Raw genomic sequence first — 50,985 nt, forward strand, 5'->3', positions numbered from 1 at the left:
ACGACGGCCTCGACGCGGCGTTGAAGATCTGCCACAACCAGCTCAAGGGGCGTGTCGAGGTCGTGCGCCAGTACGGAGAACTGCCGCAGATCGAGTGCTCACCGTCGCAGCTCAACCAGATCTTCCTCAATCTGATCACCAACGCCGGCCAGGCGATCGAGAACAGCGGCCGCATCTACCTGCACACGCAGGCCGAGGCCGACGGCGTCGCGATCCGCATTCTCGACAACGGCATCGGCATGAGCGAAGACGTGCGGGCACGCATCTTCGAGCCGTTCTTCACCACCAAGCCGGTTGGCAAGGGCACGGGCCTCGGCTTGTCGATCGTGTTCCGCATCATCGAAGATCATGGCGGCAGCATCGAAGTGCGCTCGGCACCCGGCAAGGGCAGTGCGTTTACGATCCGCCTGCCCTTGCGCCAGAATCGCAAGTCCGGGACCGTTGCCGAAAGCAGTCCCCCCGACGACGTCGCCGTCGCCGTCGCCGTCGCCGCCTGAACCTGACGCACCGAGTGACCGACATCATGACTGAAGCTCCAGCCGCCAAAGCCCGCGTCCTGTTCGTCGATGACGAGCCACGCGTGCTGACGACGATGCGCATCCTGTTCCGCGCCCGCTACGAGGTGTTCTTCGCGGAAAGTGGCGCCGCCGCGCTGGAACTGCTGAAGTCGCAGCCGGTCGACGTCATCGTCAGCGACCAGCGCATGCCGGGCATGACCGGCATCGAAATGCTGCGCACCGCACGCGAGCTGAATCCCAATGCGATGCGCATCCTGCTGACCGGCTACTCGGACCTGAATGCGATCATCGGTTCGATCAACGAAGGCGAGATCTTCCGTTTCATCAACAAGCCGTGGTCGAACGACGATCTGACGACCACCGTCGCGCGCGCCGTCAGCGCGGCACGCGCCACGCAGGCGGTGGCCGCCAGGGCCGGCGATCCGAACGCCGTCGCGGCGATGGCCGCCGACAGCGCCAGCGGCACGCCCGGCGTGCTGGTGCTCGACGACGATCCGGCCGTGCCACCGAAAATCCAGGCCATCCTCGGCGGCGACTTCCGTGTGTTCGGCGCAACCTCGATGGACGCCGCCGTCACGCATCTGGAGAAAGAGGCGATCGGCGTCGTGATTTCCGATACGCGCGTCAAGGACAATGCCGTCGTCAGCCTGATCGGCACGCTCAAGCAGCATCGGCCGGAACTGGTGTCGGTGATCCTCACCGAACGGGCCGACGCCGGCAGTGCAATCGAACTGATCAACCAGGGTCAGATCTATCGCTTCATCACCAAGCCGATCCACGACAGCCAGTGCAAGATCGCCGTCAATTCGGCGCAGAAACAGCACCAGCGCCTCGCGCAAAGCCCCGAGCTGACACGGCGCTACGAAGTCGAGCAGACCCCCGAACCGCCGCCCGGCACCGCGACGGTCAATGTCGGCCTGCTGGAACGCGTGAAGACCCTGCGCAGCTGGGCCCGCCGCTGGGTGTGAGCCGGCGCCGCCCCGCTTGCGGAACCGGCGGCGCCTGCCGACGCCGATCTTTTCAGAAGCAGAGAGAAGCCCGTCGCCTCGCAAGGCAAATAAGGGCCGGATCAAGTCACGTCGCCATCGAGACGAGCCAGGCACTCACCCGCCGCCGCCGCAAGGCCGCCCCCGCCCCGACAGGCACTAGTTCAAACAGATGAAGCCGCGTTCTGCGGCCGCGCCTACTGTCGTTCGCTCATCAAGAACGAACGAGGAGAACGGCGCGATGAGTGCTGAACACGACGTCGTCAGCGGTGCGGTCTGGGATCAGTTCTGCGACACGCTCAAGCGTGCCGGCCAGCAGATTCTCCGACCGGAAGCGGCCAGCAGTCCGCTCGATCGCGCCGAAGGCTGGCGCTATCTGACGCGCCTGCTGCGCATCGGCCTGGAGATGCATCTGGAATTCGCCGACCCGGACTTTCCCGGCTTCTTCCTGCCCTCGCACGAGACCGGCAAGATCGGCGCCGACAACCCGGACAATCTCTACGCGTTCGCCAAGGTCAAGGGCGACAACGACTACGTGATCCGCGGCAATCGCGGCACGGTCTCGTACCTGAGCATCGGTACCCAGAAAGGCGGCTACGAAACCGACGGCAAGATGGAACCGACCGGCTTCATCGACGTCAAGGATCTGCAGCTCGATGCCGACGGCAATTTCGAAGTCCGCGTCAGCCGCCACAAGCCGGCGCACGGCAACTGGCTGCCGATGGAAAGCGCCAGCAACGCGGTGATCGTTCGCCAGACCTTCCTCGACCGCAAGTCGGAAAGCCCGGCGATCCTGGCAATCTCGCGCGATGGCAGCGATGCGCAGCCGGCGCCGCTGTCGGCCGAACGGCTGGCTGCGGGCCTCGCCAATACCGCGCGCTTCGTCGAAGGCACGGCGACCGTGTTCGCAAACTGGGCGCAGGGTTATCTGCCGAACGAGAACAAGCTGCCGCCCGCCGATCAGGCGGTCTGCCAGGCCACCGGCGGTGATCCGAACATCTTCTACTACCACGCCGCCTGGAAGCTGGCGCCGGACGAGGCGCTGGTGATCCGCATTCCGCGCATTCCCGATTGCCGCTTCTGGAACCTGCAGATCAACAACTGGTGGATGGAGTCGCTCGACTACCGATACCACGACATTCACGTCAACAAGCACAGCGCGCGGATCGCGGCGGACGGCTCCTGCACGATCGTGCTCTCGCATCGCGATCCGGGTGTCGCCAACTGGCTGGAGACCGCCGGCCACGAGCGCGGCACGATGTGCATGCGCTGGGTCGGCGCCAGCGAACACGTGCATCCGAGCACCCGGCTCGTCAAACACGATCAGCTCGGTCCGCTGCTCGCAGGAGCCCTCGCGGCATGACACAGAACACTTTCATCGCCGATGAACTGATCGCCGAAGCGCGCGCCGCCAATGACGGGCTCGTCGATTTCGGCACCCCCGATGTGCGCCCAGGCCTCGAAAAGCTCTGCGCGGCGCTGGACAGCGACGCCAGGCTGACCGACACCGGCCGCTATCTGATGCGGCAGAAGATCGTCACGCAGCTCGGCAACCGCCTGCGCATCGAAGACTACTTCGCGAAGCACCCGGAGATCGCCGACGAACAGATCGCGGCGCCGATCGTTATCGTCGGCGTGCCGCGCACCGGCACGACCAAGCTGCATCGCCTGCTGTCGCGTGATCCGCGCTTCTACTGGATGTCGTTCTGGGAATCGCAGTTTCCGGTGCCGTTCGCCAGCGAAACGCTGACCGAACCGAATGCGCGCATCAGGGAAGGCCGCGCGATGTGCGATCTGATGACCACCGCGATGCCGAAGCTTGCGGCCATGCATCCGATGTATGCCGACGAAGCCGACGAGGAGGTGATGCTGACCGAGCACACGTTCATGTCCGCCTACAACGCCTATGCCGACGTGCCGAGCTACATGCGCTGGCTCGACGCGCAGGACCAGACCGTCGTCTATCGCTTCCTGCGTCGCGGCCTGCAGTTCCTGCAGTGGCAGAAGCGCCAGCGCGGCGTCACCGCCGAACGCTGGGTGCTGAAAGCGCCGCATCATCTGCTGCGCATGGACATCCTGCTCAAGGTGTTTCCGGGTGCCAAAGTCATCATCACGCATCGCGATCCGCTGCAGAGCATTCCGTCGATCGCCAGTTTCATTCACACCCTGTGGTGCATCTACAGCGATCAAGCCAGCGCCGAACGCGCCGGCCACGAGTGGAGCGAGCTGATGCAGCGCGCACTGACGCACGCCACCCGCGTCCGCGAACGCATGCCCGCGCAGTTCCTCGACGTGCAATTCCGCGACACCGTCAAGCGCCCGATGGACGTCGTGCACGACATCTATCGCTGGCTCGATCTGCCCTTGCCCGCCGACGCCGAGCTGGCGATGCGGACCTGGCTGGCGGCCGACGAGAAGACGCACCAGGGCGGCCACAACTACACCGCCCCGCAGTTCGGGCTCTCCGACGAACAGCTGCGCCGCGATTTTGCCGACTACCGCGCGCACTACGTCGAAGTCGCGGCCAGCACGGCCTGAGGAGCGAGCAGCAGTTCGCCAACGCACGCAGTGGTGAATCCGGATCGATTCCCGCTCCGCCTTTGGAGTCGGTGGTTTTGGATAAGTTGGAGCGTTCGAGAGCGGTCGGCTTGCAAAGGCACCCACCTCCCCTGGCCCCTCCGCCCGGAGGGCAGAGGGGAAATGATGGACTGGCGGAAGTCTGGGTCCGTGATCCAACGTCACCTCCTCTCCACCCGTGCGGAGAGGTTGGTGGGAGAGACGGGTCGGTCGAGCGGGGTTCGACTTGCGGAGGCGCCCACCTCCCCTGGCTCCTTGGCCCGGAAGGCCGAAGGGCAATGATGGGCCGCCGGTAGAGGTTGGGGTCTGTGACCCGGTCACTCCCTCTCCGCCCGGGCGGAGAGGGTTGGGGTGAGGTGGGCGCGCTCGAAGAGCGCCATCACCCCGCAAGGATCTGGCAGCACGCATTGCGCATCACCACGACATTACGAACCGAGGAGTCATCCATGTTGCTGAAGGACAAGATCGTCATCGTTTCCGGCATCGGCCCGGGCCTGGGTGTGAAGCTTGCGGTCGAAGCGGCACGCGAGGGCGCCAAGGGCGTCGTCGTCGCGGCGCGTTCGCAGGACAAGCTCGACGATGCCGAGGCACGCATCAAGGCGCTGGGGGGCAAGACCGAGATTCTCAAGCAGACCTGCGACATCACCAGCCGGGAGCAGTGCGACGCGCTGGCGGCAGCGGCGGCGAAGCGCTTCGGCAAGGTCGACGCGCTCGTCAACAGCGCCTTCGTGCACGGCGACATGGATTACGCCTCGACCGCGAATCTCGACAGCTGGCGCGACACGCTGGAAACCAATCTGCTCGGCACCCTGCGCCTGACACAGGCGACCGTGCCGCACATCGGCCGCGGCGGTGCGATCGTCATGATCAACACCATGGCCGCGCGCAAGATTCCGCCGCTCGGCGAAGCCGGTTACGCGGCCTCGAAGGCGGCGCTCGGCAATTCGGTGAAATGGCTGGCCAAGGAACTCGGCCCCAAGGGCATCCGCGTCAATTCCGTGCACATGGGCTGGATGTGGGGCGCGCCGGTCGAGGGCTACGTCAACTGGCAGGCGCAGGAACACAAGATCCCGGTCGAGACGCTGAAGGCGCAGATCGCCGCCGACATTCCGCTCGGCCACATTCCCACCGACGACGACTGCGCCAAGGCGGCGCTGTTCATGGTGTCCGACTACGCGGCGGCGGTCACCGGCGCGGCGCTCGACGCCAACGGCGGCGCGTTCATGCCCTGATTTTCCGCCGTATGCCGCCGCGGCCACTCCGGCCGCGGCGGCGATGCGATATACAGGCAGCATGGAAAAGATCATCTATCTGCTGTGGCGCGATCCGCAGCAAGACCGGGCGGCCCATGCCGCGCAGCTCCGTGAACAGCTGGCGCCGGCACTGCAGCGGGCCGGCGCGCGCAGCGTGCGTCTCAATCTCGACGACGCCGACGTCGGCGCGGCGGCCGGCCTGCGCCAGAAGGCGTTCAATGTGCAGCCGGACGCCTTTGCGCAGGTCTGGGTGGACAGCGCGATCGGCTTCCTGCGTCAGGACATCGACGCAGCGATCCGCGCCAATGTCGCCAGCTACGCCGGCTACCTGGTCACCGAATCGGCGGCCATCGTCAATCGCGCACATCCGCCGACGCCCGGCCTGCGCACCTACGGCTTCGCGCAAATGGCGATCCTGCGTCGGCCGGCGCGCCTCAGCCATGCGCAATGGCTGGACGTCTGGCACAACACGCACACCATCGTCGGCATCGAGACGCAGTCGAACTTCGAGTACATCCAGAACGTCGTCGTGCAGCCACTGCGCGACCGCGCGCCGGCGCTGGAGGCCTTCGTCGAGGAATGCTTCCCGCCGGAAGCGATGAACGATCCTTACGTGTTCTTCGATGCGGTCGGCGACGAAGCGAAGTTCAAACGCAATCTCGACCGGATGATGGAAAGCGTGCATCGCTTCATCGACATGGACTCGATCGACGTGCTGCCGACCAGCCAGTATCAGATGTTCTGAGAATCCGTCTTTCCGACTGCGTGCAGCAGCCGATATTTCGCTGCCGGCGCTTGCGGCGCCGCGAGCACCGGGACTGAAGCAGCCAGACCGGTGACGGTCTGAACAAGGACCGGCTTCGTCACGGCAGAAAGCCGAAGGCGACGATGCAATCCGGCGGCCTCCCTGCGCAAACGGTGCATCCGGATCGCCGCGGCCGCTGGCGGCCCCGCGATGACGGACTTATTCGGCGGCTCTCTGGGCGGCCGGGTCCTGCCAGATCGCGGCGGCGGTCGGATCGATCTCGGCGAGCAGGCGATTGAGCAGCGACTTCAGCACCGGCGCGTCCGGGCCCAGACGTTCGAGCACCTGCGACTCCAGCGCCTTGGCGCGCGAGATCAGGCGCAGCGCGACATCGCGGCCGTGCTCGGTCAGCTCGTAGGCGACGCCGTCGCGATTGCGGGCCGCGGCGAGCGTGCGCGCGACCAGCGAATCGAGCGCCTGCTTGCGGCGGTCGTCCAGCACGCCGGCCATGCCTTCGGCGAGTTCCTGCGCGGTCAGCACCGGCTTCAGGGTCAGCGTCGACAGGACGTAGAACTCCATGTCGTTGATGCCTTCGGCGTCGAGCGCGTCGCGCAGCTCGGCAAAGAAGCGGAAGTGGCTGCGGCCGAGCAGGTAGCCGAGAAAGTCTTCCGAGAAACTGCCGGCCAGATGCGCGGCGCGCGGTTTCACGTCGGGCGCATCGCGGCGCGTCGCGTGTGCGTAACGGCCGCCGTGGAACACCAGCGGGGCGCTTTCGGCGCGATCGAAGCCCAGCACTTCGCCGACGAAGATCTGATGATCGCCGCCCTCGTACTGGAACGCCGTGCGGCACTGGAAGCGCGCGGTACAGCCGCGCAGCAGGGGCGTGTTGCCGTGCCCGGTTTCGATGTCGAGACCGGCGAACTTGTCGATGCCGCGCCTGGCGAAGCGCGCCGACAGTTCTTCCTGATCGGTGGCCAGCACATGCACCGCCCAGTACTCGGCGGCGCGGAACACATCGAGGCTGGCGGAGGTGTTGGCAAGGCTCCACAGCACCAGCGGCGGCGTTAGCGAAACCGAGTTGAAACTGTTGGCGGTGAGACCGATCGGCGTCCCGTCGGCCGCGCGCGCGGTGATGATGGTGACACCGGTCGCGAACGTGCCGAGCGCCTTGCGGAATTCCGTCGGGTCAAAAGCCTGGGCCGTCATCGATCTACCGTTTGCAAATCGTTGCCGCGAAAAGCGTCTGCGCGGCGGGAGGAGGCCTACCGCGCAGACCAGACCCGACGCACCTGCGCCGGGCTAATCGGGAACTAGAAGTTGTATTTGACGTTGAGCGTCGCGTAGTCACGGTCCGCATACGGGTTGGCGGCCAGCGTGCTGTCCTTGATGGTCTTGGCCGGATTGCCGAAGAACCAGTTGTAGCTGACGCCGATCTCGGTGTTCTCCAGATAGGTCATGCTGATGCCGAGGCTGGCGCGCATGTCGCCGTCGCCGTACAGCGCGCCGAACGCACCCGCCATGGCCGGGTTGCCCTTCAGGTACGCGAAGGTCACCGGCATGCTCAGATCCCAGGCCGGCAGGATGTTGTGCGCCGTCGGAATCATCAGCAGGTTGCCGCCGTAGGAGTTGCGGTTGTAGAACAGCTTGTCGCCGTTGTCGACGACTTCGATGCCCGGCGACGAATCGACGTGCTCGACGCCATTCACGTGCAGGTAGCCGACTTCACCGACGACTGCGAGATCGTCGAAGAACAGACGCGGATTGGTGACGTACAGGCCCGACATCAGCACCTGGCTGATGTTGCCGCGCGTGTAGACGGGGCTCAGGTGCCCCGAGATCACCGTCTCGATCGGCGTCGACGCGCCATGGCGATAGTTGAACTCGCCGGCGACGTTGATGCCGCCGATCACCGTCGTGTACGCCAGCGAGGTCAGATCGATGCCGCCGAAGTACTCGACGTTGTAGGTGACCGGCACCAGCTGATTGATGATCTGCGTCGTGACCGGCTGACCCGCAACATAGCCGAACGGCGCGTAGCCGACGTTCAGGCGCACGGACGGGTTCGGATCGTTGTAGCGCAGATGGTAGAGCGCGACGTTGGTGATTGACGTGAGCTGATACTTGAGGCCCACGCCCCATTGTCCGTAGGTGCTCGGATTGATGTCCTTGCCGCGGTACGTGTAGATGTACGGCGGCGCATCGGTCAGGGCGCCGACCGGTGCGAGGATCACGTTGCAGACCGTGTTCTCGAGCGCCGGCGTCGCCGGTGTCGAGACGCTGCCGATATGGAAGTTGGTCAGCAGGCCCTGGCAGCTGCCCGGACCGCCGTACAGCGGATTGGCCGAACCGTAGACGAAGCGCGCGCCCGGACCGACGACATCCGCCGGCGAGAAGTAGTCGCCCACCGGGAAGATTTCGTTCGGCCGGAAATCGAGCTTGTAGTAGCCGAGCACCGTGATGTCATTGGTGATCGCCGCGTTCAGCGCGACCTGATTGGTCGGCAGCAGGATGTCCTTGATTTCCGTGCCGGGCACGAAGGCCTTGGTGGCATCGGCCTGGCTCTGCGCGCTGGCGACGCCGGACAGGAACAGGCTTTCGCCCCAGGCCACGAGCTGCTGGCCGAGACGCAGGTTGATGCTGCCTTCGTCGCCGACATACCAGGTGCCGTAGATGTAGGCCTCGAGCAGGCGCGCACGCTGGCCGTCACGGAAGCGTGTCTCGCTGGTGAACTTGCGGTAATCCGGGTCCGGCGTGGTCATGCCGTCCGGGCCGAGCTTGTTCACGGTGTTCGGCGCATCGTTGTCGTTCTGGTGATGATAGACATCGTCGTAGAACGCCGAGCCGCTGAGCACCGCACCGAAATCCTGGTGATGCAGCTGCAGCTCGCCGTAGATGCTGAGACGGTTGTGGATCAGTGCGCCCTTCTTGAAGTTGCGATCGCCGTCATCCGAGTTGATCGACTGCGACAGGCCCTGACGCTCGAAGCGGAACACCTGCGTCGGCTGGTCGGGCGGCGTATCCGGAAACAGGTAGGACTGGAACTCCTCGACCGGTGCATTGATCAGCCGCTGGTCCGGGTCGCGGGTGCGGATCGCGAGGCCGTAGTTTGCGGTCGCCTTGAAATCCAGCGAGGTGTCATCGCTGATCTCGAACGAACCGGCGCGGGCCTGCAAGGCCACCGCCGCCGCCATCGCACAAAGTCCTCCCGCCAGATGGCGCGCAGTCATTTTCTTCATCGTTCTCCCGGCCCGATTTGGCATCGGCGCTCCTCCCAAGAATCTTCTAGGTACCCACTTCGCTAACGTATGGGCAGAGCGTCGCTGGAGCCTCACCCGAAATGATTAGCCAACTCGCATGGCGCTCGCGCATCATCACGGCAATGCGCGATTTCTGCGCAGACGGAATCGCCGATGACAGAGCGAACGACAAACAGAACGGGGGATGTCATGCAGCACCTGAATCCGATCGATGCCGCGTTCCTGCAGATGGAATCGCCGCGCACGCCGATGCACGTCGGCGGCCTGCTGACGTTCCGTCTGCCCGACAATGCACCGCCCGATTTCCTGCGCGCCCTGTTCGCGCAGCAGCGCGCGCAACTGCCGACCACCGCGCCGTTCAACCAGCGCCTGGTGCCCAAGCGCATGCCCAAGCTGTCGCCGGCCTGGGAAACGGCGACCAACATCGACATCGACTACCACCTGCGCCACGCCGCGCTGCCGTATCCCGGCGGCGAGCGCGAACTCGGCGTGCTGGTCGCGCGGCTGCATTCACACCCGCTGGACCTGCATCGTCCACCCTGGGAGATCACGCTGATCGAAGGCCTGGAGAACCGTCGCTTCGCGTTCTTCTTCAAGGTCCACCACAGCGCCGTCGACGGCATGGGCGCGCTCAAGTTCGTGCGCCGCTGGCTGAGCAAGGACCCGAGCCTGCTCGATCCACCCGCGCTGTGGGCATTGCCGCCGCAGGAGCATGATGCCGCCGACGAAGCCGACCGCAAGGCCGCCGCGAGCCGCTTCCGCAAAACACTGGCCAGCGTGCGCACGCAGACCCGCGCAGCCGGCGAGCTGGCCGGCACCCTGCGCCGCATGGCGCGCAAGCGCGACAACCCGGAGGGCGGCATCCTCTCCGCGTTCGCGACGCCGGCCACGCCGCTCAATGTCGCGATCACGCCGCAGCGCCGGCTCGCCACGCAGCTGTTCGAACTGAGCCGCATCAAGGCGCTCAGCGCGAGCACCGGCACCACCGTCAACGATGTCTCGCTGGCCTTGATCGCCGGCGCCGTGCGTCGCTACCTGCTCGAACTCGGCGGCCTGCCGAAGACCGCGCTGATCGCCTCGGTGCCGGTCGGCCTGCCACGCGCCGACGGCAAGCCCGGCAATGCCGTCGCCGGTTTCGTCGTGCCGCTGGAAACCCAGCACGAAGATCCGCTGGCGCGCCTGCGCGTGGTGCGCGCCGTCACCCAGCGCACCAAGGAGCAGCTCAAGAGCATGTCGCCGGAGGCGCTCGGCCAGTTCACGCTGCTGGGCCTGTCGCCGCTGATTCTCGGCCAGCTCGGCCGCGTGCTCTCGCACCTGCCGCCGATCTTCAACTTCGTCGTGTCCAACGTCGTCGCATCGAAGGAGCCGCTCTACATCGCCGGCGCCGAACTCGAGGCGATGTACCCGATCTCGGTGCTGTTCGACGGCTACGCCCTCAACGTCACCATCGTCGGCTATCACGACAAGCTCGCGCTCGGCTTCACCGGCTGCCGCGACGCCCTGCCCTCGCTGCAACGCCTCGCCGTCTACTCGATCGAATCGCTGGAAGAACTGGAGCGCGCAGCCGGCATTGCCGCGTCGGCCACGGCCGCGACGCGCGGGAAAGCGAACGCATCACGCCCCGGGAGCCCGGGCGCACCCGCTCGAACCGCCAGAAAGGCGACCAGGCGAAAAGCGCGATCGACATGATTTCGGCACGACCCGCGATCTGGCGACCGGACGCCCGGGCACCTCACCGCGAAACGCCGCGAATGGGCCGGTGGCCGAGACAGCAAGGATGAAAGGGTTTCGTTTTCGAGCCTGTCGAGCCCCGTGTCAAGACGTGCGCGCTCTGGCTTCAGCGCGTGAGCGCACGATGTCCGATCATCGCTTGCATTCTGGGATGATGCCGCGTCGCGCGTCATCGGCGCCGTGATGCGCCCTCGATCGTCACGCTCGTAGCTTCCGCAGGAATTGAACATCATGAGCACTGCACTTTTCCGCGCTTTGGTCGCCGTCATCGGCGCGCTGTTCACGCTGGCGTTTTTCGTGATCGTGGTGCCGCCGCTGGTTCATGATCCGGACGTGATCGGCGCCTTTGCGGCGGGTTTCGTCAATCCGTTTGCTTCGGGGTATTCGCTCGACACGGTGGCGTGCTGGTGCCTGCTGGCGGTGTGGGTCTCGTTCGAAGCCAGGGCGAAGGGCATTCGCCACGGCTGGATCGCGCTGGTACTCGGCGTGGTTCCGGGTGTGGCCGCGGGCCTGTCGGTTTACCTGCTCATGCGGCTCGGGCAGGAGCGCGGCGGCGGCCGTCGGGCCTAGAACGGGCCGACGAGGTCATGGCGACACCGGCGCGGACGTCGACGCAACCCGGCAACAGCGCCCTGCAGACATCGCCCCGGATTGCCACGACCGCGATCGATTGATGGCGGGCCGGGGCGGATGGGATCATGATCCGCCGCACGTTCCCGAACGGGCGCAGTGTCCCCCGTCAAGCCAGCGGACCATCGTTCATTGTCCTGCATCGATCCGGAGGGTTTTGCCACATGAGCACCGAGTCCGGCTTTCCGCTCGAAGGCGGTTGTGACTGCAAGGCCGTGCGCTACCGCATGGAGAGCGCCCCCTTGTTCGTGCACTGTTGTCACTGCCGCTGGTGCCAGCGCGAGTCCGGCGCTTCGTTTGCGCTGAACGCGATGATCGAGGCGGACCGGGTGACGAATCTCGGCGTGGCACCGGAAGTGGTGCACACGCCGTCGAACAGCGGCAAGGGGCAGGACATCGCGCGCTGTCCGAGCTGTCGCGTCGCGGTCTGGAGCCACTACGCGGGCGGCGGGCCGCTGATTCGCTTCGTCCGCGTCGGCACGCTCGACCAACCGGATGCGCTGCAGCCGGACATCCATATCTTCACGCAATCCAAGCAGCCCTGGGTGATCCTGCCGCCGCAGGTGCCGAGCGTTCCCGAATACTACGATCGCGAACAGTACTGGCCGCAGGAAAGCCTAGCGCGGCGGCGGGCGTTCCTGCCGGCGCTCGAGGCCTATCAGGCATCCCTGACACGATGAGCACCGCCGCCGCGATCTCGGTGTGCGAGGTCCCGCAGGCTTCGCTGCTCGATGCCTGCCGCCGGCAAGGCCATTACACGGACTGCTACACGACACGGATACCCGGCACGATCTCGCAGGCCGAATACGTCGAGGCTTTCTATACGACCGCGCTGTTCAAGCTGGAACGCCGGCTGCTGCGCTGGCTCGCGGCGGCACCGTCCAGCGACGACGAAGCCCGGGCGCTCGCGAGGGCGGAGCGCAATCGCTTTGCCGCCTGGCAAGTCGAGGCGCGCAGCCCCGATCAATTGCTGCTGGCCGCCGGACGCACGAAGTCCTGGCTGATGGTGCGGCCGCAGGGCGGCACGACCCGGCTGTACTTCGGCTCGGCCGTGGTGCCCGGCCGCTCACGCGCCGGGCGTAGCGGCCTCGGGCCGACCTTTGCCGCGCTGCTCGGCTTCCACAAGCTGTATTCGCGGGCGCTGCTGCGGGCGGCCCGCAGACGGCTCGCGAAATTCCATGACTGAAGTCATGCCGCCGTCGCGCTGCGACGACGCAAAGCGCGTCACGGCAACATCCGGCAGGGCGTCGAGGTGGAACCGACGAGGGCCGTGAGCGCCGCATTCGTGCGTTGGCACGCGCGAGCGTCGGCAAGTTTCTTTATGCTAGCGCCGCTTTGCGCACGACCCCTGCCGCTCGGGGCACAACAATTTCACGTAAGGAGGGAGACATGTCACTTACCCCGCACAAACCGCTGGGTCGGTTTCTGCTGCTCGCCGCGGCTGGCGCGTGCCCGCTCGCAGCGCACGCCGGTGCCGGCCCGTACATCGGCCTGGAAGGCGGCCTCAATCTGGTCGACAACCAGAGCCTGTATGCCTACGGCTTCCCGCGCACGGCCGACGGCAGCCGTTACGGCACGGTCGAATATTCGAACGGCTGGCTCGGCGGCCTGACGGCGGGCTACAGCTTCGACGACGGCTTCCGCCCGGAACTGTCGATCACGCATCGCCGCAATTCGTTCCAGCGCCTGGAACTGACCACACCGACGCTGTTGAGCACCCGGACGGTCGACACCACCGATGTCAGCGGCTACGGCATGGTCGACACCGCGATGCTCAACCTCTGGTATCAGCTGCCGATCTCGTCGCAGATCCATCCGTACATCGGCGCCGGCGCCGGTGCGGCGCGTGTTGCGCTGAACGACGGCCGCTACAACACGAACGAGCTGCGCAGCCAGTTCGACGTCATGTTCGCGTGGCAGGCCGGTGCCGGTTTCGCGTTCGACTTCACCAAGCACATCACCGCGTCGCTGGATTACCGTTTCCTGCAGACCGATCGCGGTCATTTCAATCTGCTGGACGACGATCCGACGACCTACTCGCGCGCGCGCTACCGCTCGAATTCGGTGCAGTTCGGACTGCGCTATTCGTTCGGTGGCGAAGAAGCGCCGCCGCCACCGCCGCCGCCGGAACCGGTCGCCGTGGTGCCGGTCGTGCAGGCACCGCCGCCGCCACCGCCACCGCCGCCGCCTTGCGTGGTGCCGACGGACGGCACGGCGCCGAACTTCGACGGTTGCAAGCTGGGCGACACGCTGGTGCTGCGCGGCGTCAACTTCGAGTTCGACAAGTCGCGGCTGACGGTCAATGCCAAGACCCTGCTTGATCAGGTGGCCGACGCGCTGCAGAAGCGCGCCGACATCAAGATCGAACTGGACGGCTACACCGACAGCAAGGGCAGCGACGCCTACAACCAGAACCTGTCCCAGCACCGCGCGGTATCGGTCAAGGACTATCTGGTCGGCCGCGGCATTGCCGACGATCGCATCACCACGGCCGGCTTCGGCGAGGCCTCGCCGGTCGCCGACAACAACACCGACGAGGGCCGCGAGCTCAATCGTCGCGTCGAGTTGAAGGTGACCGACGCGACCGACCCGGTTTCGGTGGCGCCAGTCGATTCCGGAACTGTCGACGCTGGCAGCGCGCCGGCCGACAGCAGCGCGGCACCGGATCTGGCGCCGGTCGACGACACGACGGCACCGGCCACCGACGCCGCGCCGGCCGACAGCGGCGCACCGGCTGACATGACCGACGTCCCGGCCGACACCAGTGCCCCGGCGGCCGACACGACCGAGGCCCCGGCCACGGACGTGGCGCCGGACAACGGCGGACAGTAAGCAAGTCCGAACCGCAGCCGCGGTTCACGAACGCCGATGGTCTTGCGACCATCGGCGTTTTTCATTGCGCGTCGGAAACGGTCAGGCGACGCGCGGACAGGCGTCGGCAACGGCCAGCAGCACGCCGATGATGCGCGTGAATGCGGCCGGCGCGAGCGCCTTGCCGGTGTTGAGCAGCGACACGGAGATATCGCGCGCCGGATCGGCCCAGCACAGGACGGTCAGAAAGCCGAGGTGGCCGAACGCGGCGCCGGAGCCCGGGCCGTACAGGCCGACCGGGTTCTGGCCGAGCATGAAACCCGGCGAGTAGCGCATCGGCAGCAGAAGTTTGCGATCGAGCTGCAACGGCCCGACGGGCCGGATCGCGTCCGCCACGGTTTCCGGCTTGAAGATGCGCACGCCGTCGAGTTCGCCGCCGTTGAGCAGCATCTGGAACACGCGACAGCTGTCGTCGGCGCTCGCGTAGATGTTGCCGGCCGGCACGACCTGCGACAGGAAGGCCTCGTCGTTGGACGCGCGCACGGCGGCCTGCATCGGCACGCCGACCACGCGCTTGATGTACTGGTTGGCCGGCCAGAACGGCCGGGGTCCGGTGCGGGCATTGACCGGCGCCAGATGGCGCAGCTCGGGCGCCAGGCCGAAGGTCATGTAGCGCAGCTTCAGCGGCCTGGCGATCCAGTCATGCAGCACGTCCGGCAGTTCGCGGCCGCTGGCGCGACGCACGATTTCGCCGATGATGAAACCGGCCGTCAGCGCGTGATAGGCCTGCTTGCTGAAATCCGGATCGAAGGGCTTGGCGGCGCACAGCAGTTCGATGATGCGGTCCCACTCGTGCAGCAGTTGCGGCGTCGGCTCGACGTGCGGCACGTCGGGGATGCCGGCGCGATGCGCGAGCAGACCGCGGATCGTGATGCGGTCCTTGCCGTGCGGGGCGAACTCCGGAATGTAGTCGACAACGCGATCGTCGAGCGACAGCACACCGTCGTCGACGAGCTTGTGGATCAGCAGCGAGGAAATCGATTTGGACGCCGAGAACAGGCTGACCGGCGAATCCGGCGTGATCACCACCGGCGTTTCGGTGTCGCCCGGCAGGTTGCCGTGCACACAGCCGATCGAGCGCTTGAGCACGATCTTGCCGCGCCGGCGGATTTCCATCGTGATCGCGGGATGCACGCCACCGCGGAAAAGGTGTTCGACCGCGGCCCAGATCCGTTCGCGGCCGGCGACGCTCATGTCGGCCTCGCGCGGATCGACTTCCGCGGCGCGATCGACGCGCGTCACGGCGGTGAGGTCATCCGGCACCCGCACGCTGGTCCACAGACAGCGGCCGACGGCGTCCAGCGCAGGCGCGGCAAGCGGCACGCGCGGCAGGCTCAGTTGCATGACGTGATGTCCGTGCAGGAGTTCAGAACTGCGCCTTGGGCACGTGCGCGACGATGCCGTCGAGTTCGTCCTTGACCAGTACCTGGCAGCCGAGGCGGCTGGTCGGGCCGGGATCGATCGCGCCCTCGATCATCGCTTCTTCCATTTCATCACGCGGCGGCAGCTTCGCGTACCAGGCCTCGTCGATGTACAGGTGGCAGGTCGCGCAGGAGCATGAACCGCCGCATTCGCCGACGATGCCGCGCACGAAGTTGTTGGTGGCCGCTTCCATCAGCGACTGGCCGACGGGCGCTTCGACGGTCTGGCTGCTGCCGTCGGGCTGGATGAAGACAATCTTGGGCATGTTCGTAAAAGAGCCGTATCGGACGGCGGTCAGGACATCGTGGCGTACAGCCCGGCGCCCGGCGTCCGATATCGGACCGGCGGCGCCTGAAGGCAGACGAGGGCGGTTACGCGACGAAGCTGCTGCGCGCTTCCGGCGGAACAGTGTGGCGCCAATGATCGCACAGTCACTTCGGCCATATGCAGTAAGGGTCCGGCCGGTGCCGCTCCGCCCGCGGTCGAACCCGGCAGCGCCGGACGCGCTGCGGAGCAGCAAGCCGACGGCCGGGCGATCATGCGATACGGCCGCCTCACTCGCCGCGGTAGCTCGCCCAGTTCTTGTCGGTCTCGTGCAGCGTCAGCTCGTGCATCAGCGCGCCGAAGCGCGGCTGCAGGGTGTTCCAGAACAGCACGGCGAGATTCTCGACGGTCGGATTGAGGCCGCGGCACAGCGGCGAGTCGAGATTCAGATGGCGATGATCGACCTGGTCGAGGATCAGCTCCTGGATCGCGTCGCGCATTTCGGTGATGTTGACGACCACGCCGGTCTTCGGATCGATGCCGCCGCGCAGCGTCAGTTCCAGCACGTAGTTGTGGCCGTGTCCGTGTTCGCGTGCGCAGGGACCGAACAGCGCGTGGTTCTGTTCTGCGCTGAGTTCGTCCGACCACAGGCGATGCGCGGCCGCGAAGCTCTCGCGCCGCGTCAGATAGACCACGGGATGTTTGTCAGTCGTCATTGCAATGCACCTCGACGATGGTGCCGGTGATCGGCGCCGAGCGCTTGCGATCGAGCAGAAAGGAAACGGTCGGCGCGATGTCGCCGGGCAGCGTGCGTGCTTCCACGCCGAGCGCTTCGATCATCGCCGTCTTCATCGTGCCCGGCGCGATGGCATTGACACGAATGCCGTACGGCTTGCCTTCCAGCGCCAGGGCTTCGGTGAGGCCGACGACCGCGTGCTTGGACGTGGCATACGCACCGAAGCCGCTGAAGCGCTGCATGCCGCGCAGCCCGCCGAGCGAGGACACGTTGACGATGTCGCCGGGCGTGCCGGCTTCGCGCCACTGGCGCATCGCGGCGCGGCAGGCGTTGAAGGTGCCGCCGACGTTGATCGCCATCACCTCGGCAAAGCGCTCGGGCGTCAGCTCGTCCCAGATCGCGCCGCGGCCGAGTATGGCGGCGCTGCAGACCAGCGCATCGGGGGCGAAGTCACGCAGCGCGCCTTCCAGCTGCGGCGCGTCGCTGACATCGAGCGCATAGGTTTCGACGCGCGCACCGTCGTCGCGAAGTTCGCGGGCCAGGCTTTCGAGCGGCGCCGCGCGCCGGCCGCAGAGACCGACGCGCCGGCCTTCGCGTGCCAGTTCACGCGCGACCGCGGCACCCAGTCCGGAGCCGCCGCCGGTGATGAACACCGATGTCTGTTTGCCATCCATGCCGGGATTGTCGCACGGTCGCCGCGCAGGTCGTCATGCAGACGCGGGAGGGCTCGACGCCGCTTACACGATCGCCGAACATTCCGGACCTCTTCCCCAACCACGAGGTCGCCATGCATCGCTCGCACCTTTCCCTCGCCCTTGCCGCTGCCGTGCTGGCCCTGTGTGGCGCGACGACCGTCGCTGCAGGCCCGACCGCGATTCGGACGCAGGCGCCGAGCATGGCCGCGGCCGGCTTCTATCGCCTGCCGCTCGGCAAGTTCACGGTCACCGCGCTCGCCGACGGCAGCTTCGACATGCCGGCGCCGAAACTGCTGATCGAGGACCAGCCGGGCATCGTCAAGCAACTGCTCGGCGCCGCCGGTTACGGCGACACCGTGCCGACCTCGATCAACGGCTTCCTGATCGATACCGGCAGCAAGCGCGTGCTGATCGACACCGGCAGCGGCGGCGCGATGGGACCGACGACCGGCAAGCTGCTCGAACATCTGCGCGCGGCCGGCTACGACCCCGCACAGATCGACGAGATCCTGATCACGCATCTGCATCCGGATCATTTCGGCGGGCTCACGCATGACGGCAGGATGGTGTTTCCGAATGCCGTGCTGCGGATGTCGGCGGCCGAACTGAAGTTCTGGGTCGACGACGCGAAAACCGCGTCCGCCGACGCCAGGGCGGCACTCGCGCCATACCGCGCCGCAGGACATCTGCAGCCGTTCGCCGCCGGCGCGACGCTGGACCCCGGCATCACCGCCGTCGACACCAGGGGGCACACCGCCGGCCACAGCAGCTACCGGATCGAAAGCGAGGGTAAGACGCTGCTGGTCTGGGGGGATCTGCTGCACGTCGCCGCCGTGCAGTTCGCCGATCCGAAAGTGACGATCCAGTACGACACCACGCCGACCGCAGCCGAAGCGCAACGCGAGAAAGTGCTCGCCGACGCCGCCCGCAGCGGCGAGTGGATTGCCGCCGCGCACATCGCGTTCCCGGGCATCGGCCATGTCGTCAAGGCCGGCGACGAGTACGCCTGGCAGCCGATCGAAACAAAACCCTGATCGCGCCGCTGGCGCGAACACCGGGTTCAGCGCTTCGTGCGGAGCGCGGCGCCGATTTCGACGAGCACCTGCGGGTCGTCGATGGTGGCCGGCATCGCGTAGTCCTTGCCGTCGGCGATCGCGCGCATGGTGGCGCGCAGGACCTTGCCAGAACGCGTCTTCGGCAGGCGTGCGACGACGGCGATCTGCTTGAGCGCGGCGACGGCGCCGATCTGCTCGCGCATGCGCGCGACCAGTTCCCCGGCGATCTGCTCGTGGCTCTTGCCGACACCGGTCTTCAGCACCACCAGCCCGATCGGCACCTGCCCTTTCAGCGCATCGGCAGCGCCGATCACGGCGCACTCGGCGACGTCCGGGTGACTGGCGAGCACCTCTTCCATGGCGCCGGTCGACAGGCGATGACCGGCGACGTTGATGATGTCGTCGATGCGTGACATCACCCAGAAGTAACCGTCGTCGTCGACATAACCGGCATCGCCGGCAAGGTAGTAGCCCGGATAGCGCGTCAGGTAGTTGTCGATGTAGCCCTGCTCGTTGTTCCACATCGTCGTCAGCGTGCCCGGCGGCAACGGCAGCTTGATCGCGACATTGCCGATCTCGCCCTTCGCCGCGACCTGGCCGTCGGCGTCGAGCACCTGCACATCGAAGCCGGGCACCGGCACGCTGGCCGAACCGGCCTTCACCGGCAGCGCTTCGATGCCGCGCGGATTGGCGATCGCCGGCCAGCCCAGTTCGGTCTGCCACCAGTTGTCGATCACCGGCCGCTGCAGCTGTGCGGCCGCCCAGTCGATGGTGTCCGGATCGCAGCGTTCGCCGGCCAGGTACAAGGTGCGGAACTGCGACAGGTCGTACTGCTTCAGCAGTTCGCCGCGCGGGTCTTCCTTCTTGATCGCGCGAAACGCGGTCGGTGCGGTAAAGAAACTTTTCACCTTGTGCTGCGAAATCACGCGCCAGAACGCGCCGGCGTCCGGCGTGCCGACCGGCTTGCCTTCGTAGAGGATGGTCGTGCAGCCGGCCAGCAGCGGGCCGTAGACGATGTACGAGTGGCCGACCACCCAGCCGACATCGGAGGCGGCCCAGAACACGTCGCCGGTACCGCAGTCGTAGACCGCGCCCATCGAGTAGCGCATCGCCACGGCATGACCGCCGTTGTCGCGCACCACGCCTTTCGGCTTGCCCGTGGTGCCGGAGGTATACAGCACGTACAGCGGATCGGTGGCGGCGACCGGCACGCACGCTGCCGGTTGCGCGGCGGCGACGGCGTCCTGCCAGTCGACATCGCGACCCGCCGTCATCGCCGCGAGGCTTTGCGGACGCTGCAGGATGATCGTGCGCCGCACCTTGTGCGTGGCCAGCTCGATCGCCTGATCGAGCAAGGGCTTGTATTCGACGATGCGGCCGGGCTCGATGCCGCACGACGCCGACACGATCAGCACCGGCTCGGCGGCATCGATGCGTTTGGCGAGTTCCGGCGCGGCGAAGCCGCCGAACACCACCGAGTGCACGGCGCCGATGCGCGCGCAGGCCAGCATCGCGATCGCCGCTTCCGGCACCATCGGCATGTAGATGACGACGCGGTCGCCGGTGTCGACGCCGTTGGCGCGCAAGGCGCCGGCGAACCGGGCGACGCGATCGCGCAGCTGGCGATAGCTGAACGTGGTCTGCGTGCCGGTCAGCGGGCTGTCGTAGATCAGCGCGGCCTGCTCGCCGCGGCCCTCGTCGATCCAGCGGTCGAGCGCGTTGTCGCAGGTGTTCAGTTCGCCACCGGCGAACCAGTGCCAGGTCGGGCGCGACGGCGAGCTGCCGGCGTCAAGCACCCGCTGCCATTTTTTCGACCAGCGCAGCGTCGCCGCCTGTTCGGCCCAGAAGGCTTCCGGATCGGCGATCGAGCGGCGGTAGGTTTCGGCGTAGGCACTCATGCGGCACTCCTCACGGATGTCCTCGCCCGCAGGCAGGAGCTTCTTCGGATGGCCTCAGTGTATCGGCAGCCCGCGCAGCGACCTCATGCATTCTGGCGAGATCGCCGACCGCGGCGCGCGCCGACGCCGCGGCGGTGACGCCGCCCGATGCGAGCTTGCGCTACAGCGTGCTGCGCGCGAACGCGACGATGTCCTCGCGCGCCTGTCGCACTTCCGGATACAGCGCGCCGAACAGCGGGAAAGCATGCGGCAGCACCGGCCAGATCTCGAACCGCACGTCGACGCCGGCGGCCTTCGCGCGGCGCGCAAACAGCACGGTGTCGTCCAGCAGCACTTCGGCATCGCTCGCCAGCAGATACATCGGCGGGAACCCGCGGCAGTCGGCGTACAGCGGCGACAGTTCGGGATCGCAGGCATCGTGGCCGCCGGCGTACATCTCGTCGACGCGCTGCAGCGACGCGATCGGCAGGATCGGATCACTTTTCATGCGCAGCGTGCGCGACGGCGGCGCGTGCACGCGGCCCAGCTCGGTGGCCGGCGACACCGGGATCGCGCAGGCCGGCATCGGCCAGCCTTTCCGGCGAATGCGCTGCAGCAGGCCGAGCACCAGATTGCCGCCCGCCGATTCGCCGGCAAGCACGATGCGCGGACCCGCGAAGCCGAGATCAAGCAGGGCCTTGTAGGCGCGCTCGCAATCGTCGAGCGCCGCCGGAAAGCGGTTGAACGGTGCGAGCCGGTAGTCCGGCAGGAATCCCACCGCATCGAGTTCGCGGCACAGCTGGGCGACCAGCCTGACGTGGATTTCCGGCGCCGCCGGCAGCACGAAGGCGCCGCCGTGCAACCACAGCACGACCGGCTTGCCGGTCTGGTCGAGATGACCGACGACATGACCGGGCACGCCGGCGTCCGGTGCACCGATCACGTCGTAGTCGAGATCGAAGCCGCAGGCGTCCTTGCAGACACGGCTCGCGGTCAGCAGTTGCAGTCGCGCGATACGTTCGTAGGAACCGTGCAGCGCCCACTTCAGCCACGGCCGCATGAAGCGCCGCAGCAGCCAGGTGATGAGGCGGCTGCGACGGCTGATGAACACGTTCTTCAGTGTCGGCGTCCCGGTCTCGGTCGTCGGCAGGCGCGCGCGCTGCAGCTCATGGGCTTCGGCTTTCATCGCCGCAGTCTAAGCAAATGCACGGCCCCGCGCCCGCTCAGCGCCCGAGCGCCAGCGCCGGCAGGCCGCCAACCACCGCCGGGCCATGACTGCCAGCGAACAAGGGCTTGACCATCCACGCCGCGCAGACGATCAGCAGCGAGGCCATTGCCAGGCCGAACGCGATCTGCACCGATGGCCGCGACAGATGCCGCCGCAGCTGGGCGCCGAGCGCCGCCCAGGCGAGGATGCACGGCAGATTGACGGCACCGAACACGATCACCAGCATCGCGATGCGTGCGGCGCCAGGCAGTTCGACGCGCGCGATCAGGGTGGCGCCGGCAACGGCCATCGACCAGGCCTTGGGATTGATCCACTGGAACAGCACGGCTTCACCGAAGCGCATCGGCCGCGCCTCCGCCGCGCCGGCGTCCGGCACGCCAGCCGCGATCGGGTTCAACATCTTCGCCGCCAGCCACAGCAGATAGATCGCGCACAGCACCGCGGCGACGTTCTGCAGCGTCGGCCAGCGGGCGATCAGGGCGCCGAGGCCGAGTGCGCCGGCCGCCAGCAGCACGCAGAAGCCGATCGAGACGCCGGCCAGATGACCGAGCGTGCGGCGCAGGCCGAAGCGCACGCCGGACTGCATCAGCATGATGTTGTTCGGGCCGGGCGTGATCGAACTGACGAACGCCAGTGACGCCAGTGCCGTGAGAAAACCAGGTGCGGATTCCATCGCGCGCACTCCACGGTGTTGAATGGCCGCACATTGTCGTGATCGGGCGGCAGGTGATACAGATACACTGCGCGTGAATTTCGGCAATAACAGTTGGTCGCCATGGAGCAAGCCTCGACAGCGGATCGCGACACGCCGCGCTATGTCGGTGTCGCCAACGAGATTGCCGCGCAGATCGCCAGCGGCCAGCTGGCCGTCGGCGAACGCGTGCCGTCGGTCCGCGCACTCGCTCGACAGAAACGGCTGAGTCCGACCACCGCGCTCGCGGCGCTGCGCCACCTCGAGCAAAGGGGCGAGATCGAGGCGCGGCCGCAGTCCGGTTACTACGTGCGGCAGCGCCCGCAGCTTCTGCCGTCGCTGGACATGAGCCGCACGGCGAAGCGGCCGCGCGCGGTCGCCGTCAACAGCCTGTTCGCGCGCCTCGTCAACGACGTCGCCAGCCCGGAACTGATCCCGCTCGGCTCGGCGGTGCCGGAGCATGACTGGTATCCGGCGCGCCTGTTGCAGCGCGCACTGGCGTCGGCGACCCGGCGGCGGCCGCAGTGGCTGTCCGAATACGGCTACTACTTCGGCGTCGACAGCCTGCGCCACGAGATCGCGCGCCTGTACGCGGGGCTCGGCTGCACGGTCGATGCCGACGAGGTGCTGATCACCAATGGCTGCATGGAGGCGCTCAATCTCGCGCTGCGCGCGGTCGCCCGGCCCGGCGACGTGATCGCCGTGGAATCACCGACCTTCTTCGGTTTCCTGCAGATCATCGAAAGTCTCGGCATGAAGGCGCTGGAGATCGCCACGCATCCACGCGACGGCCTGTCGATCGACGCGCTGCGGCAGGTGCTGGAGAACAGCGAGACGCCGGTGCGGGCCTTGCTGGTCGCAGCCAATGTCGGCAATCCACTCGGCACGACGATCCCGCCCGAGCGCCGTCGCGAGCTGTTGCGCCTGTGCGCGCGACACCGGGTCGTCATCGTCGAAGACGATGTCTATGGCGATCTGCATTTCGCAGCGAGCCGGCCGCCACCGCTGCGCGCGCTCGATCCGGATGCCCAGGTGCTGCTCTGCGCATCGTTCTCGAAGACGCTCGCGCCGGGCATGCGCATCGGCTGGGTGATCGGCGGCGCGATGACCGAGTCGCTGCGTCTGGCAAAGTTCGTCAATTCGGTGGCGACGCCCGCGGCCCTGCAGCAGGCGGTGGCCGATGTGCTCAAGCGCCGCACGCATGCGCGTCATCTGCAGGGTCTGCGACGCGCCTGCCAGCAGCAGATCGGCCGATTCTCGGAGTTGATCGAGCAGGGCTTTCCGGCCGGTACGCGCCTGAGCCGGCCGCAGGGCGGTTTCGTGCTGTGGCTGGAACTGCCGGCCTGCATCGACGTACTCGAACTGCACGAACGCGCGTTGCTCGACAACATCAGCTTCGCGCCCGGCCCGCTGTTTTCGAGCAGCGGCCGCTACCGCAATGCCCTGCGCCTGAACTGCGGCCGCGAGCTGACGCCGCCGGTGATCAAGGCGCTGCGCCGGCTCGGTCAGCTCGCCGGCCGGTAGCCGCCGCACGGCAAAGCAGGCAGGCTGCGGTTTTCAGCCGCGAGCCTCTCATGCCCGACTACGTTGATCCGAGCAAGGAACAGTTCGCCGCGTTTCGCGAACTCGGCGGTGACGGCGTCATCCACATGCTCAACCTGATCCGCCTGCGCGAACACGCCGCCTACGAGGACGGCCGCCGCGCCAGCGGCCGCGAGGCCTATCGGGCCTACGGCCGCGAGACCGAGCCGATCTTCCGCCGGCTCGGCGGCAGACAGTTCTGGATCGGCACGCCGGAGCTGATGGTGATCGGGCCGAGCGATCGACAGTGGGACCTCATCTTCATCGCCGAGTATCCGAGCCCGCAGGCCTTCGTCGACATGCTGCGCGATCCGGAGTACCGCATCGCCGTCAAGCATCGACAGGCCGCGGTTGCCGACTCACGCCTCATCCGCCTGCGTCCGCAGCCGCCGGGCCGCAGCTTCGGCGAGTTCTGAGTCGTGCCCTCCACGCGGGGGCCCGCGCCTTCAAGGCGACGGCATCGACGCGCAGCGTGGCGGCCGGGCTGCCGTAACAACGCGGCGACAGGGGTGAGCCCAGGCTCAGTGGGGCGCCGCGATCCTGAACGCGGTCAAGGCGTTTCCGTTCGGCACCACCAGCAGATTGTCACCCGCGGTCATCGCGGGCCCGAAGCCATGGCCCCATCCGATACCGGGCTCAGTGCCATTGGACAGATGGGTGTCCCATAGCTGCTGCCCGGTGGTGGTGTCCACGGCGTAGAGGTTGCCGTTGGTCGATACGGCAAACATCACCTGATTTACCAGCACCGGTGCGGCCGCAAGCTGGCCGTCACCGCTGAAACTCCAGGCCAGTGCATTGGTGGAGAGATTGACCTTCTGGATGCTGCCGCTCTTCACCATATAGCCATATTTGCCACTGAGCGCAGGTGGCGTTTCCGAAAAGTAGGTGTTGATCAGAGCGCCGGTGCCGCTGTCGAGGTAGTCACCGGCATAGGAGCCGAAGCCGTCGGGCATGACGGCACCGACACTACCGACAACCGCGACACCGCCGCCGCCGCCATCGCAGCCACCGCCGTGATACCAGACCAGGCCACCGGTGGTGGGATCGAAATCGTAGGCCTGGCAGGGATATGCCACGTAGAGCCCCGAGTCCGTGACCGCTGGCGTGCTGTTGTCACCACCGGCGACACCGGCGGCCCAGGCCAGGCTGCCGTCGCTCTCGCGCAACGCGTACACCGTACCGCCCGAGCCGGCTGCGGAGGTGTAGACCAAGCCGTTGCGGGCGGTGGCCGCGGCATCGAACACATATTGATATGGCATCGCGCCCGTCCACCTGAGCGCGCCCGTCGCCGCATCGAAAGCGAGCATGACGCCCCCGGAGCAACAGGCGGCGTTCCCAACCTCGAAGATGGTGCCGTTTTCGTAGGCCGGCCCGTCGCCGTTGGAGATAACGGGACTCCACACGTCCTCACCACTGTCACCATCCAGCGCGTAAAGCAGCTGATCGGCGACAACGAATACATGTCCTTCCGCCACCAGCGGATAGGAAGGCGCGATGCCGAAAGTCTTGGTCCAAGCCGGGCTGTCCGGCATCTTCAACGGGCAGCTGGTCAACGCTTCGCCGGTGTGGGCGGGGTTGACCAGGTAGGACACGGCGTCGGTCGTGACGGGCACGGTACTGGTGATCGTGAAATTCGCAGCCGAACTGACGCCGCCGGCCGGTAAGGGGCTGCTGACCTTCACCGAGGCGGTGCCGGCGCTGGCGATGTCCGCCGCGCTGACCTGGGCCGCCAGCACCTTGGGCGAGACAAAGCTGGTAGGGCGCGCGCTGCCGTTCCAGCTGACGCTGGAACTGGGCACGAAACTGCTACCGATCACGTAGAGGGTGAAGTCACCACAACCGGCCGCCGCGCTGCTGGCATTGATCGTGGTGAGATGCGGCACCGAGTTGTTGACGGTAACCGCCAGCGCCGCGCTGCTACCGCCACCCGGCGCCGGCGAAAGGACCGTGACCGCGGCCATCGTGCCGTCAGCAACGTCACCAGCGGCGATCTGAGCGGAAAGCGATGTGGCGGACAGATAGGTGGTGGGCCGGGCCGAGCCGTTCCACTGCACCACGGACGAGGGTTCGAACGCGCTGCCGCTGACGGTGAGGATGAAGGCCGCGCTGCCAGCGGTAACGGACGATGGCGAAGCCGAAGCCAGCACCGGCACCGGGTTGTTCACCGCAAAGATCGCTGCGTTGCTGCTGGCGCCGGAACCGTTGTTCACCGACACATTAACCGTACCGCCAGTGGCGATGTCCGCCTGTGCGATGTTGGCGCTGAGCTGGGAGGCCGAAACGAAGCTGGTGCTGCGTGGGCTGCCGTTCCAAAGCACGATCGAACTGCTTGAGAACCCGCTGCCGCTGACGGACAGCGTGAAGGCCGCGCCTCCGGCCGTGGCGCTATTCGGCGAGAGCGCCGACAAACTCGGGTTCTGCACCGTGAAGTTGACGGAACTAACGCTGCCGGTAATGCCCACGGCATAGGTGCCGCTGGCGGCGATGTCGTTAGCGCCGATCTCGGCAGTGACCTGGCTGGACGATACATAGGTGGTCAGGCGCGACTGTCCGTTCCACGTCACCTGACTGTTGCTGGCGAAGTTGGCACCGTTGACGGTCAGGCGGAACGCGGGTCCGCCGGCATAGGCCGTGGCCGGCGAGATGCCGCTGACCGAAGGCGCGGGCAGCACGGTGAAATCATAAGGCAGGCTGGCGCGCGCGTAGACGGTACCGCAGCTGCTATTGCTGCACAGCTTCAGCGCCAGCGAGCCTTTGTGCTCGCCGACGCCGAGATCGGAGCGGGTAACGAAGCCGACGCTGTAGGAACCGCTGCCGACCTGCTGGAGATCGCTGCCGGACTCGATCGCGCCGCCCTGGTCGACGATCGACACGAAGCCGACTACCGACGCATCGCCGCTGATGGTGGCCGTCTCGGTGAAGCGGTAGCTGGCTCCCTGCTGGAGCGAAGCGGACACGCTGGCCGGCGCCAGGGACACGGACACGCTCGGACCGCCACCACCTCCGCCGCCGCAGGCGCTGAGCGCCGACAAGCAAAACAAGCTCCACAGGCAGGCCGAAACGCCACGGAACGGCGAGGCCGTAACGGCAAAGCGCGCGCGCATGAAAATTCCCCTGAACCGGCCGCTGAGGGGCCGGCAAACCTCAACAAGGCCGTCCGCCGCGGGCGACGGTTGGCTCCCCTTGAGCAAGCTTGACAGATGTCGCCGGGCCGGCAAAGCGGATTCAGCCTGCCGAGGCTTGGCGGATCTGGGGGCGAACGCCGAGTCGCACCGCTCACTGCGCGGCCGACGCATTTCCGGCGACGACCGCATGGGCGTCCAGCAGGGCCGCCAGGCGCGCCGTCAGCGCCTCGCTGGCCGCGTGCATCGGCACCCGGCAACGCACATCGATCAGACCAAGCTTCGCCAATGCCGCCTTGATGCCGGCGGGATTGGGTTCCTCGAACAGCGTGCGGATCAGCGGCCACAAACCGTGAAAGAAGCGCTGCGCGTCGCCGATGCGGCCGGCGTTCACGACCTCGACGACGGCAGTGAAGCGCTCGGGGTACAGATGCGCCGACGCCGTAATCGCCCCGCAACCGCCGATCGCCAGCGTCGACAGCAGCTGCCCGTCTTCGCCGGCCAGCAGCTCGAGCGGCGTGCGTGTGATCAGTTCCAGCGTCAACGTGGGATCGCCGCCGCAGTCCTTGACCGCCTGCACGTTCGGATGCTTGGCGATGGCCGCGAAGGTTTCGAAGCGCATCGCCACCCTCTTGCGGTACGGGACGTTGTGGACGATCAGCGGCCAGGGCGAGGCCTCGGCCACTTCGAGGAAGTAGTCGATGATCGCCGCCTGCGAGGGCCGTACGTAGTACGGCGGCGCCACCAGCAGACCATCGAGCCGGCGCGGACGCAGCGCTGCGATCTGCGCCCGCAGATGCCCGCGATGCGGGCCGCCGAGGCCGAAGACGAGACGCGTATCCGGAACCACGGCGCGAACGGTGTCGAACACCGCCAGCTGCTCGTCGTCATCGAGCGCATGTGCCTCGCCCGTCGAGCCGCAGACGACGAAGCCGGCGAGGCGGGGAGCGAGCCGCTTCGCCAAACCGGCCCGTGCGTTGTGATCGACCGCATCGTCGGCCGCGAACGGCGTGACGAGCGGCACCCAGATTCCAGAGAAATGTTGCATTTGATTTTCCATTCGGATGCTTGACCGATGAGCGGCCAGACAGGCGAACGGAAGAATCGAAACGGTGATGCCTGGATGCTCCGCCAGCTTGCCTGACGGAGCCCACGCCCTGGTCAGATGCGCGTGAGTTTTTTCTGCGCGGCAGCGCAGCAGACCACGCGCTGGCGGCCTGCATGAACAAGATTCTGCATGCGGAAAATCGACATCGGCGGGTCATCGGCGATGCGACGAGGCCGCGTCAACGCCAGGCCGGCCGCTCAGGCTACAGCGCTTTGCTGGCGCAACTGGCGCTCGCGAATCGCCATGAACAGCGCGATCGCGAATGCGTAGCTGGTCACCAGACTCATCACAAAGTAGACCCAGGGCGCTTTCATGCCGAGGCGGCGGCCGTCGACGATGGTCCACAACGGGAACAGGATCAGGTTGGCGAAGATCAGATCCTGCCCGCCGGAGGCCGACGCCGGATTGACGAACAGCAGCGTCGTCCAGTGCCACCAGCCGGCCGCCGCGCGGTATTCGCGCATGTAGACGATGTTGAAATACCAGCCGATCAGCAGTGCCGGCAGGGCGACCAGATAACACGTCCACTCGATCGCCGAGACCCCGCCAGTCCGCAGCAGGTCGCGGTTGATCCAGTAGATCCAGACCACCAGCGCCAGGCCGATCAGCGCGTAAATCATTTCCGTCGGTGCCATCTCGTCTCCCCTGCGAAGGACCGCGTATCGGCAGTCTCGTACGCGGCCTGCAGCCGGTAATCGTCCGATCGGAGCAGGATGCGATGGGTACGCTTTTGCTCTCTATTGCGCTGCGGGCCAGGTCGCGAGCAGGTCACGCAGCGCCTCGACCAGGACCAGCGGACGATCGAGCATCACGTGATGGCCGCAATCCGCCAGCACGATGCGCCGGACCTCGTCGCCCAGCGGCAGGTGGTCGACGATGGACGCGACATGCGACTCGCCGGCGATCAGATGCGCGGTCGGCACGCGCGGCCGCAGCGGCACGGGATAAGGTCCCTGCTCGATGCCGCGCTCGAACTTCTGCCAGTAGGCCGGATCCGCCCGCCAGCACCAGCCCGCGGCACCGCCGGCATCGGCAATCTGCATCAGGGAATGACGCGCGACATGCTCGAGAAGGGCGGGTTCGCGCGCCGGGCCGGGCGGCATCAGGCGGAAGCGTTGCCGCGCTTCCGCCTCGCTCGCAGACAGGCGCCGCGCCGGCGCGGCAGCATCGGGTTTTCCGGCGCCCGGCGCGCGGAAGCTGGTATCGACCAGCACCAGTGCCCGCATCGCCTCCGGCGCATGGATCGCGCCGTGCATCAGGTGAGCGCCGCCCATCGAATGCCCGATGAAGATCGGCGGGCCGGCATCGTCGAGACCGGTCGCGCGCACGCAGGCCCGCGCATCCTCGAAGAAGTCGGCGCTCGAATAGCGCTCACGCCACGCGGACGCGCCGTGGCCCGGCAAGCTCATCGCCGCGACGCGGCGATCGCGGGCGAGCAGCGGCGCCACACCGTCCCACCAATGCGCATGTGCGGCAGCGCCGTGCAGCAGAAACAGGCCCGGCCGGCCGCGCTCGCCCCAGGTCAGCAGTTCGACCTCGCTGCCGCCGCTGGCGACGCGCCGCACGTCGGGTTCGTGCGCCAGCGCGGCAGCGAGCCACGCTGGCGTCTCGATCGGCGCGTCGCCCGATCCGTTCGCGTTCACCGCGCAGCGACCGCGTCGCGCCCGGCCGGCACGCTGCCATTCATCTGATCGGTGACGGCGACCGCGGCGGCCAGCAGGCGCTCGATACAGCGCTCCAGCTTGCGCGCCGTCAGTGTCGCCGGCAGACCACTGAGCACGAGTTGAAAGGCCATCGACGCGTCGGGCGCGAATACCGGCGCCGCAATCTGGCCGATCTGCCGGATGTCGCCGTCGCCGGGCGCGGCCAGCTGGATCTCGTCGCGGTTCAGTTCGGCGACCAGTTCGCAGACCGTCGCCCAGTGCGCGCTGTCACGCTGAGCTGCGGCCGGCACCACCACGGCGCTGCCCAGTCGGTGCCAGCTCGCCGTTGCCATCGCATAGCCGCGCTGGCGGATCAGCGGCAGGGCTTCCAGCAGCCAGGCGTAGGCGTCGGCCCGCATGTGCTGCTTGGCGAATGCGAGATACGGCTCGACGAGCGCGGCACGTCCCCATGCGACATGACACAGGCCCATCGGCGGGATCATCGGTCGACGCTCGCCGACACGATTGAAGCCGGCATGCGATTTCGGCAGGCCGTCGCACGCGAGAATGATGAGATCGCGGCCGATCAGGGCTGTCGCGCTGCACTGCACGCCAAGCTCGGCGCTCATGCGCGCCATTTCGATCTTCGCGGCCTCGACGCCACGGTAGCGCTCCAGCGACGCCTGACCGACCGCGAGCAGCCCCATGCCCAGCGAATAGGTCCTGCGTCGCGGATGGCGTGCGAGGAAGTCGGCAGCGGTCATCGTCAGCAGCACGCGATGCGCCGACGCCTTGCTCATGCCGGTCTGCTGCGCGATGTCGGCGAGGCTGAAATCCTCGTTCGGCTGACTGGCCAGCAGCTTGATCACATCGAGCACACGGCCCGTCGGGTTGGAGAGATCGGACATGGTTTCCGGTCGCGGGATGAAGTGGCGGCGATTGACAGCATCGCGGTTCTGCAGAAGAATTTTCACATAGTGAGTCAATCGTTTCAATATTGAAACTTCAAGCATCACCCCGAATCGCCATGCAAGCGCTCGACACCCCGCATCAGGCCCGGACCCTGCCGCAGCTGATTCGCGCCACGGCGGCAGCCTATGGCGACGATCCGGCGCTGAGCCTGAAGCGCGATGACGGCGAGCGCCGCGTCAGCTTCGCCGAGCTCGATCGCGAGTCGGCGCGCATCGCCCGCGGCCTGCTCGCGCGCGGCATCGGCAAGGGCAGCCGCATCGGCTTCATCTTCGGCAACGGACCGGACTTCGCGCTGATGCTGGCGGCGATCGGCCGCATCGGCGCGGTCGCGATCCCGATCAGCACGCTGATCCGCGCCAACGAACTGGTACGCGTGCTGCGCCAGTCCGATGTCGCCGGCGTGATCGTCCATCGCCACTTCCTCGGCCACGACTACGTCGCGCGCTTCTGCGAGGCGCTGCCGGAGTTGCGCACGGCGACGACAAAGAACCTGCGCATCGCAGCCGTGCCGTATCTGCGCTGGATCGTCAGTGACGGCGACGAGCTGCCCGCGAGCTTCCACGATCACCGCTATTTCGACGACGACAGCGTCAGTGACGCCATGCTGCGTGCGGTCGAGGCCGAGGTGCATCCGGCCGATCAGGTGATCGAAATCTACACGTCCGGCTCGATGGCCTTGCCCAAGGGCGTCAAGCACAACCACGGGGCGGTGCTCGCCCGCGCGCACTACCTGCGCGGCATGCTGCAGGCGACGCGCGGCAAGGAAGTCACCGCACAACTGCCGATGTTCTGGATCGGCGGACTGATGATGTTCCTGATCACCGACTGGGTGGCCGGCGCGGTGACGATCTGCAGCGACCGCACGATGAACAACAGCCGCTTCTCGGTCGGCTCGGTGCTGGCCGAGGACGATCTCAAGCTGGTGGTGTCGAAACCCTATTGGGGCCTCGGCATGACCGAAACACTGGGGCCGTATTCGTATGGCGACGTGCATCGCGCGCCGGGCCGGCCGGTCTGCGCGCCGCTGGATCACTGGGCAGAGGGATTCGAGGTGCGCGTCGTCGACGAGCACGGCGCGGCCGTCGGCGACGGCGGCATCGGCGAGATCCAGGTGCGCAGCCCGTACCTGACGCCGGCGCTGCACAAACTGGACCGCGAAGCCTTCTTCACGACCGACGGCTTCCTGCGCACCGGCGACATGGCCCAGGTCGAAGGCACGCGCGTGCACTTCGCCGGCCGCAACGGCGACATCATCAAGAGCGCCAGCTCCAATGTCTCGCCCGCCGAAGTGGAAATGGAACTGCAGGCGCTGGACGGCGTGCACAACGCCTATGTCGTCGGCATCCCGGACCCGGAGCGCGGCCAGCTCGTGGTCGCGGCCGTCGTCGCGCGCGACGAGCGAGGCGCTCTCGACTTCACGGTGATCGAAGCGCAATTGCGCGAACGCCTGTCGAGCTACAAGGTGCCGCGCGCCTACATCCAGATACGCCGCGACGAAGTCCCGATGCTGCCGAGCAACAAGGTGGCGCGGCGCGAAGTCGCGGCGCTGATCGCGCAACGACTCGGCAGGGGGGACTGAAGCACGGCGCGCTACTGCAGCGTCGGACCGTCGCCGCGCATTACCGTGACCTGATCGTCGATGCGCGTTTCGCTGTCCCAGAGGTACGACAGATGTGGATGCGCGCTGCGCAACACGGTCAGCGCCGCCGGGTCGTGGCGCAGTTCGTAATCCATCCACGCCACCGAATACGTGCCGGCGATATCGAAGCCCCATTCCGCGGTCGGCAGCAACGGGTAGTTGGTCCACTGCGCATGCGACGACGCTTCCGATACGATGAACGCGCGATCGCCCTCGAGCTTTTCGTAGACCGGCCGCACCACCGCCGGGTTCACCAGCGGGATCGGCGCGACCGGGCCGTCGTAGTCACCGGTCTGGATCATCGTCGGAATCGGGTTGTCGTCGAAGGGCGCGGACTGCTCGCTGATCGGCGCCGCCGCCACCGCGGCGTGCAGGCGCGGCTCGACCGCCTGCAGTCCCAGCGTCGTGATCGCGCCGAGGCTGTGGCCGATCACGCCGACGCACTGGCGGTCGATCACGCTGCGCACTGGTGACTGATCGAGCAGATAGGTCAGTGCGTCTTCGGAATCGCTGATGTTGGTCCCCGCATCACCCTCGACGCGATCGCCGGAATGGCCCTGCCCGGCGAAATCGAACGCGAACACCAGATAGCCCGCATCCGCGAATGCCTGATGCCACCAGCGGTACATGGCGACATTGGTGTTGACGCCTTCCAGCGCGAGGATGGTCGGGAACGGCCCCGCGCCCGGCGGTACGGCGGCGCGCTTCGGCAGCACGATCTCGCCGTACAGCGACGTGCCGTAGCGATTCTCGAAATGCACCGGCACCAGCGCGACCTTGTCGTTGTAGTACGGATTGCCGTACCAGTTGTAGACCTGATCGAGCCGCGAGCCGTCGTGCAACTGCGCCAGCGTCGCGCGTACGGTGAACGCGATCAGCTCGGGATCTGTGAGGTCACGAACCGTCGTGCCGAGAACGATTGGATCGAACAGCCGCGCGACCGCCGCCGTCGGCAACACCGACGCCAGCGCGTCGACATTCGTGATCACGGCTTCGACCTCGGACGGCGCCGGCGGCGGATTCTCGCCGGTCTGCCAATCCGGCCACGTCGCGAGCGCGTCGCCGTTATCCGGTGCGGCGCTGCCGCAGGCCGACAGCACGACGATCATCGCGGCCAGGCATCCGCAGATCGCGGATCGAAAGCGTTTGTTCTTGGGCATGCAGGTGTTTCCCCCGAGTACCGGCCTGCGCGGCGACTGTACGCTGCATCGCCGGTCCCGGGAATGTCGCCCGGCCGCAAAAATGAAGCGGCTGTCCCGGCACCGGTAGAATGCGAAGTCGTCCCCAGGGCTGTGCAGATCCACCATGTCTTTGCTTTCTCGTTTGTTCGGCAAGGCGCCATCACTTTCGAAAGATCCGGCGTCGGGGCGTCAACCGGCTTCATCGAACGCGGCCGAACCGGCGCCTCCCAGGCCGAGCGCCGCCCACCGTGCGCTGGCCAGCTTTGCCGAGGAAAAGGCTTTGCGGTCGGCCATCGAGGCACGGGACGTCCAGGCGATCGCCGGACTGGTCGTTGCGGGGACCTCGACCACGCTTCGCCAGGCGGCAGCGAACGCCATCGACGATCCGGACGTCCTGCGACAACTGATCCGCGATGTCCGCGGCGGCAATGACAAGCACGTCTACAAAATCCTGACGAACAAGCGCGATGTCCTGCTCGAGCAAGCCCGCAAGCTGGAACAGCTGCAGGCCGAGATCGACCGCGCAGCGAATGCTCTCGAGCGCCACAGCCAGCGCACATACGACGCCACCTACAGTCCGAGACTGGAACGATTCGAACGCGACTGGAACGCGGTGGCCGCCGCCGCCGATCCGGAGCTGCGCGAGAAAGCTCGGCTCTGGATAGCCAACTCACGGGAAACCGTCGCGGAACACGAGCGCCAGCTGGCGACGCAGGCCGCACATGAGCGGGCAGCCGCTGAAGCCGCTGCAGAAGCGCGGCGCCTGCGCGAGGAGCAGGCGCAGGTCTCCGCCGCGGCAGCGACCGAGCAGGCGCGGATTCTCGAGGAGCAGAAGCGTGCGCTGAGCGAAGCACGGCAGACCGAGCAGCAGGCGGCTCGCCAGATCGGCGACCTGATCCGCAAGGCACATGCGGCGCTGAGCGATGGCAGCACCACCCGCGCGGCCGACGTGCGGCGGGCCATCGACGAAAAGCTGGCGGAAGCGCCGCCGCTGCCGGCCGGCCTGAGCAGCCGGATCCAGCAGATCGACAAGCAGCTCGACGAGCTGAAGGACTGGAAAAGCTTTTCGGTGGCGCCGAAGCGCACCGAGCTGATCGCGGAAATGGAGTCGCTCATCGACGCGCCATTCGAGCCACAGGCCCTCGCCGACCGGATCAAGCGTCTGAAGGACGACTGGCGCCGCTTGAACAAAGGCGCCGGCGGCCCTCTCGACCCCGCGCACGAAGCCGATTCGCAACGCTTCCAGCGCGCCGCTCAAAAGGCTTACCAGCCATGCAGCGAATATTTTGCTGCCCAGGCTCTCGTCCGCGAAGAGAATCTGCAGCGTCGTGATGCCGTGCTCGCGCGCTTGACGGCGTTCGAAGCGGGAACCGACTTCGAACAAGCGGATTGGCAGTCCGTCATCAAGGTCCTGCGCGACGCAAAGCAGGAATGGCACCAGTGCTCACCTGTGGACCGGCTTGCCGGCAGGCAGCAGCACGAGGGGTTCATGGCCGTCTGTGCAAGCCTGCAGGGCCGGCTGGATGCCGAGTACGCGCGCAACCTGAAGCGGAAGGAATCGCTGATCGAGCAAGCTCGAGCTTTGCTCGCGAACGACGATGATCGCAAGGCAACCGATGGGGTCAAGACCCTGCAACAGCAGTGGCGAACCGCCGGCCTTGTGCCGCACAAGGTGGATCAACGGCTCTGGGGCGAGTTCCGCCAGCACTGCGACGCCGTGTTCCGGAAACGCCAACAGGCGTTTGCCGCCTGCGCGTCCGAGCAGGAGAACAACAGGACGCAGGCCCTTGCCTTGTGCGAGCAGATCGAGAAGATCGCCGCACTCGAAGGTGCCGAGTTGCTGGCGAGTACCGCCGCGCTGAACGAACTGCGCAGCGCCTTCGACGCGCTCGGCGAGTTTCCGCGTGCAGAGTCGCGCGAGCTTCGCAACCGACTGGATCGGGGCGTCGAGCGCTGCAAGGCAGCCGTGGCACGCCAACATGCGCGCGACGCCGAGCATGCGTGGAGCGAACTGTTCGAAGCCGCCGGGCACGTGCGCGCCTACACGCTCGCCGTGACGCGCCATCTGGACGCCGCGCAGCTCGACCGCCTGAAAGCGGCCGCCGAAAGCCACATGGCCACCGTGCAGCAGTGGCCGAAGGGCGGATTGGAAGCACTCCAGCAGGCGCTTGCCGGGGCGCCTTGCGCGGATCTCGCGGCAAATGAGACGGCTCTGAAAACGCTCTGCATCCGAGCCGAAATTCAGACCGACATGCCGACGCCGCCGGAGGACCAGGCCCTGCGTCGCGAATATCAGTTGCAACGCCTGGTGCAGAACATGGGTCAGGGGCGTCAGGCCGATGCCGCGCCATGGGACAGCATGGCGATCGAGTGGGCAGGCGTGGGCCCGGTGGACGAGGCGGCATACGCGCCCTTGCTGCAGCGGTTCCGGCGCTGTCGCGAACGGGCTGGCTCGTAAGGTCTCATCGCAAGCGCGGCTTCCGCCGAGCCGGCGAACCCCGGTGATCAATCCCTGGACCACGCAAATGTCGGGCTTCGCGGCGCTCGGCGCCAGGCTGCGATCCGGGCACGGGGAAGCCGATGAATTCAGTGCACCCGATGCCGAGCGCGCGCTGCGCCAGCAAGCGGCTTTTTTGAGCGGCAAGTCGTTGCGCCATGTACCTGCGCCACCGGCGAAGACCACATGCCGGAAGTCGTCATCGCGCAGAACACAGTCCTGAAGGCTGCCGAAGCCGGATGCGCGGCCTGCGCTCGACGGTGAGTTCACACCGGTCAGCAGCTTGCGCGCCGTGCCCGGCTGCACGTCCCGTGCCGATTCGGGCCGAGCATCCGGCTGCGGCGTTCGCCTCCCGGCGCTGTCCGCTTTTATCGATATTTTGTCCCCGGCGATGCTCGCCCGGACCGATGCCACTGACTAAGCTGGCGAGGACACAGGATCGTCGCGGGTGCATCGCACACCGCCACACCGGGGGAGAAGACATGTCTTGTTCGAAACCGCTTTTTTTTGTTGCCGCCGCGTTCAATGTCGCGGTGGCGGCCGGACTGACACTGGGCTGGCCGCTGACGCAAAGCCTGCTGCAGCTGGCGCCGGCCGACGGCAGCAACTGGCTGCTCGTCAAGGTCGCGTCGGTGCTGATCCTGACGTTCGGCTATGCGTATTTCATGGTCGGGCTCGACCCGGTCCGCTACCGGCCGTACGCAACGCTCGGCATGATCGGCAAGCTGCTGGTCGTGGCGGTCGCGCTGCCGGTGATCGTCGCGTCCAGCCAGGGCTATCTGCTGGCCTGGCTGGCGATGGGCGATCTGCTGTTCGCAATCCTGTTCGCGGTGTTCCTGCGCGGCCCGCGCCATGTTTGAGTTCAATCTCGCGGCGCCGATGAACTGGATCTACGGCGTGCTCGTCGTACTGATTCCGCTGATCGGCGTTGCCGAATACCGCGGCTGGTTCCAGCTGGAATATTCCAAGTTCCGGCCGACGCAGGGTGGCATGAGCAGCCGGCTCGGCATGTTCATTCTGTACTTCGTGCCGATCCCGGTGCATCTGTGGTTCGCGGCGGCCTATCTCGGCCACGCGACACTGGCGCAATGGCTGCTGTGCGCGGCAATGGTCGGCCACTTCGCCAAGCGCTGTCTGGAGGTGCTGTTCCTGCACAAGTATTCGGGCCCGATCGGCAGGTTCACGGTCGTGCAGATCACGCTGATCTATTCGCTGGCTTCTGCGCTCGGCGGCTATCTGTTTGCGCAGGCGCCGGCGCTCGACGGCCTGTTCGCGAACGGCACGCTGCTGTTCCTGATCGGCGAGGCGGGCAATTACGTGCATCACAAGATGCTGGCCGACCTGCGCGCACGACGGAGCGGCTATTTCATCCCGCAGGCCGGGCTGTTCCGGCTCGTCACCTGCCCGCATTACTTCTTCGAAATCATCGCCTGGGTCGGCATTGCGCTGATGAGCCACCAGTGGGCGATGCTGCTGCTGGCGCTCGCGATGCACAACTATCTGGCGGCGCGTGCGTGGAAGACGCGGCAGTGGTATCGCAGCCGCTTTGCCGACTACCCGCCGGCCCGCAAGTGCATGACACCGGGTCTGCTCTGAGTCGGTACCGCCGAGCCGGTCGCCCTGCCGCGCGTGCAGGCCGGGCAAACGCGACGGCCCGCTTCCGGTCATACTGCGTCGCCCGCGCGCTGCTACCGGCCCGGACGGCGAATCGACGCAACCCTTCGTCGCATGGGCGGCGCCAAGACGCACCGCGTCGGCCCCACCCCACCGTCCAGCGGTTGCGGGCTGCCGGCGCCGGCCATGCGTGCAGACTGCAGGGGCATTCAGTTGCGACAACCGACACCGCGGCGAGCCGCGAGAGAGACACGTGAAGACGACATCGATGAGCAATGAATCCGCCCCCGGGTTCGACGCAGCCGACAAGGCCACCTGGCGCCAGATCATCGAAACCTATCGACAGTCGTCACTGCCACGCGCGATCTGGCAGCTGACCAACACCCTGGTTCCGTATGCCGCCGTCTGGGCACTGATGTATTTCAGCATCGCGGTGTCGTGGTGGCTGGCCGTCCCCCTGGCGATCCTCGCCGGCGGCCTGCTGGTGCGCATCTTCATCATCTTCCACGACTGCGGGCACGGCTCGTATTTCAACTCGCCGCGCGCCAACGACACGCTCGGCTTCATCACCGGCGTGCTGACGTTCACGCCGTACTATCACTGGCGCTGGGAGCACGCGATCCATCACGGCACTGCGGCGCACCTCGACAAGCGCGGCACCGGCGACATCTGGACGATGACGGTCCAGGAGTACCTGGAATCGTCGCGCTGGCAGCGCTTTGCGTATCGCCTGTCGCGCAATCCGTTCGTGCTGTTCGTGCTCGCACCGCTGTTCGTGTTCCTGCTGATGCAGCGCGTGCCGAAACCGAAAGCCAGCACCCGCGAGCGCCACTCGGTGTGGTGGACCAATCTTTCGATCCTGCTGGTGGCGATCGTCATGTCGAAAATCTTCGGCATCGGCGAATACCTGCTGCTGCAGCTGATGGTGACCGCGGTCAGCGGCGCGATCGGCATCTGGCTGTTCTACGTGCAGCATCAGTTCGAGGACGTGTACTGGGAACGCGGCGAGAACTGGGACTACGCGGCGGCGGCGCTGCAGGGCAGCTCGTACTACAAGCTGCCGAAAGTGCTGCAGTGGTTCTCGGGCAACATCGGCTTCCATCACATCCACCATCTCAGCGCGCGCATTCCGAACTACAACCTGCAGAAGTGCCACGAGGCCGATCCGCTGTTCCAGCGCGTCCGGCCGATCACGTTCTTCGCGAGCTTCCGATCGATGACGCTGCGGCTCTGGGACGAGCAGAACCGCCAGCTGATCGGCTATCGCCGCCTGCGTCAGTTGCGCAAGCAGCTCGCGGCCGCGAACAAGGCCGGCGCCGCGGCGATCTAGGCGGGATTCGGGCCGCCGGTATCGGCCAGGCCGGGCCGATCGCGCAAATCTTGTGCAGCATCGGGCATTCGCGCGATGACGGCGGCGGCGTACAGTGCCGCACCGCCGCCGCACAGGATCGCCACCATGAACATGAACACGCGCAAGCTCGGCCGTCAGGGTCTCGAAGTCCCGGCCCTCGGCCTCGGCTGCATGGGCATGAGCCAGTCCTACGGACCGGCGGACGAAAGCGAGTCGATCGCCACCCTGCATCACGCGCTCGAACTCGGCTGCAATTTCCTCGACACGGCCGAGGTCTACGGCCCGTTCCGCAACGAGGAACTGCTCGGCCGCGCGCTGCAGGGGCGGCGCCACGATGTGATCATCGCCACCAAGTTCGGCTTCGACATCCGCGAGGGGAAGCCGCCGCTCGGCGGCACCAACAGCCGCCCCGAACATATCCGCGCCGCGGTCGACGGTTCGCTGCGCCGGCTGCGCACCGACTACATCGATCTGCTCTATCAGCACCGCGTCGACCGCGCGGTACCGATCGAGGACGTCGCCGGCACGGTCGGCGATCTCGTCCGGCAGGGCAAGGTTCGCCATTTCGGCCTGTCCGAGGCCGGCATTGCCAACATCCGCCGCGCGCACGCCGTGCATCCGGTCACGGCGCTGCAGAGCGAGTACTCGCTGTGGGAACGCAATCTGGAAGGCGACATCATCCCCGTGCTGCGCGAACTCGGCATCGGTCTGGTGCCGTTCTCGCCGCTCGGTCGCGGCTTCCTGACCGGCGCAGTCCAGCGCGCCGAGGATTACCCGGAAGGCGATTTCCGGCGCAACGATCCGCGCTACCAGGGCGAGAACTACGACGCCAACGTGCGTGCCGCGCAGACCGTGCGCGACATCGCCGCCGCGCACCAAGCCAAGCCCGGGCAGATCGCGCTGGCCTGGCTGCTGCACAAGGGTGAGGACATCGTGCCGATTCCCGGCACCAAGCGCCGCCGATATCTGGACGAGAACGTCGCCGCCGCGGCGATCGCGCTCGATTCCCTGCAGATGCAGGCGCTCGACGCCGCGCTGGCGCCCGAACGGATTGCCGGGCCGCGCTATGCCGCCGCGATGATGGCGACCGTCGATCGCTGATCGTTGCAGCCCACGCGGCTTGCGCGCGATCGCGATCGATACGGCAGACCGGTCGGGGCTTGCGCCGCTGTCACATCGCGGCCATCAGCATCCCGATGCGCGCCGTCAAAGCGTCCGAGGCCGCCTGCATCGGCGCCCGACAACGCCGGTCGATGTGCCCCTGCAGGGCGAGCGCCGCCTTGACGCCGGCCGGATTCGGCTCCTCGTACAGCGTGCGCATCAGCGGCCACAGGCCGTGGAAGATCCCGCGCGCGTCATCGAGGTGCCCGCTTGTGACGGCCTCCAACATCGCGGCATAGCGTTCCGCGTACACATGCGCCGATGCCGCGATGGCGCCACCGCCGCCGAGCGCGAGCGTCGTCAGGATATTGCCGTCCTCGCCGGCGAGCACGGTCAGCGGCGTGCGCGTGATCAGGTCGAGCGTCAGCGCCGGATCGCCGCCGCAATCCTTGACGGCGCGAATGTTCGGATGGCTCGCGATCGCCTCGAAGGTGGCCAGCGTCATCGCCACGCCGGCGCGGTACGGAATGTTGTAGACGATCAGCGGCCACGGCGACGCGTCGGCCAGATCGAGGAAGTAGTCGACGATCGCCGGCTGCGACGGCCGCACGTAGTACGGCGGCGCGACCAGCAGGCCGGCGAGCCGCCGCGTGCGCAGCGCCGCGATCTGCGCGTGCAGGTGCGCGCGGTTCGGCCCGCCCAGTCCGAAGACGATGCGCGAGTCCGGCACCGCGGCGCCGACCGTGTCGAGCACGGCCAGCTGCTCTTCGTCGTCCAGCGCGTGCGCCTCGCCGGTCGATCCGCAGACCGCGAAGCCGGCGACGTGTGGCGCCAGGTGGCGGGCCAGCGCGTGCAGCGCCGCGTGATCGATCGCGCCGCCTTCGCGAAACGGCGTGACCAGCGGAACCCAGATACCCGTGAAATTTTCCATGTGATGCTCCATTCGAAATCCGACCGGCGAACGGTCAGACAAGCGAGCGGACGATGGAAATTTGCTCTACCACGACTCCGCCAGCGTGCCTGACGGAGCCCACGCCCCGGTCAGGTGGGCGTGAGTTTTTTCTGCTGCGCGCAAGCGATCGCGCCGGCATGACGGCCGGTATCGATCAGCAGTAGATGGCGCGGGGTGTGCATGCGCGCATTATCGGAAGCGCCCGCGCCGGACGTCAACGAGGCGTCGGTCCGATCGCGCCGACATCGCATGGCCGTCTCAGCGTGCGGTCAGCGTCATCAGGATGTCGGCATACCAGGCGCAGTTGAGCGACAGCGATTCGTCCTGTTGCTGGTCGCGATTGCCCATGTCGATCTGCGCCGAATGCACGCCGAGCAGGCGCCACGGCAGCGAGCCGTCACGCGGCTTGTGCGGCGCGCGCATCAGGACCGGCGCGCCGCTGGTGCCGCGATGCGTGCGCGCATCGGTCAGGAAATACCCCTCACCCTGGAAGCGGATGCCGAACGCCGAGGCCATCGCCGCCTGCCGCGCCACCGGCAGGTGGTGCAAGGTGTCGTGAAAACCCAGCGGGAAACCGAGAATGATCAGCGCGCTGCCGAGTTCGATGCGCTCGTCGGCAGCCTGCAACTGGGCCGGCGCGAAGGCCCGGATCACGTGGAATTTCGGAAGCGCTGCGCGATCCAGCGCGATCACGGCAACATCGACTTCGCCGCCGGAATCGCGGCCCTGATGCCAGATGCTCTTGCCGTCGGCGTACAGCGGGATCGAAAACCCGGTGGTCCGCGTCAGGTCCTTCTCGTCGAGATGGATCTCGAGTTCGATGCGATCCGGGAAGTGCTTGCTCGGCGCATCGATCACGACATGGCGACTGGTGACGACGTAGAGACGCCGGTCACGCTCGAAAAAGAACCCGCTGGCATTGGTCAGCGGCTGGGTTCCCTTGAAGGTCCCGATGCGGGTCGCGGCAAACAGTACGGATTCCGTCATGGCGCCATGGTACGCGGCGCCGCCCCTGACGGGCGGCACCGCGACCGCGGGCCGGCGGTCTCAGCCGCCGGCCTTGCCGCTCCCGGCGGCGAGCTGCTTCTGCAGATCGTGCGCGCGCTGGATCAGGTACTGGTGGATCGCATCGGCGTCGTCCGCGCTCAGCACGTCCATCATTGCCGGCATGCCCTTGCTGGCGTACGCGCCGGCGAGGATGCCGTTGAACAGCAGGTGCTTGTCCGCCGTCAGGTAGCGCAGATCCGGAATCACGCCGCCGCTCATCGCGTCCGGGCCGTGGCACATGCCGCAGTAGCGGTTGTAGAGCTCGCGTCCGTGGCCGACGACCTTGGCGCTGGCCGTGACCGGCGGCGGTGGCGGCAGCGTTTCCGGCGCCAGATCGACGGCCGGCAGCGTCGCACTGCCACCGAGCTTGTAGGTCAGCACGCGTGCCTGCGGCTTGACCGCCGCGACGGTCGAGATGCCGCCGAGCGCGAGCGGGAAGGCGCCGCCCCAGCCGGCTTCGACCGTGACGTACTGCTGGCCGTCGATCGTGTAGGTCATCGGCCCGGCCATCACGCCGGTGTCGGCCGGCGTTTCCCAGAGCTTCTTGCCGGTATCGGCGGCGTAGGCGACGAAACGGCCGTCCGCCGTGCCCTGGAACACCAGACCGCCGGCGGTCGCCAGCGTGCCACCGTTCCAGATCGTCGCGTAGTCCTGCGTCCACACGGCCTTCTGCGCGACCGGGTCCCAGGCCACCAGCTGGCCCTTGTAGAGATCGGCGATGCCCTGCAGTTCCTTCGGTTTTTCCGGCAGCGCGATCGGCTGCGAGCCGAGATGCCAGAGTCCCTTGCCCTTGAACGTCTGCGAATTGTCCGGCGCGTAGAGCGCCGGCGCCTGCTGCGCGGGAATGTAGACCAGCCCGGTCTGCGGGCTGTACGACATCGGCTGCCAGTTGTGCGCGCCCAGCGGCCCCGGGAAGATCAGCTTCGGCCCGCTCGTCCAGTCGGCGTCCGGCGTTTCCATCGGCCGTCCGGTCTGCATGTCGATGCCGCTGGACCAGGTGAGCTTGACGAAGTTCTTCGCCGACAGCAGCTGTCCGTTGGTCCGGTCCAGCACGTAGAAGTAGCCGTTCTTCGGTGCCTGCATGATGACCTTGCGCGACTTTCCGTCGATGCTCAGGTCGGCCAGGATCAGGCTCTGCGTGGCCGTGAAGTCCCAGCTGTCGCCCGGCGTGGTCTGGTAATGCCAGACGTATTCGCCGGTCTCCGGCTTGAGCGCGACGATCGACGACAGGAACAGGTTGTCGCCCTTGCCGTCGCTGCGCACCTTGCGGTTCCAGGCGACGCCGTTGCCGGTGCCGATGTAGACTAGGTCGAGCTCCGGGTCATAGGCCATCGAATCCCAGGGCGTGCCGCCGCCGCCGAACTTCCAGTACTGATCGCCGTACCAGGTGGCGCGGGCGAGTGCCATCGCCTCGTTCTCGGGCGGCTGCGACGGATCGCCGGGCACGGTGTAGAAGCGCCAGTCGAGTTTGCCGGTATCGGCGTCGTAGGCGCTGACGTAGCCGCGCACGCCGAATTCGGCGCCGCCGTTGCCGATCAGCACACGGCCCTTGATGACGCGCGGCGCGCCGGTGATCGTGTAGCTGCGCTTGTGATCGATGACCGTGTCGGCCGTCCACAGCGGCGCGCCCGTCTTCGCGTCAAGCGCGATCAGGCGGCCGTCATAGGCGCCGACGAAGACCTTGCCGCCGGCCACCGCCACGCCGCGATTGGCGACATCGCAGCACCCCTGACGATCGACATCGCGCGAGACCTTCGGATCGTATTTCCACAGTTCGTGACCGTCGCGCGGATCGAGCGCGCTGACGATCGAATAGGCCCCGGTCACGTACATGATGCCGTCGACGACGACCGGCGTCGCTTCGGTGGCGCGATCGACGTCGAGCTTGTAGCTCCAGGCCAGACCGAGCCCGTCGACATTCTTCTGATCGATCTGCGTCAGCGGCGAGTAACGCTGCTCGGCGGCATCGCGGCCGGTGCTCGTCCAGGCACCGGGATCGCCGAGGCTCGCGTTCGCTGGTGCCGGCGGCGGCGCGGCGGCAGGTTCCTGGCTCTGAAAGCCGTTCGCGCAGGCAACCAGCAAGGCGCAGGACAGCATCGGCCACGGCCGTATCGGATTTCGCATGATCTTCTCCTCGATCGGTTCTCGTACAGTGGCCGCGCTCTGCGGCGCGACAGCGCGAGTCTAACCATGAGAGGCCGGGAAGGCGCCCCGCCCGTCCGGGTAGGACGGTTGTTTTGCCTGCGCAAATGCTGCGGCGCCACGCTGCCGCGCGCCGCTTCAGCGGCTTCGGCTATCTTCCTGTCGCCGGACGAGCGCAGAATGCGGCCGGGGCACACGCAAGATCCCGCATGAAACAGACGCATGGTTCAGGGGAGAGGTCTTGAAAGGACGACAAGCGGGCTGGCGACGCCGGGTGTGCCGGGCACTGCTGGTCGCCGCCCTGCTGAACAGCGCCATGGCCAGCGCGGCAGCGGCGCGCGTGCCGGCATCGGCGCCGGTCAGCGCGGCGCATGCGCCGGCCGCCGCAAGCGCCGCGACCCCCGCGGCGACGCCTGCAGTACCCACGGTGTCGCCGGACGAGGCCGCGCGCAATCAGCTGCGCACCGAGATCGCCGATCTGCGTGCCCTGCTCGATGACCGGCTGCCGGCACATACCGAACTGCAGTCGCTGTTCGAGATCGATCTCAAGGACGAAGCCGCCGTCGCGCAACGCGTGCTGAGCCTGCAGCAGCGGCTCGTGGAACCGGCGCCACCGCCGGACGCGGCGCTCGCCGACAAGGCCGACATCGACAGCCTGCGCATCGAACGCGATCGCCTGCGCCTGGCGTTTCTGAAACTGCCGGTCGAACGACGTGACGCATTGCTGGAGCGCGATCGCCTGCGCCATCAGCAGGAAAGTCTGGCGGCAGAACAGCAGGCGGCTGCCGACGCACTGGCGGCCAGCGAACAGGCTCGCGACCAGGCGCTCGCCGACGCCAGCCACACGCGCAATCGCGTCGAACGCGCACGCGCCAACCGCCTGGCGCGGCTGCTGGCGTATTCCAGCGAGTTGTCGGCGCTGCGCCAGACCTGGACGCAGGACGCCCAGGCGCGGCTCGAACAGCGCCGCAAACTGCTCGACCGCTACGCCACCGTCACTGGCGGGCCGCCGCTGCCGGCCACCACCGCCGATGCGCTGTATGTCGAAATCCGCGGCGATCTGCGCGATCTGCGCACGCAGGCCGATCAGGCGCTCAGCGCGCTCAACAGCGACTCGACGGTGCCGCCCCTGGCCGACAACGGCGATGCGGATGCCGACGGCGCGGGCGATGGCGACGATGCGCAGATCGCCGAGCTGCGCCGCAAGATCGCCGCCGATCAGCTCGACCTGCAGAACCGCGAAACGGACGACCGCTACCAGCGCGCCAATGACGTGATGGACACCCTCGGTACGCTGCAGGCACGTCGGGTCGCGCTGCTGCCGATGCTGTCCGATGCGCAGCGCGCCGAGGCGACCGGCTTCACCAGCAACGGCCTCGAACGGCTGACCAGCGAGATCGCGCATCTGCGCCTGATGGCGCGCTGGTATCCGGTGCAGCGTCTGCATCGCGTCCGCAGCTTCACCAGCCTGCTGCACAACGTGTTCGCTGCCGGCCGCGTCGGTGTCGGCCTGGCCACGCTGATCGTGCTGCTGGTCGGTCTGTCGTGGGTGCGTCGCAACAGCCGGCCCTGGCTGCGGCGCGCGCAGAACTGGCTGTCGGCGCAGGAGGTGCAGCCGCGCACGCTGATGCTGCGTGTCGATCGCCTGATGCAGATGCTGATCGCCATCGCGCACGAGCTGGTCGTGCTGCTCGGCGTCTACCTGATCTTCGACCAGCTGCTGCGCGACGCGGCCGGCGCGCCGGAACTCGCGACCATCCGCAAGCTCGCATACGCCTACGCCTGGTATGCGCTGGCGCTGGCCTTCATCCACCGCGTGCTGCTGACCGCGGTGTCACGCTATCGTGCCGTCGATCCGCTGCTGAGCGAAAAGATTCGCAAATCACTGCGGCTGGTCGCGCAACTGGTGTTGTTCGTCTACGCGTATCTGATCATCGCGCAGGTGCTGCTCGGCCGCGGTGCGCTGTACGGCATCGCGCGCGATGTCGCCGCGGTCGGCGCGTTCCTGGTCGCGTGGCGACTGATCCACGACTGGCGCACGGAAGTCACGCAGGCGTATCTGCGCCTGTCACCGACCGGCCGGCTCGCCGAACACGTACGCAAGAGCCAGGGCCACCGCTACGGTCTGGCCGTGACCGTCGCCGCCTTCGGTTTCGTCGCCGCGCGCGGCGTCTGGATCTGGGCGCGCGATCTGGCGCTCGGCTTTCGCCAGACACGCAAGGCGCTCGCCTATCTGTTTCGCCGCCAGCTCGAACGCCAGTCCAGGCACCAGCCGGCAGCGCCTGATCCCGGCCTGCTGCCGGCCGACCTGCAGGCGGCGCTCAGCGAAGACCCGGCGACCGACGATCTGCGCATCGACCGCTACACGCAGCTGCCGGAGATCGCCACGATCGGCGAACGCCTGCGCGAAGGCGGGCCGGGCGCGATGATCGCGCTGAGCGGTGAACGCGGCGCCGGCAAGACCACCTGGCTGCTGGCACTGCAGGAAAAACTCGGCGACACGCTGCCGTGCCACATCGCCACGCCGGCATCGCGCATGACCGATGCCGACGACATCCGCCGCTTTCTCTGCGGGCTGTTCGGTCTCGATGACGGCACGGCGCCGGACGAGCTGATCGCCGCGGTGCTGGCGGCGCCGCCGCAGGTGGTGATGATCGATCTTGCGCAGAACCTGATGCTGCGCGCCGTCGGCGGCCTGGCCGGCTACGAACTGTTCATCCGGATCGCGCAGAAGACGCTGCCGCGCGTGTTGTGGGTCGTCGCGTTCGCCAAACCGCCGTTCGAATATCTGCAGCGTACCCGGCCCGGCCGCGAGGTCTACGACCGCGTCGTGCGCATGACGCCGTGGACCGAACGCGAGATCGCGGCGCTGATCACCGCCCGCATGGCCTACGCCGGCTACACCGCCGACTACGACCAGCTGCTGATCAATGGCGTGACACTGGCGCCCGCGCGCGGATCGGCGATCAACGACGGCACCGCCACCGAACGCATCGCCGATCGCTATCACCGTCTGGTCTGGGATTACTCGGACGGCAATCCGCGTCTGGCGCTGCACTTCTTCCGCCTGTCGCTGACGCACAGCGGCGAGCGCACGGTCACGGTGCGCCTGTTTCCGATGCCGCCGGCGCACGCGCTCGACGGCACGCTGACGCGCACGCGACTGGTGCTGGCCTGCCTGTTCCATCACGAGAACCTGACCGCTGCCGAGGCCGCACAGTCGCTGCGTTTTCCGCTCGACGAGTGCGCCCATGCGCTCGACCTCCTGCATCGCCAGGGTTTCCTGAGCCGCGAGGCCGATGCGCGCTACCGCGTCACCAGCCACTGGAACCGCGCCGTGCTGCGCTTCCTGCAGCGGCAGAAGCTGCTGGCGGTCTAGGGCCCGTCAACGCCAATGACATCGCCGTGACCTATCGGCCCCGCATCGAACCGAGTGACCCGACCCATGGATGACGCCAGCCAGGTTCTCAAGTTCATACGCCCCGGCGGCATTCCGACCGCGCTGCTGATCATCATCATCGCCTGGGGGCTCGTGCAGCTGCTGCACAAGATCGGCGAGCAGCTCGGCAACCGCATGGTCGATCGCCGGCTGGCAACCAACCAGATCGTCACGATCCTGCGTTTCATGCTCTACATCGGCGCGTTCGCCGCCGCCGTGCCGGTGGTGTTCGCGCTGACCAAGGAGATGATGATCGCGCTCGGCGGCACGATCGCCGTCACCATCGGCTTCGCGCTCAAGGACCTCGCGGCGTCGATCATTGCCGGCATCACGCTGCTGGTCGACAAGCCGTTCCAGGTCGGCGACCGCGTCAGCTTCGACGGCCACTACGGCGAGATCGTCTCGATCGGCCTGCGCTCGGTGCGGCTCGCCACGCTCGACGACAATCTGGTGACGATCCCGAACAACAAGTTCCTCAACGAGAGCGTCTCCAGCGGCAACGCCGGCCAGCTGCACATGCTGATCCAGCAGGACTTCTACATCGGCATCGATCAGGACCTCGAAACCGCCAAGCGCATCGCCCAGGAAGCGATCACCTCCTGCCCGTATGCCTATCTCGAGCGGCCGTGGTCGGTGCTCGTCAATGAGGTGATACATGAGCAGTACATTTCGCTGCGCCTGCGCACCAAGGTCTACGTGATGGACGTGCGCAACGAGAAGCTGCTGGAGTCCGACGTCACCGAGCGCGTCGTCAGCGGCTTTGCCGCAGCCGGCATCGGCCGGCCGGCAATTCTCTATCGCGAAGCGCCGGCAACGGCTGCCGCCGACGGGGCCGCTGCCGTGGGCGACAGCGCGCCGCAGGGCAGCAGCCCGTCGCGCCGGAGAACCGGCAGCGTCGCCCCTGCCGGAACCGCTAAGGCTTCGCCGCGCCGACCAGCACGTAATGATTGATGTAACCGGCGCGGTCGTAGTACAGGTTGAGCGAGCGCTGCATCTGCTCGCGCGTGACCCGACCATCGAGGAAGGCCGCGTGCGAGAAATTGATCAGATGCATGAAGTGATTGCGCCATGAAAATTCGGTCGCGTCGTCGAGCACTTCGAGATCGAAGCCGACCCGTTCGTAGAGCTTGCGGTAGTCGTCGAGACTGGCGACATAGTTGTCGCTGGTGCGCCGCTGGTGCGTGCCTTCCGCGGTCTGCGCGATGAGGATGTCGCTCAGCACCAGATGGCCGCCGGGCTTGAGTACGCGCAACGCTTCGCGCAGGAATTTCTCGCGCGTATTGAAATGAAATGCCGCCTCGACGCAGACCACGGCATCGAAGGAATTGTCCGGAAATTCCAGCGCGGTCGCATCCATCAGCATGAAGTGCGCGCCCGGCACGTTCTCGCGTCCGCGCGCCAGCTGCTTTTCGGAAATGTTGATCGCCGTGATCTGCTCGGGCTTGTAGTGCCGCGACAGATAGCGCGTGGTTTCACCCTTGCCGCAGGCCACATCGAGGACCTTGCCCTGCGGTGACGGAATGAAGCCGACCAGTCGCGCCATCAGCGCGTCGCAGGCGGTTTTCGCGTCCTGCTCCGGCGCCGTGCGATAGCCGAAATTCGTGTAGTCGCTGCCGCCGTAGTACGCGAGCAGATGCGGGCTGAACATCGACGCGTCGTAGAAATCGTTGATGTTGGTGTTCAGCTGGACTGCGGACTTCGACATCGACATCTCTCCCCCGAAAGATTGTTTGGAACCCGACCCCGACCGGGCACGCGCGTGGCACAGACCTTACCGGATCGGACCGGCGCCGGTCTTGGCAAATTCTGCTCCACTCCGGAACCTCGGCATCTTGCCCCGGCGACATGCACGGATGATGACCATACGGCAGCGCCGTTTCGCCCGCACGGCCGGGGAGCGCGGCGGCGACCGGCGCGCCGGCCAGGGGGCTTCCCGCCGCCGCACGGACCAGCCAAGATCGACCATCCGCCCCGCTCCGGAGCCTGCGTCATGAGCCTCAAGCTGCACGTCTTCCCGCCCTCTCCGCGTGCCTTCAAGGTGCTGTTCGCGGCCCATCAGCTGGATGTCGACTACGAACTGGTGCCGGTCAATTTCGCAAACGGCGGCACAAAGACGCCGGGCTTCACGGCGCTCAATCCCAACCAGCGCATGCCGGTGCTCGAGCACGACGACTTCTCGCTCTGGGAATCCAATGCGATCGTCCAGTACCTGGCCTCGCTGAAGCCCGAGTCCGGCTACCTGCCGGCCGATCTGAACGGGCGCATGCAGGCGATCAAATGGCAATTCTGGGAAAGCAGCCACTGGGACCCGGCCTGCGCGATCTACATGTTCGAGAACGTCGTCAAGAAGCTGTTCAGCCTCGGCGAGCCGAATCCCGCCGAGCTCGAACGCGGTCGCCAGCTGTTCGCGCGCCTGGGGCCGGTGCTGGACGGCCAGCTCGGCAGGACCGCCTGTCTCGCCGGTCCGCGCATGACCGTCGCCGACCTGTCCGTCGCCCCGAGTCTGTCGAGCGCCGAGCTGGCGCAGATGCCGATCGCCGACTACCCGAACCTGCAGCGCTGGCTCGCCGAGATGCAGGCGCTGCCGGCCTGGGGGCAGGCGCGGGCTTTGCAGAGACCGGCGGCATAGCGACGGCAGCGCGTTTCATCACGAAACTTCCGAAAGCTTTTTTCAACGCGCGTACCGCCTTGAAGGAGACAGGCCGATCGCTTTCAAAGCGACCGGACGTCGTCGCTGCCGCCGCATCGCCTACATCCGGAACACCCCGTAGCGCGGCTCTTCGATCGGCGTGTTGAGCGCGGCGGAGATGGCCATGCCGAGGGCGTTGCGGGTATCGACCGGATCGAGGATGCCGTCGTCCCAGATTTCCGACGTGGACCAGTAGGCGCTCTGCTTGCGCTTGAATTCGCCGAGCACCGGATCGCGGATCGCGTCGATATCGGCCTGCGTCAGCTTCCTGCCCTGCTTGGCGAGCTGGCGGATCTTGACGTCGGCGAGGGTATTGGCGGCCTGCTCGGCGCCCATCACGCTGATCTGACTCTGCGGCCATGCGAACATGA

At 67.1% G+C, this 50,985-nt stretch carries 44 protein-coding genes (1 of these 44 running past the window's edge); 23 read left to right on the forward strand and 21 right to left on the reverse strand.

Annotated features, from left to right (window positions below; all coding sequences use genetic code 11):
- The 6 genes from G7Y85_RS13215 to G7Y85_RS13240 all read left to right on the forward strand — a co-directional run.
- Nucleotides 1-497, forward strand: the end of a protein-coding gene (locus G7Y85_RS13215; RefSeq protein ID WP_166257775.1) for a DAHL domain-containing sensor histidine kinase. Its footprint begins 1,354 nt before the window's first position; only the last 497 of its 1,851 coding nucleotides appear in the window; its start codon lies beyond the left edge, outside the window; its stop codon occupies nt 495-497.
- A gap of 26 nt (nt 498-523) precedes the next feature.
- On the forward strand, nt 524-1,486 hold the full coding sequence (locus tag G7Y85_RS13220) for a response regulator (protein WP_166257778.1): 963 nt from the start codon (nt 524-526) through the stop codon (nt 1,484-1,486).
- A gap of 259 nt (nt 1,487-1,745) precedes the next feature.
- Complete coding sequence (locus G7Y85_RS13225) at nt 1,746-2,867, forward strand: DUF1214 domain-containing protein (protein WP_166257781.1); 1,122 nt, start codon at nt 1,746-1,748, stop codon at nt 2,865-2,867.
- The gene (locus tag G7Y85_RS13230; RefSeq protein ID WP_166257784.1) at nt 2,864-4,042 is read left to right on the forward strand and encodes a sulfotransferase family protein; all 1,179 of its coding nucleotides are present in this window, start codon (nt 2,864-2,866) and stop codon (nt 4,040-4,042) included. The genes G7Y85_RS13225 and G7Y85_RS13230 overlap by 4 nt, the downstream gene beginning before the upstream one ends.
- A gap of 485 nt (nt 4,043-4,527) precedes the next feature.
- A complete protein-coding gene (locus tag G7Y85_RS13235; RefSeq protein WP_166257787.1) occupies nt 4,528-5,313 on the forward strand; it encodes an SDR family oxidoreductase in 786 nt (261 codons plus the stop codon).
- 61 nt (nt 5,314-5,374) lie between these two features.
- The gene (locus tag G7Y85_RS13240; protein ID WP_166257790.1) at nt 5,375-6,079 is read left to right on the forward strand and encodes an EthD domain-containing protein; all 705 of its coding nucleotides are present in this window, start codon (nt 5,375-5,377) and stop codon (nt 6,077-6,079) included.
- Between the two features lie 219 nt (nt 6,080-6,298).
- Here G7Y85_RS13240 and G7Y85_RS13245 read toward each other — a convergent pair whose 3' ends face one another.
- Nucleotides 6,299-7,285, reverse strand: coding sequence for a flavin reductase (locus tag G7Y85_RS13245; RefSeq protein WP_166257793.1), 987 nt, complete (start codon nt 7,283-7,285; stop codon nt 6,299-6,301).
- A gap of 104 nt (nt 7,286-7,389) precedes the next feature.
- The gene (locus G7Y85_RS13250) at nt 7,390-9,315 is read right to left on the reverse strand and encodes a DUF1302 domain-containing protein (protein WP_166257796.1); all 1,926 of its coding nucleotides are present in this window, start codon (nt 9,313-9,315) and stop codon (nt 7,390-7,392) included.
- A gap of 210 nt (nt 9,316-9,525) precedes the next feature.
- On the opposite strand from G7Y85_RS13250, the gene G7Y85_RS13255 reads away from it, so the two are divergent.
- From G7Y85_RS13255 to G7Y85_RS20300, 5 genes are all read left to right on the forward strand, one after another.
- Nucleotides 9,526-11,025, forward strand: coding sequence for a WS/DGAT/MGAT family O-acyltransferase (locus G7Y85_RS13255; RefSeq protein WP_166257799.1), 1,500 nt, complete (start codon nt 9,526-9,528; stop codon nt 11,023-11,025).
- Nucleotides 11,026-11,298: 273 nt separating this feature from the next.
- Nucleotides 11,299-11,637 carry a DUF2834 domain-containing protein gene (locus G7Y85_RS13260; RefSeq protein ID WP_166257802.1) on the forward strand — a complete coding sequence of 113 codons (339 nt, stop codon included), beginning with the start codon at nt 11,299-11,301 and terminating at the stop codon, nt 11,635-11,637.
- A gap of 224 nt (nt 11,638-11,861) precedes the next feature.
- On the forward strand, nt 11,862-12,377 hold the full coding sequence (locus G7Y85_RS13265; RefSeq protein WP_166257805.1) for a GFA family protein: 516 nt from the start codon (nt 11,862-11,864) through the stop codon (nt 12,375-12,377).
- Complete coding sequence (locus tag G7Y85_RS13270; RefSeq protein ID WP_206675572.1) at nt 12,374-12,883, forward strand: hypothetical protein; 510 nt, start codon at nt 12,374-12,376, stop codon at nt 12,881-12,883. Before G7Y85_RS13265 ends, G7Y85_RS13270 begins: the two co-directional genes overlap by 4 nt.
- A 203-nt stretch (nt 12,884-13,086) precedes the next feature.
- Entirely contained in the window at nt 13,087-14,529 is a 1,443-nt protein-coding gene (locus G7Y85_RS20300; RefSeq protein ID WP_241696160.1) for an OmpA family protein, read from the forward strand.
- A gap of 81 nt (nt 14,530-14,610) precedes the next feature.
- Here the strand turns inward: G7Y85_RS20300 and G7Y85_RS13280 are convergent, their stop codons facing one another.
- The 4 genes from G7Y85_RS13280 to G7Y85_RS13295 form a co-directional block, all read right to left on the reverse strand.
- Nucleotides 14,611-15,912: a serine hydrolase domain-containing protein gene (locus G7Y85_RS13280; RefSeq protein ID WP_166257808.1), complete on the reverse strand. Its 1,302-nt coding sequence runs from the start codon at nt 15,910-15,912 to the stop codon at nt 14,611-14,613.
- Nucleotides 15,913-15,934: 22 nt separating this feature from the next.
- Entirely contained in the window at nt 15,935-16,255 is a 321-nt protein-coding gene (locus G7Y85_RS13285; protein ID WP_166257811.1) for a 2Fe-2S iron-sulfur cluster-binding protein, read from the reverse strand.
- A 289-nt stretch (nt 16,256-16,544) separates the two neighbouring features.
- Nucleotides 16,545-16,970, reverse strand: a complete 426-nt coding sequence (locus tag G7Y85_RS13290; protein WP_166257814.1) for a 6-carboxytetrahydropterin synthase — start codon at nt 16,968-16,970, stop codon at nt 16,545-16,547.
- Nucleotides 16,960-17,664, reverse strand: a complete 705-nt coding sequence (locus G7Y85_RS13295; protein WP_166257817.1) for an SDR family NAD(P)-dependent oxidoreductase — start codon at nt 17,662-17,664, stop codon at nt 16,960-16,962. Before G7Y85_RS13295 ends, G7Y85_RS13290 begins: the two co-directional genes overlap by 11 nt.
- A gap of 113 nt (nt 17,665-17,777) precedes the next feature.
- Here G7Y85_RS13295 and G7Y85_RS13300 point away from each other — a divergent pair, with 113 nt between their 5' ends.
- Nucleotides 17,778-18,719, forward strand: coding sequence for an MBL fold metallo-hydrolase (locus G7Y85_RS13300; protein WP_166257820.1), 942 nt, complete (start codon nt 17,778-17,780; stop codon nt 18,717-18,719).
- A gap of 26 nt (nt 18,720-18,745) precedes the next feature.
- Here the strand turns inward: G7Y85_RS13300 and G7Y85_RS13305 are convergent, their stop codons facing one another.
- The 3 genes from G7Y85_RS13305 to G7Y85_RS13315 form a co-directional block, all read right to left on the reverse strand.
- Entirely contained in the window at nt 18,746-20,638 is a 1,893-nt protein-coding gene (locus G7Y85_RS13305) for a propionyl-CoA synthetase (RefSeq protein ID WP_166257823.1), read from the reverse strand.
- 160 nt (nt 20,639-20,798) lie between these two features.
- Nucleotides 20,799-21,803, reverse strand: coding sequence for an alpha/beta hydrolase (locus G7Y85_RS13310; protein ID WP_166257826.1), 1,005 nt, complete (start codon nt 21,801-21,803; stop codon nt 20,799-20,801).
- A 37-nt stretch (nt 21,804-21,840) separates the two neighbouring features.
- Complete coding sequence (locus tag G7Y85_RS13315) at nt 21,841-22,518, reverse strand: LysE family translocator (protein ID WP_166257829.1); 678 nt, start codon at nt 22,516-22,518, stop codon at nt 21,841-21,843.
- Between the two features lie 102 nt (nt 22,519-22,620).
- Between G7Y85_RS13315 and G7Y85_RS13320 the strand changes: the two genes are divergently transcribed.
- Both G7Y85_RS13320 and G7Y85_RS13325 read left to right on the forward strand, forming a co-directional pair.
- Nucleotides 22,621-24,060: an aminotransferase-like domain-containing protein gene (locus G7Y85_RS13320; RefSeq protein ID WP_166257832.1), complete on the forward strand. Its 1,440-nt coding sequence runs from the start codon at nt 22,621-22,623 to the stop codon at nt 24,058-24,060.
- A gap of 50 nt (nt 24,061-24,110) precedes the next feature.
- A complete protein-coding gene (locus G7Y85_RS13325) occupies nt 24,111-24,533 on the forward strand; it encodes a DUF1330 domain-containing protein (RefSeq protein ID WP_166257835.1) in 423 nt (140 codons plus the stop codon).
- 105 nt (nt 24,534-24,638) lie between these two features.
- Here the strand turns inward: G7Y85_RS13325 and G7Y85_RS13330 are convergent, their stop codons facing one another.
- The 5 genes from G7Y85_RS13330 to G7Y85_RS13350 form a co-directional block, all read right to left on the reverse strand.
- Complete coding sequence (locus tag G7Y85_RS13330; RefSeq protein ID WP_166257839.1) at nt 24,639-27,095, reverse strand: choice-of-anchor Z repeating domain-containing protein; 2,457 nt, start codon at nt 27,093-27,095, stop codon at nt 24,639-24,641.
- A gap of 298 nt (nt 27,096-27,393) precedes the next feature.
- Nucleotides 27,394-28,287 carry a dihydrodipicolinate synthase family protein gene (locus tag G7Y85_RS13335; RefSeq protein WP_166257843.1) on the reverse strand — a complete coding sequence of 298 codons (894 nt, stop codon included), beginning with the start codon at nt 28,285-28,287 and terminating at the stop codon, nt 27,394-27,396.
- A 257-nt stretch (nt 28,288-28,544) separates the two neighbouring features.
- A complete protein-coding gene (locus tag G7Y85_RS13340; RefSeq protein ID WP_166257846.1) occupies nt 28,545-28,982 on the reverse strand; it encodes a DUF2834 domain-containing protein in 438 nt (145 codons plus the stop codon).
- Nucleotides 28,983-29,084: 102 nt separating this feature from the next.
- Nucleotides 29,085-29,990 (reverse strand): alpha/beta fold hydrolase, encoded by a 906-nt coding sequence (locus G7Y85_RS13345; RefSeq protein WP_166257849.1) that lies wholly within the window; start codon nt 29,988-29,990, stop codon nt 29,085-29,087.
- The gene (locus G7Y85_RS13350; RefSeq protein ID WP_166257852.1) at nt 29,987-30,964 is read right to left on the reverse strand and encodes a helix-turn-helix domain-containing protein; all 978 of its coding nucleotides are present in this window, start codon (nt 30,962-30,964) and stop codon (nt 29,987-29,989) included. Before G7Y85_RS13350 ends, G7Y85_RS13345 begins: the two co-directional genes overlap by 4 nt.
- 53 nt (nt 30,965-31,017) lie before the next feature.
- Between G7Y85_RS13350 and G7Y85_RS13355 the strand changes: the two genes are divergently transcribed.
- On the forward strand, nt 31,018-32,541 hold the full coding sequence (locus G7Y85_RS13355) for a class I adenylate-forming enzyme family protein (protein ID WP_166257855.1): 1,524 nt from the start codon (nt 31,018-31,020) through the stop codon (nt 32,539-32,541).
- Between the two features lie 11 nt (nt 32,542-32,552).
- On the opposite strand, the gene G7Y85_RS13360 is transcribed toward G7Y85_RS13355, so the two are convergent.
- Nucleotides 32,553-33,761, reverse strand: coding sequence for an alpha/beta hydrolase family protein (locus tag G7Y85_RS13360; protein ID WP_166257858.1), 1,209 nt, complete (start codon nt 33,759-33,761; stop codon nt 32,553-32,555).
- Nucleotides 33,762-33,924: 163 nt separating this feature from the next.
- Between G7Y85_RS13360 and G7Y85_RS13365 the strand changes: the two genes are divergently transcribed.
- The 4 genes from G7Y85_RS13365 (at nt 33,925) to G7Y85_RS13380 (ending at nt 39,223) form a co-directional block, all read left to right on the forward strand.
- Nucleotides 33,925-36,240: a DUF349 domain-containing protein gene (locus G7Y85_RS13365; RefSeq protein WP_166257861.1), complete on the forward strand. Its 2,316-nt coding sequence runs from the start codon at nt 33,925-33,927 to the stop codon at nt 36,238-36,240.
- A 521-nt stretch (nt 36,241-36,761) separates the two neighbouring features.
- Nucleotides 36,762-37,139, forward strand: coding sequence for a hypothetical protein (locus tag G7Y85_RS13370; RefSeq protein WP_166257864.1), 378 nt, complete (start codon nt 36,762-36,764; stop codon nt 37,137-37,139).
- Entirely contained in the window at nt 37,132-37,875 is a 744-nt protein-coding gene (locus G7Y85_RS13375; RefSeq protein WP_166257867.1) for a DUF1295 domain-containing protein, read from the forward strand. The genes G7Y85_RS13370 and G7Y85_RS13375 overlap by 8 nt, the downstream gene beginning before the upstream one ends.
- A gap of 286 nt (nt 37,876-38,161) precedes the next feature.
- A complete protein-coding gene (locus G7Y85_RS13380) occupies nt 38,162-39,223 on the forward strand; it encodes a fatty acid desaturase (RefSeq protein ID WP_166257870.1) in 1,062 nt (353 codons plus the stop codon).
- On the opposite strand, the gene G7Y85_RS13385 is transcribed toward G7Y85_RS13380, so the two are convergent.
- Nucleotides 39,220-39,357 carry a hypothetical protein gene (locus G7Y85_RS13385; protein WP_166257891.1) on the reverse strand — a complete coding sequence of 46 codons (138 nt, stop codon included), beginning with the start codon at nt 39,355-39,357 and terminating at the stop codon, nt 39,220-39,222. The genes G7Y85_RS13380 and G7Y85_RS13385 overlap by 4 nt on opposite strands.
- On the opposite strand from G7Y85_RS13385, the gene G7Y85_RS13390 reads away from it, so the two are divergent.
- The gene (locus G7Y85_RS13390) at nt 39,350-40,345 is read left to right on the forward strand and encodes an aldo/keto reductase (protein WP_166257894.1); all 996 of its coding nucleotides are present in this window, start codon (nt 39,350-39,352) and stop codon (nt 40,343-40,345) included. The two genes, G7Y85_RS13385 and G7Y85_RS13390, sit on opposite strands and share 8 nt — an antisense overlap.
- A gap of 70 nt (nt 40,346-40,415) precedes the next feature.
- Here the strand turns inward: G7Y85_RS13390 and G7Y85_RS13395 are convergent, their stop codons facing one another.
- From G7Y85_RS13395 to G7Y85_RS13405, 3 genes are all read right to left on the reverse strand, one after another.
- Nucleotides 40,416-41,276, reverse strand: a complete 861-nt coding sequence (locus G7Y85_RS13395; RefSeq protein WP_166257897.1) for a dihydrodipicolinate synthase family protein — start codon at nt 41,274-41,276, stop codon at nt 40,416-40,418.
- Between the two features lie 279 nt (nt 41,277-41,555).
- Complete coding sequence (locus tag G7Y85_RS13400) at nt 41,556-42,284, reverse strand: S1 family peptidase (protein WP_166257899.1); 729 nt, start codon at nt 42,282-42,284, stop codon at nt 41,556-41,558.
- A gap of 60 nt (nt 42,285-42,344) precedes the next feature.
- Nucleotides 42,345-44,468 carry a PQQ-dependent dehydrogenase, methanol/ethanol family gene (locus G7Y85_RS13405; RefSeq protein ID WP_206675575.1) on the reverse strand — a complete coding sequence of 708 codons (2,124 nt, stop codon included), beginning with the start codon at nt 44,466-44,468 and terminating at the stop codon, nt 42,345-42,347.
- A 259-nt stretch (nt 44,469-44,727) separates the two neighbouring features.
- Here G7Y85_RS13405 and G7Y85_RS13410 point away from each other — a divergent pair, with 259 nt between their 5' ends.
- Nucleotides 44,728-47,865 carry an ATP-binding protein gene (locus tag G7Y85_RS13410; RefSeq protein WP_166257901.1) on the forward strand — a complete coding sequence of 1,046 codons (3,138 nt, stop codon included), beginning with the start codon at nt 44,728-44,730 and terminating at the stop codon, nt 47,863-47,865.
- Between the two features lie 66 nt (nt 47,866-47,931).
- Nucleotides 47,932-48,876: a mechanosensitive ion channel family protein gene (locus tag G7Y85_RS13415; protein WP_166257903.1), complete on the forward strand. Its 945-nt coding sequence runs from the start codon at nt 47,932-47,934 to the stop codon at nt 48,874-48,876.
- On the opposite strand, the gene G7Y85_RS13420 is transcribed toward G7Y85_RS13415, so the two are convergent.
- A complete protein-coding gene (locus G7Y85_RS13420) occupies nt 48,839-49,630 on the reverse strand; it encodes a class I SAM-dependent methyltransferase (protein ID WP_166257905.1) in 792 nt (263 codons plus the stop codon). The two genes, G7Y85_RS13415 and G7Y85_RS13420, sit on opposite strands and share 38 nt — an antisense overlap.
- Nucleotides 49,631-49,915: 285 nt before the next feature.
- On the opposite strand from G7Y85_RS13420, the gene G7Y85_RS13425 reads away from it, so the two are divergent.
- A complete protein-coding gene (locus tag G7Y85_RS13425; RefSeq protein WP_166257907.1) occupies nt 49,916-50,554 on the forward strand; it encodes a glutathione S-transferase family protein in 639 nt (212 codons plus the stop codon).
- Nucleotides 50,555-50,674: 120 nt separating this feature from the next.
- Here G7Y85_RS13425 and G7Y85_RS13430 read toward each other — a convergent pair.
- The coding region (locus tag G7Y85_RS13430; protein ID WP_277817166.1) for a carboxyl transferase domain-containing protein at nt 50,675-50,985 on the reverse strand (311 nt) is incomplete at its 5' end.

Origin of the sequence: Solimonas terrae (assembly GCF_011067135.1) — a bacterium.
GTDB classification, from domain to species: Bacteria; Pseudomonadota; Gammaproteobacteria; order Nevskiales; family Nevskiaceae; genus Solimonas; species Solimonas terrae.

Coding starts and splice junctions, on each gene's coding strand:
- G7Y85_RS13220 (WP_166257778.1), top strand. CDS start 524: ATGACTGAAGCTCCAGCCGCCAAAGCCCGCGTCCTGTTCGTCGATGAC.
- G7Y85_RS13225 (WP_166257781.1), top strand. CDS start 1,746: ATGAGTGCTGAACACGACGTCGTCAGCGGTGCGGTCTGGGATCAGTTC.
- G7Y85_RS13230 (WP_166257784.1), top strand. CDS start 2,864: ATGACACAGAACACTTTCATCGCCGATGAACTGATCGCCGAAGCGCGC.
- G7Y85_RS13235 (WP_166257787.1), top strand. CDS start 4,528: ATGTTGCTGAAGGACAAGATCGTCATCGTTTCCGGCATCGGCCCGGGC.
- G7Y85_RS13240 (WP_166257790.1), top strand. CDS start 5,375: ATGGAAAAGATCATCTATCTGCTGTGGCGCGATCCGCAGCAAGACCGG.
- G7Y85_RS13245 (WP_166257793.1), bottom strand. CDS start 7,285: ATGACGGCCCAGGCTTTTGACCCGACGGAATTCCGCAAGGCGCTCGGC.
- G7Y85_RS13250 (WP_166257796.1), bottom strand. CDS start 9,315: ATGAAGAAAATGACTGCGCGCCATCTGGCGGGAGGACTTTGTGCGATG.
- G7Y85_RS13255 (WP_166257799.1), top strand. CDS start 9,526: ATGCAGCACCTGAATCCGATCGATGCCGCGTTCCTGCAGATGGAATCG.
- G7Y85_RS13260 (WP_166257802.1), top strand. CDS start 11,299: ATGAGCACTGCACTTTTCCGCGCTTTGGTCGCCGTCATCGGCGCGCTG.
- G7Y85_RS13265 (WP_166257805.1), top strand. CDS start 11,862: ATGAGCACCGAGTCCGGCTTTCCGCTCGAAGGCGGTTGTGACTGCAAG.
- G7Y85_RS13270 (WP_206675572.1), top strand. CDS start 12,374: ATGAGCACCGCCGCCGCGATCTCGGTGTGCGAGGTCCCGCAGGCTTCG.
- G7Y85_RS20300 (WP_241696160.1), top strand. CDS start 13,087: ATGTCACTTACCCCGCACAAACCGCTGGGTCGGTTTCTGCTGCTCGCC.
- G7Y85_RS13280 (WP_166257808.1), bottom strand. CDS start 15,912: ATGCAACTGAGCCTGCCGCGCGTGCCGCTTGCCGCGCCTGCGCTGGAC.
- G7Y85_RS13285 (WP_166257811.1), bottom strand. CDS start 16,255: ATGCCCAAGATTGTCTTCATCCAGCCCGACGGCAGCAGCCAGACCGTC.
- G7Y85_RS13290 (WP_166257814.1), bottom strand. CDS start 16,970: ATGACGACTGACAAACATCCCGTGGTCTATCTGACGCGGCGCGAGAGC.
- G7Y85_RS13295 (WP_166257817.1), bottom strand. CDS start 17,664: ATGGATGGCAAACAGACATCGGTGTTCATCACCGGCGGCGGCTCCGGA.
- G7Y85_RS13300 (WP_166257820.1), top strand. CDS start 17,778: ATGCATCGCTCGCACCTTTCCCTCGCCCTTGCCGCTGCCGTGCTGGCC.
- G7Y85_RS13305 (WP_166257823.1), bottom strand. CDS start 20,638: ATGAGTGCCTACGCCGAAACCTACCGCCGCTCGATCGCCGATCCGGAA.
- G7Y85_RS13310 (WP_166257826.1), bottom strand. CDS start 21,803: ATGAAAGCCGAAGCCCATGAGCTGCAGCGCGCGCGCCTGCCGACGACC.
- G7Y85_RS13315 (WP_166257829.1), bottom strand. CDS start 22,518: ATGGAATCCGCACCTGGTTTTCTCACGGCACTGGCGTCACTGGCGTTC.
- G7Y85_RS13320 (WP_166257832.1), top strand. CDS start 22,621: ATGGAGCAAGCCTCGACAGCGGATCGCGACACGCCGCGCTATGTCGGT.
- G7Y85_RS13325 (WP_166257835.1), top strand. CDS start 24,111: ATGCCCGACTACGTTGATCCGAGCAAGGAACAGTTCGCCGCGTTTCGC.
- G7Y85_RS13335 (WP_166257843.1), bottom strand. CDS start 28,287: ATGCAACATTTCTCTGGAATCTGGGTGCCGCTCGTCACGCCGTTCGCG.
- G7Y85_RS13340 (WP_166257846.1), bottom strand. CDS start 28,982: ATGGCACCGACGGAAATGATTTACGCGCTGATCGGCCTGGCGCTGGTG.
- G7Y85_RS13355 (WP_166257855.1), top strand. CDS start 31,018: ATGCAAGCGCTCGACACCCCGCATCAGGCCCGGACCCTGCCGCAGCTG.
- G7Y85_RS13360 (WP_166257858.1), bottom strand. CDS start 33,761: ATGCCCAAGAACAAACGCTTTCGATCCGCGATCTGCGGATGCCTGGCC.
- G7Y85_RS13370 (WP_166257864.1), top strand. CDS start 36,762: ATGTCTTGTTCGAAACCGCTTTTTTTTGTTGCCGCCGCGTTCAATGTC.
- G7Y85_RS13375 (WP_166257867.1), top strand. CDS start 37,132: ATGTTTGAGTTCAATCTCGCGGCGCCGATGAACTGGATCTACGGCGTG.
- G7Y85_RS13380 (WP_166257870.1), top strand. CDS start 38,162: ATGAGCAATGAATCCGCCCCCGGGTTCGACGCAGCCGACAAGGCCACC.
- G7Y85_RS13390 (WP_166257894.1), top strand. CDS start 39,350: ATGAACATGAACACGCGCAAGCTCGGCCGTCAGGGTCTCGAAGTCCCG.
- G7Y85_RS13385 (WP_166257891.1), bottom strand. CDS start 39,357: ATGTTCATGGTGGCGATCCTGTGCGGCGGCGGTGCGGCACTGTACGCC.
- G7Y85_RS13395 (WP_166257897.1), bottom strand. CDS start 41,276: ATGGAAAATTTCACGGGTATCTGGGTTCCGCTGGTCACGCCGTTTCGC.
- G7Y85_RS13400 (WP_166257899.1), bottom strand. CDS start 42,284: ATGACGGAATCCGTACTGTTTGCCGCGACCCGCATCGGGACCTTCAAG.
- G7Y85_RS13405 (WP_206675575.1), bottom strand. CDS start 44,468: ATGCGAAATCCGATACGGCCGTGGCCGATGCTGTCCTGCGCCTTGCTG.
- G7Y85_RS13415 (WP_166257903.1), top strand. CDS start 47,932: ATGGATGACGCCAGCCAGGTTCTCAAGTTCATACGCCCCGGCGGCATT.
- G7Y85_RS13420 (WP_166257905.1), bottom strand. CDS start 49,630: ATGTCGAAGTCCGCAGTCCAGCTGAACACCAACATCAACGATTTCTAC.
- G7Y85_RS13425 (WP_166257907.1), top strand. CDS start 49,916: ATGAGCCTCAAGCTGCACGTCTTCCCGCCCTCTCCGCGTGCCTTCAAG.